Annotated in this window: 40 protein-coding genes and 2 pseudogenes; 20 read left to right on the forward strand and 22 right to left on the reverse strand. The window is 43.0% G+C overall.

Annotated elements, in window-relative coordinates; all coding sequences use genetic code 11:
• The first annotated feature begins 68 nt into the window (after nt 1-68).
• Nucleotides 69-494 (forward strand): SufE family protein, encoded by a 426-nt coding sequence (locus KDK67_RS05790; RefSeq protein ID WP_250867890.1) that lies wholly within the window; start codon nt 69-71, stop codon nt 492-494.
• A 141-nt stretch (nt 495-635) separates the two neighbouring features.
• On the opposite strand, the gene KDK67_RS05795 is transcribed toward KDK67_RS05790, so the two are convergent.
• Entirely contained in the window at nt 636-1,013 is a 378-nt protein-coding gene (locus tag KDK67_RS05795) for a winged helix-turn-helix transcriptional regulator (RefSeq protein WP_250867891.1), read from the reverse strand.
• A 186-nt stretch (nt 1,014-1,199) separates the two neighbouring features.
• On the opposite strand from KDK67_RS05795, the gene fae reads away from it, so the two are divergent.
• The 3 genes from fae to KDK67_RS05810 all read left to right on the forward strand — a co-directional run bounded on the left by fae (nt 1,200) and on the right by KDK67_RS05810 (nt 2,759).
• Nucleotides 1,200-1,703, forward strand: a complete 504-nt coding sequence (gene fae, locus KDK67_RS05800; RefSeq protein ID WP_250867892.1) for a formaldehyde-activating enzyme — start codon at nt 1,200-1,202, stop codon at nt 1,701-1,703.
• A gap of 153 nt (nt 1,704-1,856) precedes the next feature.
• Nucleotides 1,857-2,441 carry a metal-dependent hydrolase gene (locus KDK67_RS05805; protein WP_250867893.1) on the forward strand — a complete coding sequence of 195 codons (585 nt, stop codon included), beginning with the start codon at nt 1,857-1,859 and terminating at the stop codon, nt 2,439-2,441.
• 138 nt (nt 2,442-2,579) lie between these two features.
• Nucleotides 2,580-2,759 carry a hypothetical protein gene (locus tag KDK67_RS05810; RefSeq protein ID WP_250867894.1) on the forward strand — a complete coding sequence of 60 codons (180 nt, stop codon included), beginning with the start codon at nt 2,580-2,582 and terminating at the stop codon, nt 2,757-2,759.
• A 41-nt stretch (nt 2,760-2,800) separates the two neighbouring features.
• Here the strand turns inward: KDK67_RS05810 and KDK67_RS05815 are convergent, their stop codons facing one another.
• Complete coding sequence (locus tag KDK67_RS05815; RefSeq protein ID WP_250867895.1) at nt 2,801-3,268, reverse strand: phosphate-starvation-inducible PsiE family protein; 468 nt, start codon at nt 3,266-3,268, stop codon at nt 2,801-2,803.
• 241 nt (nt 3,269-3,509) lie between these two features.
• Here KDK67_RS05815 and KDK67_RS05820 point away from each other — a divergent pair, with 241 nt between their 5' ends.
• The gene (locus tag KDK67_RS05820) at nt 3,510-4,190 is read left to right on the forward strand and encodes a class I SAM-dependent methyltransferase (protein ID WP_250867896.1); all 681 of its coding nucleotides are present in this window, start codon (nt 3,510-3,512) and stop codon (nt 4,188-4,190) included.
• Nucleotides 4,191-4,234: 44 nt separating this feature from the next.
• Here the strand turns inward: KDK67_RS05820 and KDK67_RS05825 are convergent, their stop codons facing one another.
• Complete coding sequence (locus tag KDK67_RS05825; protein ID WP_250867897.1) at nt 4,235-4,831, reverse strand: IMPACT family protein; 597 nt, start codon at nt 4,829-4,831, stop codon at nt 4,235-4,237.
• Nucleotides 4,832-4,950: 119 nt separating this feature from the next.
• Here KDK67_RS05825 and KDK67_RS05830 point away from each other — a divergent pair, with 119 nt between their 5' ends.
• From KDK67_RS05830 to comE, 10 genes are all read left to right on the forward strand, one after another.
• Nucleotides 4,951-6,090: an aldo/keto reductase gene (locus tag KDK67_RS05830; protein ID WP_250867898.1), complete on the forward strand. Its 1,140-nt coding sequence runs from the start codon at nt 4,951-4,953 to the stop codon at nt 6,088-6,090.
• Nucleotides 6,091-6,185: 95 nt separating this feature from the next.
• Nucleotides 6,186-7,187, forward strand: a complete 1,002-nt coding sequence (locus KDK67_RS05835; protein ID WP_250867899.1) for a PAS domain-containing protein — start codon at nt 6,186-6,188, stop codon at nt 7,185-7,187.
• A gap of 12 nt (nt 7,188-7,199) precedes the next feature.
• Nucleotides 7,200-10,067 (forward strand): PAS domain-containing sensor histidine kinase, encoded by a 2,868-nt coding sequence (locus tag KDK67_RS05840; RefSeq protein WP_338101235.1) that lies wholly within the window; start codon nt 7,200-7,202, stop codon nt 10,065-10,067.
• A gap of 47 nt (nt 10,068-10,114) precedes the next feature.
• Entirely contained in the window at nt 10,115-10,348 is a 234-nt protein-coding gene (locus KDK67_RS05845; RefSeq protein ID WP_250867901.1) for a cytochrome b5 domain-containing protein, read from the forward strand.
• Nucleotides 10,349-10,537: 189 nt separating this feature from the next.
• Nucleotides 10,538-11,791: a cysteate synthase gene (locus KDK67_RS05850; RefSeq protein ID WP_250867902.1), complete on the forward strand. Its 1,254-nt coding sequence runs from the start codon at nt 10,538-10,540 to the stop codon at nt 11,789-11,791.
• Entirely contained in the window at nt 11,792-12,556 is a 765-nt protein-coding gene (locus KDK67_RS05855) for an ATP-binding cassette domain-containing protein (protein WP_250867903.1), read from the forward strand. It abuts the gene before it with no gap.
• Nucleotides 12,553-13,251, forward strand: coding sequence for a GTP-binding protein (locus KDK67_RS05860; RefSeq protein ID WP_250867904.1), 699 nt, complete (start codon nt 12,553-12,555; stop codon nt 13,249-13,251). The genes KDK67_RS05855 and KDK67_RS05860 overlap by 4 nt, the downstream gene beginning before the upstream one ends.
• Nucleotides 13,252-13,254: 3 nt before the next feature.
• Nucleotides 13,255-13,881, forward strand: coding sequence for a (Fe-S)-binding protein (locus KDK67_RS05865; protein ID WP_250867905.1), 627 nt, complete (start codon nt 13,255-13,257; stop codon nt 13,879-13,881).
• 5 nt (nt 13,882-13,886) lie between these two features.
• Nucleotides 13,887-14,384, forward strand: a complete 498-nt coding sequence (comD, locus tag KDK67_RS05870) for a sulfopyruvate decarboxylase subunit alpha (protein ID WP_250867906.1) — start codon at nt 13,887-13,889, stop codon at nt 14,382-14,384.
• Complete coding sequence (comE, locus tag KDK67_RS05875; RefSeq protein WP_250867907.1) at nt 14,381-14,950, forward strand: sulfopyruvate decarboxylase subunit beta; 570 nt, start codon at nt 14,381-14,383, stop codon at nt 14,948-14,950. Before comD ends, comE begins: the two co-directional genes overlap by 4 nt.
• Here comE and KDK67_RS05880 read toward each other — a convergent pair.
• The 6 genes from KDK67_RS05880 to KDK67_RS05905 all read right to left on the reverse strand — a co-directional run bounded on the left by KDK67_RS05880 (nt 14,913) and on the right by KDK67_RS05905 (nt 21,626).
• A complete protein-coding gene (locus KDK67_RS05880; RefSeq protein ID WP_250867908.1) occupies nt 14,913-16,196 on the reverse strand; it encodes a methanogenesis marker 16 metalloprotein in 1,284 nt (427 codons plus the stop codon). The genes comE and KDK67_RS05880 overlap by 38 nt on opposite strands.
• A 20-nt stretch (nt 16,197-16,216) precedes the next feature.
• Nucleotides 16,217-18,205 carry a monovalent cation:proton antiporter family protein gene (locus tag KDK67_RS05885; protein WP_250867909.1) on the reverse strand — a complete coding sequence of 663 codons (1,989 nt, stop codon included), beginning with the start codon at nt 18,203-18,205 and terminating at the stop codon, nt 16,217-16,219.
• 129 nt (nt 18,206-18,334) lie between these two features.
• Entirely contained in the window at nt 18,335-19,471 is a 1,137-nt protein-coding gene (locus KDK67_RS05890; RefSeq protein ID WP_250867910.1) for a hypothetical protein, read from the reverse strand.
• A 98-nt stretch (nt 19,472-19,569) separates the two neighbouring features.
• Nucleotides 19,570-20,523, reverse strand: coding sequence for a tyrosine--tRNA ligase (locus tag KDK67_RS05895; protein ID WP_250867911.1), 954 nt, complete (start codon nt 20,521-20,523; stop codon nt 19,570-19,572).
• A gap of 91 nt (nt 20,524-20,614) precedes the next feature.
• On the reverse strand, nt 20,615-21,346 hold the full coding sequence (locus KDK67_RS05900; protein WP_250867912.1) for a tRNA(His) guanylyltransferase Thg1 family protein: 732 nt from the start codon (nt 21,344-21,346) through the stop codon (nt 20,615-20,617).
• A gap of 7 nt (nt 21,347-21,353) precedes the next feature.
• Entirely contained in the window at nt 21,354-21,626 is a 273-nt protein-coding gene (locus tag KDK67_RS05905; protein ID WP_250867913.1) for a PRC-barrel domain-containing protein, read from the reverse strand.
• Between the two features lie 152 nt (nt 21,627-21,778).
• Here KDK67_RS05905 and KDK67_RS05910 point away from each other — a divergent pair, with 152 nt between their 5' ends.
• The 4 genes from KDK67_RS05910 (at nt 21,779) to KDK67_RS05925 (ending at nt 31,237) form a co-directional block, all read left to right on the forward strand.
• Nucleotides 21,779-22,540, forward strand: coding sequence for a ribonuclease H-like domain-containing protein (locus tag KDK67_RS05910; protein ID WP_250867914.1), 762 nt, complete (start codon nt 21,779-21,781; stop codon nt 22,538-22,540).
• Nucleotides 22,541-22,587: 47 nt separating this feature from the next.
• On the forward strand, nt 22,588-24,402 hold the full coding sequence (uvrC, locus tag KDK67_RS05915; protein ID WP_250867915.1) for an excinuclease ABC subunit UvrC: 1,815 nt from the start codon (nt 22,588-22,590) through the stop codon (nt 24,400-24,402).
• A gap of 257 nt (nt 24,403-24,659) precedes the next feature.
• A complete protein-coding gene (locus KDK67_RS05920) occupies nt 24,660-30,371 on the forward strand; it encodes a DUF3320 domain-containing protein (protein WP_250867916.1) in 5,712 nt (1,903 codons plus the stop codon).
• A 176-nt stretch (nt 30,372-30,547) separates the two neighbouring features.
• Nucleotides 30,548-31,237: a YkgJ family cysteine cluster protein gene (locus KDK67_RS05925; protein ID WP_250867917.1), complete on the forward strand. Its 690-nt coding sequence runs from the start codon at nt 30,548-30,550 to the stop codon at nt 31,235-31,237.
• A gap of 2 nt (nt 31,238-31,239) precedes the next feature.
• On the opposite strand, the gene KDK67_RS05930 is transcribed toward KDK67_RS05925, so the two are convergent.
• From KDK67_RS05930 to KDK67_RS05965, 8 genes are all read right to left on the reverse strand, one after another.
• Nucleotides 31,240-32,346, reverse strand: a complete 1,107-nt coding sequence (locus tag KDK67_RS05930; protein ID WP_250867918.1) for a TIGR04013 family B12-binding domain/radical SAM domain-containing protein — start codon at nt 32,344-32,346, stop codon at nt 31,240-31,242.
• 10 nt (nt 32,347-32,356) lie between these two features.
• Complete coding sequence (locus KDK67_RS05935; protein ID WP_250867919.1) at nt 32,357-33,466, reverse strand: site-2 protease family protein; 1,110 nt, start codon at nt 33,464-33,466, stop codon at nt 32,357-32,359.
• Between the two features lie 27 nt (nt 33,467-33,493).
• Nucleotides 33,494-33,907 (reverse strand): DUF126 domain-containing protein, encoded by a 414-nt coding sequence (locus KDK67_RS05940; protein WP_250867920.1) that lies wholly within the window; start codon nt 33,905-33,907, stop codon nt 33,494-33,496.
• Nucleotides 33,894-35,081 (reverse strand): phosphomevalonate dehydratase large subunit, encoded by a 1,188-nt coding sequence (locus KDK67_RS05945; protein ID WP_250867921.1) that lies wholly within the window; start codon nt 35,079-35,081, stop codon nt 33,894-33,896. The genes KDK67_RS05940 and KDK67_RS05945 overlap by 14 nt, the downstream gene beginning before the upstream one ends.
• Before the next feature lie 18 nt (nt 35,082-35,099).
• Nucleotides 35,100-36,365, reverse strand: a complete 1,266-nt coding sequence (locus tag KDK67_RS05950; RefSeq protein ID WP_250867922.1) for an anhydromevalonate phosphate decarboxylase — start codon at nt 36,363-36,365, stop codon at nt 35,100-35,102.
• Nucleotides 36,366-36,660: 295 nt separating this feature from the next.
• A complete protein-coding gene (locus tag KDK67_RS05955) occupies nt 36,661-37,122 on the reverse strand; it encodes a DUF5806 family protein (protein ID WP_250867923.1) in 462 nt (153 codons plus the stop codon).
• A gap of 129 nt (nt 37,123-37,251) precedes the next feature.
• On the reverse strand, nt 37,252-38,433 hold the full coding sequence (locus KDK67_RS05960) for a nucleotidyl transferase family protein (RefSeq protein ID WP_250867924.1): 1,182 nt from the start codon (nt 38,431-38,433) through the stop codon (nt 37,252-37,254).
• A gap of 69 nt (nt 38,434-38,502) precedes the next feature.
• A complete protein-coding gene (locus KDK67_RS05965; protein WP_250867925.1) occupies nt 38,503-38,709 on the reverse strand; it encodes a hypothetical protein in 207 nt (68 codons plus the stop codon).
• 124 nt (nt 38,710-38,833) lie between these two features.
• On the opposite strand from KDK67_RS05965, the gene KDK67_RS05970 reads away from it, so the two are divergent.
• A complete protein-coding gene (locus tag KDK67_RS05970; protein WP_250867926.1) occupies nt 38,834-39,151 on the forward strand; it encodes a cupin domain-containing protein in 318 nt (105 codons plus the stop codon).
• A 13-nt stretch (nt 39,152-39,164) separates the two neighbouring features.
• Here KDK67_RS05970 and KDK67_RS05975 read toward each other — a convergent pair whose 3' ends face one another.
• The 5 genes and pseudogenes from KDK67_RS05975 to KDK67_RS05990 form a co-directional block, all read right to left on the reverse strand.
• The gene (locus KDK67_RS05975) at nt 39,165-39,818 is read right to left on the reverse strand and encodes a metal-dependent transcriptional regulator (RefSeq protein ID WP_250867927.1); all 654 of its coding nucleotides are present in this window, start codon (nt 39,816-39,818) and stop codon (nt 39,165-39,167) included.
• Complete coding sequence (locus KDK67_RS05980; protein ID WP_250867928.1) at nt 39,815-39,979, reverse strand: hypothetical protein; 165 nt, start codon at nt 39,977-39,979, stop codon at nt 39,815-39,817. The genes KDK67_RS05975 and KDK67_RS05980 overlap by 4 nt, the downstream gene beginning before the upstream one ends.
• The gene (locus tag KDK67_RS14285; protein ID WP_338101236.1) at nt 39,976-41,175 is read right to left on the reverse strand and encodes a nucleoside recognition domain-containing protein; all 1,200 of its coding nucleotides are present in this window, start codon (nt 41,173-41,175) and stop codon (nt 39,976-39,978) included. The genes KDK67_RS05980 and KDK67_RS14285 overlap by 4 nt, the downstream gene beginning before the upstream one ends.
• Before the next feature lie 6 nt (nt 41,176-41,181).
• Nucleotides 41,182-41,364, reverse strand: a pseudogene (locus KDK67_RS14290) (hypothetical protein); the annotation flags it as partial.
• A 10-nt stretch (nt 41,365-41,374) separates the two neighbouring features.
• Nucleotides 41,375-41,519: pseudogene (locus KDK67_RS05990) on the reverse strand (IS1 family transposase); the annotation flags it as partial.

A 41,519-nucleotide genomic window follows, 5' to 3' on the forward strand; every position in this document is an offset into this window, starting at 1 on the left:
TTGTACAATACGAAAGAAGATGTTGACATGCTGATTGAAGGGATAAAGAAAGTAGAGATGATGTACAAGTGAACGACGCTATTCAGGATGAGATCATAGAAGAATTTGACGGCCTTGAATGGTTTGACAAATATACTCTCCTTATCTCTTTCGGCAAAAAGCTCAAACCGATGGATGAAGAGTTTAAGACTGAAGACAATTCGATCAGCGGATGCCAATCCAAAGTTTGGGTTAGAAGCTACAATAAAAATGGCAAATTGATCTTTGATCTCGATAGTGATGCCATGATAACCAAAGGGATCATTGCTCTTGTAGCTAAGGTAGTGAACGATCGGTATCCCCAGGAGATATTAGATGCTGACCTATATTTTATTGACAAGATTGGATTGAAGTCAAATCTCTCGCCTGCAAGATCAAATGGACTTGAGTCGATCATCAATAGGATAAAAGAGGTAGCTGCAAACGAGGCGAATTCGAAGGGTTTAAAGGATTAAGAAGGGCACCTCATGGACATTGTCCACGATATTCCCCAACATGAAAGGGATCACTAATCCGATCCCGAAAAATCCTTGACTGCACCCATAGAAAACTTGAAAACACCACATTTAAGTTAAAATGGTTTCCAAAAGGAGAGTTCAATCAATAATATTCAATATTTTTTTGGTCAACTCCGAACTTTGTTCCGTACATTCGAGGGCTGATTCATCAACACATTCATTATATACGAATCCTGAAAGTTCGTAAAGCACTCTGTTCAAGTTCCTACCTTTGCTTGTCAGATGGTATTCTATGCACAACGGTGTCTTGGAAGTGATCCTCTTTTCTATCAGTTCATCCTGTCCTAACTGGCGTAATTTATCGGATAACACCTTACTGCTGAGTTTGGGATGACTCCTTAAAAACTCATTAAATTGTTTCTTGCCACAGAACATGTCCCTGATAATATTAAGGGTCCACTTTTTGCTTATCAATTTGATTGCTTTATCTATCGGGCTATGTTCCAATCTTCCCATAAATTACCACCAGCTTACCAAATGGTAAGGTAAAGTAATTAAATAACTTTTTGTTATTAGAGGGTGCAATTATGGCTTTGCAGATAGCCTTTATGATCTGGCGTAAAAGCTGAGGTATTATTTCGGATCCTGAATTGAAGGATACGGATCAGGGCATTCTTAAAAAGTCTAAATGGAGATATAATGATGGCAAAAATTACAACAAGTCTTATTGGCGAAGCATTGGTAGGAGAAGGACCTGAGATCGCTCATATCGATATCGTGGTAGGTACAAAGGGAAGCCCAGTCGAGACCGCGTTCATGAACGCACTTTCATCACCAAGCCAGGGACATACCCCATTGCTTGCAGTGCTTGAACCAAATGTGATCCCAAAACCTGCAACCCTTTTAGTGAACAAAGTAACTATCAAGAATGCAAACCAGGCTATCCTTATGTTCGGACCTGCCCAGGCATCCGTTGCAAAAGCTGTAATGGACAGTGTTGCAGAAGGCGTGATCCCAAAGGAAGAAGCAGAAAATTTACTGATAATCGTTTCAGTGTTCATCGAGTGGGATGCAATAGACAAAGAAAAGATCTACGAGTACAACTACGAAGCAACAAAGCTTGCATTAAAGCGTGCTGTCGAAGGAACAACTACCGTAGATGAAGCACTTGCAAAGAAGGACTGTGCAGAACACCCATTCGCTTAAATGAAGACTTCCTGCGAGTAAGATCGCAGGATATCCTTACTTTATTTTAAAAAAGAATCCAGTTAAGGGATCACTCGTCTGGCAGGAAAACAATTCAACACCCACCAGCACACCTCAGATAATCTTATACCCTCTGGCGTTCTATCTTTTAATATGCCATATCCAGTTGCGCATGTTATGTTCTTCGTATTCTGCATCTGTGCAATAGCAGTCTATACAACCCTGGTAGCACTCCTTCGCAGAAATATTTCATCCAGGAATATCATGCATATACTGTTGCTACTGTTTGTAGGAGGATTTTTTGCACTGTTCCCGGACATAATGGCTGTTTATAATATACTTGTAAATGGTACCGTGGAACATTGCCAGATCGGAACGATACCAACGCATTCACTGTTTTTCAGTTCTTCTGCGATCCTATTTGGAACAATTATTGGATATGTGGCATATCGGGAATTTGGCAGGGCTGTATATATGGGACTTTTTGCAGAAGCTGCGGCCCTTTCACATCTATTGCTGGATGACCTTGACGGAGCCGATATACAGTATTTTTATCCAATATACAATAGAAAGATCAGCGTGTTCGCGTATATGGATAACGGATTAGCAAGGGCTGATCTCATTCCTTATCTGCTGACATCCTATGCATATATCATCTTTATCTTTACTGTGATGATGTTGGCATTGTTTGCGTTGAATCACCTTGGTTTTGAGTTCAGATATAGGTCCAAAAAGTGATCTCATAGTATAAGGGATATACAAAGGACTATCAGAGCTATATCAGAGCTAGCAACAATCCATTATTACTTTTGGTAATAAATTAACGACATGGTTATATAGTATTGATAATAACTCATTATTACAGGTGATAATAGAATGAGTCGTGTAATTGGTCTAAATGCCCCTTCATTTACAGTTGTCGCAAGAAGGTTTGCAGACAAGGTCTTTAATGCTATTTTTGTTAGTGGAGAACATTCCATGTCCATGGGTCTCTACACTTGCCCGGGCAGTTCCTGCAGATCATCAGTTGCAGAGAACATAGTTGATGGAAATTAAGGGATCCTTCAATATGACCAAAAAATAATGCAGTAAAGGGATCAATCATCTGATCCCGAAACATCTTTTTTAACTGAAATATTAGGGAAGTTGAAACTACCGCCTTCGTGCTCAGGTGAATACTTTATCGCCAGCACACGCACAATACCAAGTACAAGGATGAGTGACGAAAGAGCAAATATAAAATCGTAAGTGAACTCTTTGGCATACATTCCCACAGCGATCTCACGCATAACTATCAGTATGGTAGCATCGGTAACATAGGTCAGTTTGATCCTCTCATGTTCATGGTAATCAACAAAGGTGTTGAACAGGTCGATCAGAATGAATATCGTGAGAACACTTGAGACCATATGATTAAAACCTATATCCAGTGAAGTGAAGAGCGTTAATCTCAGATCGAATACGGTTTTAACCATCCCTACGACAAGGGTCAACAAAAGTACGTAGAGGAATAACGTTGTAATTGAATCGATTATTTTTCTGAACACCTTGTTATTGTCTATCATATTACTACCTTGAAGAAGGAAAATGAAGGAAAGAGAATTAACTACATTGAACCCACTTCCTTTGAACCCGATATTTATCTCTAAATAAACAGATGATTATATATTATTTACCTGCATAGAATATAGATGAGGGGATGTAATATATAGAATATATATAAAATGCTGGGAAATACCCTTCTAAAATATCCATAAATAATATCGCATATCATTGATAACAGGAATAAAGAAAAGAGGGGAAATCATGACCAATACCACACAATTCACACCGGAACACTATGAGAAGAACATACACCTTACAATACCCCATTATTCCAGCTTACAAAAGGAGATTATCGACCTTATCAGAACAACAGAACCTGATTGTGAGGTCTGGCTTGACACTGGGTGTGGAACAGGTTCCTTGATCGAGCTTGCAAATGAGACATTTGATGAATGCAACTTTTACCTGAACGACCCTTCCGAAGAAATGCTGTCATATGCAAGGACCAGACTCGGGAAATATCCTACTGAACGGTTCAAATTCACAAATTATACCACCGCAGACCTGCCTTTATCCGAAGTACCAAAATGTGATGTTGTTACAGCGATACAATCCCATCACTACCTGAACAGGGAAGAAAGGGTAAACACCACAGCAAAATGCTACGAAATGCTTAAAAAGGGCGGCATTTTCGTAACGTTCGAGAATACCGCACCTGCAACGGAAAGAGGGATAGAGATCGTCATGGACAGATTGAGAAGATTCCAGCTCGAATGTGGAAAGGACAGTGTTGCTGTGGAAGAGAACCTGGATCGATTCAACACCGCTTATTTTCCGATAACGATCTCCGAGCACCTTGAACTGCTTAAAGAGACCGGATTCACCACATGTGAGCTTTTCTGGACATCATACATGCAGGCAGGCTTCTATGCCATCAAATGACAGAGAGTAATACATCAAATATACTCCAGCCTCACAGACAGAGCTCACATTTTCACTATTTTTGCCCTATCCCTGGTCAGATTGATGAGCTTGTCTGCAAAACCATCTTCCTCACCCTTTCTCACCTTAACGGATAGTTTGACCACATCACTATAATCCTCCCCGGTGACCTGTCCATATTCCTCAGCCAGCCTTTTGACAGACTGCATATCAGAATAATCAAGGCGGACCACCACATCCACCATCTCATGGACCTCAACTACTCCGGCTTCCTCAATTGCGGCAACTGCTGTTTCCCTGTAAGCCCTTGAAAGCCCGCCGAATCCCAGTTTGATACCGCCAAAATAACGGGTGACCACGACCACCGTATTGCTCAACCCCTTAAGCTCCAGCACCTTGAAAACAGGTTTTCCCGAGCTTCCGGCAGGTTCTCCGTCATCATCATATTTCGCCACCAGAGCATTGTCATTCTTTATCAGGTAAGCCGAAACATTATGATTGGCATCACTGTACTGTCCCTTGAGCTGATCAATAAAGGTCCTTGCCTCCGCCTCACTATCGATGGACCTCACATGACCTATGAAGGTAGAGTTCCGGAACTCTTTTCGGACAACTGCAAAAGAACCTACTGTTTTATACAATTCAACACCATCGCAATTAATGAATAGTAATAACATCAACCATTTAGAAAGACAGGATACATACGGATAGAGAACTATAACCAAGAATTAATTGATTATACATAAAATAGAGGGATTGTATGTTATATCGTAAATTTGGCAATACAGATGAAAAGGTCTCGATCCTTGGATTTGGTTGCATGAGACTGCCTGTGATCGATGGAAAAGAAGATCAGATCGATGAGGAAGAAGCGACCAGAATGATCGAATTTGCCATTGAAAAGGGAGTAAATTACTTTGATACCGCTTACCCATATCATGCCGGAATGAGCGAACCTTTTGTTGGAAAGGTACTTGCCAACAGCCTTCGGGACAAGGTGCTCCTTGCCACAAAGCTTCCTTTATGGCTTGTGCAAACAAGGGAGGACATGGACAGATTCCTTGATGATCAATTGGAGCGCCTTCAGACAGACCATATTGACTTTTACCTCATGCATGGATTCACCAGAGGATACTGGAACAAGATGAGAGAGCTTGGCATGTTCGAATTCATTGAAAGCGCCATTTCCAGTGGAAAGATCAAATATATCGGATTCTCGTTCCACGACGATATCACGGTATTCAAAGAGATCATAGATGGCTACGACTGGGATTTCTGCATGATACAGTACAATTTCATGGATGAGGACTACCAGGCAGGAAAGCAGGGACTTCAATATGCTGCACAAAAGGGAATAGATGTAGCTATAATGGAACCCTTACGGGGAGGAAATCTCGTACAGGTGCCTGAAACAGTACAGCGCATCTGGGACAGTGCCAAGATAAAACGCACCCCTGCAAACTGGTGTTTCCAGTATTTGTGGGACCAGCCGGAAATAAGCATAGTTCTTAGCGGAATGAGCACTTTTGAGCAGGTGGAGCAGAATATTGCCTATGCTGAGAAAGGAGAAGCAAATTCGCTTACAGACAATGACAAAGAAGTTCTCCAAAGGGTACGCAAGTTCTACAATGAGAAAATGGAAGTCAATTGTACCAACTGTAAATATTGTATGCCATGCCCAACAGGGGTGAATATCCCAGCCGCATTTACCTATCTTAACAGTGCCTCGATGTATGGCAATGTTGAGAAAGCGAGTTTCCAATATGGTCTGTTCGTACCCCCCGAAGAAGCAGCCTCCATGTGTACGGAATGTGGGCTGTGTGAAGAACATTGTCCGCAGCATATTCGGATACGGGAGATGCTGAAAAGGGTTGTGGAAGTTCTGGAGGAAAATGATTGACAGAACACTTCATATATAATTAAAGTGAACTGTATATACACACTTGAAGATTAATATTGTTAACTGAGTAGTTCGCCGAAAGGTAGGCAACATCAATGACAGAAAACGGTCGTTTTGTCTCTATTGAAGATCTAGTGAACAAGGGGGAAGAGAAATACAAGTTCCTCATAGAGAATACAAGTGATATACTCTACATAGTGAATTCAGAAGGAATTGTGCTCTATATCAGCCCACAGATGAATCACTATGGGATCGATCCTAAAGATGTACAGAACACTCATTTTGAGGACCACGTATACCCGGATGATCGTGAAAGGCTCATTGATGATTTCCATAAGACGATGGAAAGTCGTAGAGCTTTTAATACAACTTTCAGATTGGTCGATAGCGAAGGAAATCCGCATTGGATGGAAACCCTGCCACAGTTCCAGAGCAATAAAGATGGCAGCTCAGCAGGCATAATTGGAGTTCTCAGAGATATAACAGAACATAAGCTCACGGAAGAGGATCTGCGGACATATCGCACACATCTTGAAAAGCTTGTTGATGAAAGGACCGCTGAACTGACAAAGGCAAACGAGGACCTAAAAAAGAAAATTGAGGAACGAAAGGAAATTGAAGCTTCCCTGAAAGAAGAGAAGGCCCGTTCAGACAGTATATTGCATGTGGCTCCAATCGGAATTGGAAAAGTCATTGGTCGGAAGATATTGGAAGTGAACGATGAAGTCTGTCGTATGACAGGATACCAACGATCAGAAATGATAGGACAGGATACCCAGAGATTCTACATTTCCAATGAAGATTACAAAAAGGCCGGGAAAGAGATATACACCAATCTAACTGAAAAACGAATAGCTACCGTAGAGTATCCTTTCAAAAGGAAGAACGGGCAGATAATAGATATACTGCTTAATTTTGCTCTTGCGGACCCTGAAGATGCTTCAAAAGGGTATATTTTCACAATGCAGGATATCACTGAGAAAAAGCTTGCTGAAAGGACCATTAGGGAAAAGGAAGCAAAGAACAGAAGTATCTTCCTTGCCACACCGATCGGAATTGGTGTTGTCTGGGACAGGGTATTCAAAGATGTGAATTAGGGATTCTGTGACATTGTAGGCTACTCAAGAGAAGAGCTCATCGGAAGGAACGTAATGATATGTTACGATTCCGAAGAGGAGTACAATAAAGTTGGTACTGAGCTTATTAAGCTTATAAAAGACAGAACAACGGTAACTGTCGAAACAAAGCTCAGAAAAAAGGAAGGAAAACCTATTGACGTGCTACTAACAGTAGCCCTTGTAGATCCCAACGATCCCGAAGTAGGAATGACCTTTACCGCACAGGACATCACCGAACAGAAAAGGATAGCCCTGGAAAAAGAGAAGAAAGAGCGACATATTCGCAGTATATTCCAGGCAACACCAACCGGAATAGGGATCACATGGGCACGCAAGCTCCTCGATGTCAATGACAAACTGTATAAAATGTTCGGATATACAAAGGATGAACTTATCGGACAGGATACTGAGATCCTATATCCAAGCCGTGAAGAATATGAACGTGTCGGCAAAGAACTGAAGAGAATTATCGATAGCAAGAAACCGGGATTAATAGAATCACAATGGGTTTGCAAAAACGGGGATATCAGAGATATCTATATGACATTTGCACTTATCGATGTTAATGACCCTTCGGCAGGAGTTACCTTTACAGTGCAGGATTTTACAGAGAAAAAACTTGCCGAAGAAGATCTGTACAGACTTAACCAATTCCAGCAGACCATCATTGAAAGTGCAGATGTCTTGATAAATGTCCTCAACAAGGATGCAGAGGTAATTGTTTGGAACAATGCTGCAGAGGCCATAAGTGGATATTCCAGGGAAGAAGTACTTGGAACCACAAAAATATGGGATCTCTTATATCCTGATAAAAAATATAGAAATGAGATCTTCGCCATAGCTACTGCCATCATAAACGAAGGACAGAAGGTATCAGGATTTGAAACCGTGATCAAGAGAAAAGATGGAAATAAGCGCATAATATCATGGAATTCACGGGACCTTCTTGATGAGAGCGGCGAGACCATTGGCTCAATTGCAATTGGAAATGACATCACTAGGCAAAAAGAAGCCGAGAAGGTGAAAAAACAACAAGTTCATTTCATGCAGGAACTTATCGATGCCATTCCAGTGCCAATATTCTATAAAGACAAGGACGGAATCTACCTTGGATGCAACGATACTTTTGCAGAATTCACAGGCATTCCAAAAGAGGATATGATCGGAAAAGGTGTCTATGAGCTGTACGAGAAAGATATCGCAGAGAAGTACAATAAGATGAATACGGAGCTCATTGAAAAGGGAGGGACTCAGACATACGAGTACTACTTGCGATCAGTTTCCGGACAAAACCGCGCAGTTATTTTTAACAATTCTATTTTCACAGATATAGATGGTAACGTTGCAGGACAGATCGGCGCAGTTTTCGATATAACAGAGCGTAAAGAGGCAGAGGAAGCCCAAAGAAAGCACGCCCATTTCATGCAGGAACTACTTGAAGCGATCCCTGCACCTGTGTACTATAAAGATAGGAATGGGAACTATCTTGGCTGCAACAGGGCCTTTGAGACATTTTCCGGTTCAAAATGTGAGGATATGGTAGGAAAGAACGCATATGAGGTATATGATGAAAAGCAGGCTGAAGAATACCACCATATGGACCGGGAACTTGTGAAGAACGGCGGAACACAGACATACGAATCTGAAGTCGTTTACAGAGGGGATAGGACAGAACGTAATGTCCTTTTCAATAAGTCAGTTTTCACTGACATGAATGGAGAAACTGCAGGACTTATAGGAGTTATCCTTGACATTACTCAGCGCGTGAGATCAGAAAACGAATTGAAAAAACAGCTTCATTTCCTCCAGGAACTGATGGACGCTACACCTGCACCGATGTTCTATAAAGACAAAAAAGGACTATATATCGGATGTAACAAAGCTTTTGAAGATATGACAGCTCATAAGAAAGAGGAAATTATTGGAAAAAGTGTATATGAGCTTTGTCAAAATGATCTTGCTTATAAATATCACGAAATGGATATGGAACTCATGGCCAATGGAGGAATCCAGATATATGAAAGTCAGGTCGAAAATCCAGTGACAAAAAGCAGACAAGATGTGATATTCCACAAATCGGTCTTCACGGATATGAATGGAGAAACGTTAGGACTTATTGGAGCCATCCTTGATATCACAGAACGTGTCAGGTCCGAAAAACTGCTTAAAAAATACTCTGAAGAACTTGAGCATTCAAATGAACTCAAAGATATCTTTACAGACATCATGCGACATGACCTTTTGAACCACGCGACTGTGATAAGTGGATATACATACATGATGCTTTCTTCAGAAGATGATGAAACGAAGCTGAAAAGATTGGGAAAGATCGATCTCAGTACCAAAAATCTTATTGAACTTATTGAAAGTGCAGCTGCTTTTGCCAAACTGGAATCTACCGATGATCTGGAGTTTGAAGCCATTGATGTTGGTAATATGATAAATGGCATTATAGCCAACTTTGAGTATCAGGCAGAAGAAAAAGGTGTGGATATCAGGATAATTTCGGAAGGGCCATGCACTGCACTTGCAAATCCAATGATAGAGGAAGTTTTCGTCAATTTAATATCAAATGCATTGAAATACGGATCTGACAAAGGGGACATAGGGGTCCGAATTGAAGATGCGGACGATAACTGTAAGATCGCGGTCACTGATTCAGGCGAAGGTATTTCCGACAAAGACAAGCCATTGGTATTCGAGCGTTTCAAACGTGTGGGAAACAAGAGTATAAAGGGAAGCGGCCTTGGACTTGCTATCGTAAAAAGGATAGTTGACCTGCATAAAGGAAAGGTTGGTGTGGAAGATAATCCTGAAGGACAAGGTAGTATGTTCTGGGTCACATTGAAAAAAGCATAAATAATTATTAGGACATAGTAAAGATATAGAAAAAGGGGAGGAATCAAATGGAAGAATTCACAACAGAGGAACTTGCAAAATACAACGGCAAAGATGGAGAAAAATGCTATTTTGCATATAAGGGGAAGGTCTATGACGTAACCGATAGCATGTTATGGGAGGACGGCGACCATCAGGGAATGCATGACGGAGGCATTGACCTTACCGAGGACCAGGAAGATGCACCCCATGATGATGATGTACTGGAAGATTTCACAGTAGTGGGAATTTTAAAGGACTGAAACCTTCTTTTTTTCGAGGCTTTGGTAGCCTCATTTTATTTTGTTCTGGGTAATAAACTCAAGAGCGGGCAGCATTTTTTTGAACGATTGTGTCCGAAATGTACATTCCCAACCACAATAGATTCACAATAAGGCAATTTTTGCCCTTTTAATGAAAAGTTATATAAACATATTTTCCGACTTGCACCCATGAACAAATATATTGTGAAATGCCCCGGATGCGGAGAAGTTCGTGACCCATACGCATTACACTGCCCTGATGATGATGCATTACCACGTACCGAATACTTCAAAAAGCAGATCGAGCCAACCGATATGCCGGGAATATGGAGATATTACGATTGGCTGCCTGTAAACGGCATAATCAAGAAGGGGTCCGGCAGACCTGTGACCTACAAAAGCGAAGGGTTTGCAAAAGAACTGGGATTAAGCGATCTGAATATAACTTTCAATGGATACTGGCCTGAAAAGGAGGGTGCCATAAGAACATGCAGTTTTAAAGACCTTGAATCGTTCCCAACCATGCAGCGCCTTATGGAACACAATGAGAAGAGGGTGCTTGTTGTGGCATCTGCAGGCAATACTGCAAGGGCATTTGCCTATGTAGCATCAATAACAGGATATCCATTATTGCTCATAGTTCCAAAGAACAGTACCCATCGGCTCTGGACAACTGAAGAGGATACATCTTCGGTCTGTACGGTAACGGTAGATGGTGATTACTACCAGGCCATTGCAATGGCAGAAAAGATAGCATCAAGGGATGGTTTTGTCAGTGAAGGCGGAGCACGCAACGTTGCCAGACGCGATGGAATGGGAACCGTGATGCTTGATGCTGTTCTCACTACAAAGAGCCTACCACAGCATTATTTCCAGGCTGTCGGAAGCGGTACTGGTGGTATATCCGCCTGGGAAGCATCCATGAGGCTAATAGAGGATGGTCGTTTCGGGAATAATATGCCACGCCTTCATCTTGCACAAAACCTACCATGTGCCCCTCTTTATTCAACCTGGACAGGCGAACAGACCAATGGGAAATGCCCCGAAGAGATGTACGATGATGTGCTGTTCAACAGAAAGCCACCATACGGAGCCGCCGGTGGTGTGAAAGATGCACTAGATGACACTAATGGGATCATCTACGGAATAACGAACAAAGAAGCTGACAAGGCGAGAAAGCTCTTTGAAGAGAACGAAGGCATTGACATATTGCCTGCTCCTGCAATTGCCTGTGCAGCTATTATGAAAGCTCTGGAGAAAGGCGAGATAAAGGCTGATGAAAGTATTGTTCTGAACATTACAGGAGGGGGGCAGAAACGACTGGAAGAAGAATTATCAACCCGACAGTTGAGTGTTGATCTTGCAGTGTCCCCTGATGATGCGGATGCAGAGAACAAGATATTGGAAAAGGTCACTGAACTTTTAAAGAACAGAGGTTATTGAATGAACAGTACCATCAAACTGACCATCGTGGGCGGCATTGATAAAACAGGAATAGAAGAAGCTGTAAAGATCGTTGAAGTGAACCCCGGAGATATTCTGGGAATAGTCGGACCCACAGGGTCTGGAAAAAGTACCCTTATAGATGACATTGAGCAGCTCGCACAGGGCGATACTCCGACACAGCGCAGGATATTGATAAACGATACCGAGCCTGAAATGGGACTCAGAGTAGACCCACGCCGGAAACTGATAGCACAACTTTCCCAGAACATGCATTTTCTTGCTGATATGACCGTTTCGGAATTTATCCAGATGCATGCCCGGAGTCGTGGAAAGGACCCGGAACTCATGCATCGTGTCATCGAACTGGCAAACCGCCTCACGGGAGAGCCAATACATGAAGATGAACAGCTTACGGTCTTAAGCGGAGGTCAATCCCGCTCCCTTATGACAGCGGATATTGCGGTCATCAGTGATTCCCCTATCGTGCTTATCGATGAGATCGAGAATGCGGGCATCAAGAAACAGGAAGCACTAAGCTTACTATCCGGTGAAGGGAAAATAGTAGTGGTAGTGACACATGATCCGGTACTTGCACTAATGGCATCCCGCAGGATAGTCATCAGAAATGGCGGAATGTGTGATATCATAACCACAAGTGCTGAAGAAAAAAATATGTGTAACCGTGTTTCAGAGGTAGATGACTGGCTGATGGACCTGCGTGAGATAATAAGGCGCGGAGACCTGGTAGAAGGTGTGGCATGAAACTTGTAGTGGTTGCAGGAACCCCGGGTTCCGGAAAAACGTCAGTATTACTGCATACGATAAAGGCATTGATAAGAAGAGAAAACAAACCGGCCGTTGTCAAGGTGGATTGCCTCTGGACAGATGACGATAAGAGATTTGGAAGGCTTGGAGTTCCCATACGTGTAGGCCTTGCAAAAGATATGTGTCCTGACCATTTTACCATATATAACACCGAGCCAATGCTCAAATGGGCAGAAGAAGAAGGTGCCGATGTGCTGCTCAATGAGACCGCAGGATTGTGCCTGAGGTGTGCACCATATCCGGACTCCTGCCTTGCTGTCTGCGTAATCGATGTTACCACAGGCCCGAACACACCTTTGAAAGTAGGACCACTGCTCACCACCGCCGATGTTGTGGTGATGACAAAAGGAGATATTGTCTCACAGGCAGAACGTGAAGTGTTCAGAGAGAGAGTTTTGGAAGTTAATCCTGATAGCATGGTCATCGAAGCCAACGGCCTTACAGGCAAAGGTTCTATCGAACTTGCCGAGCTGATAGAAAACAGCGTCGAAACAAGAGAGGGCATGGAGTTGCGATACAGTCCACCGCTTGCTATCTGTACACTTTGCAGTGGCGAAAAACGTGTGGAACGTAAGTATCACATGGGAGTTCTACGACATCTGGATGGTTTCATGGAATACAAGGGGGAATGAGCATTGGATGACCTATTGGAACTCCTTCCTGGATATAATTGCGGCAAATGCGGATACCAGCAATGCAGGGACCTTGCTGAGAACATTAGAACAGCCGATGATATCGGTCGTTGCCCGTTCATGGGAAAACAGCAATTCGCAAAGAACAGGAAGAAGTTGAAAGAACTTCTGAAAACAACGGTCAAACGGCTGGACATTGTTGGCGTTATTGACGGACTCGAAGCTGATTTCACCCTTGCACCGCTTGATGGTGAGCCGACCTGCAGAGAAGACATTCATCCCATAGATGGTACCGAGTTCAAAGCAGGCGACTTTGTAAGATATAGACCCCTTGGCTGTCCAATAACACATTTCGCAAAGGTGATTGCATCAGGAAGAGGAATGACCACGATCCACATGGTGGGTCCACAACAACGTCTTGGAAATGAAGATATTGAGTTCATCGATGGTGGGATCTGCCTGATATTCGCTTTTGATGGGAAGATCGAGCAAGGACGCATCCCAAAGGTCGGTGAGACCGTGAAGTTCATCCCCACACTCTGCATGATGCAAAAGGTGCACTCCGGTATTGTTGTCGGCATAGAGGATAGGAACATAAGGATAGAAGCTATCGATCTTAAGGTGTGGTGATACAAATGGATGCCAGTGTAGCAGTGTTTGACGGTCTAAAAATGACAGGAGTAGACTTTGTGGTGAGTGTTCCTTGCATCAACCTAAAAGAAATATTCCCCATGATCGATGATGATCCTACAATGCTACATATTCCGGTCACGCGTGAAGAGGAAGGTGTGGGCATCTGTGCCGGAGCTTACATGGGAGGAAGGATCCCCGCAATGCTAATGCAAAATTCGGGACTCGGAAACTCGATCAATGCTTTGGCATCATTGAACAACCTTTTTCAGATCCCACTACTCCTTATAATGAGCCACAGGGGTTGTGAAGGTGAGACCATTTGTGCACAATACCCAATGGGACAAATGACACCTTCATTACTTGATACCCTTGACATACCATACATCGTCCCCACCATCGATACTGTGGAAGACGCAATACACTATGCGTGGAGAATAGCCATTGAAAAAAAGAGACCGGTAGCAGTTCTTCTTGAGATCGGGTTCTGGGAGGCAGAATGAGACGTTTCGATGCCATTAAAGCGATAGTCCAAAAGGTAGAAGATAAGGATTCACTCCTCATCTGCAATATTGGATACCCTTCCCGTGAACTACATGATCTGAAAGACAGGAGTGCGAATTTCTACATGCTGGGTTCAATGGGACTTTCATCATCCATCGGCCTTGGAGTTGCCCTTTCAGTTCCCAACCGACATGTCATAGCAATAGACGGGGACGGTTCGGTCCTGATGAACATGGGAAGTCTTGCCACTATTGCACACCAGCACCCTGAAAATTACCTTTTGGTGGTGATAGATAATGGAGCCTACGGTTCTACCGGAGACCAGCTCACAGCCACAGCTCTTGGTACCGATCTCGCAATCGTTGCAAAAGGAGCTGGTATCGATGAAGTTCATAATACTTTCAGCGAAGAGGAATTCAGGGAGAAACTAAAAAATGTTGACAGGGGAGTAATTGTGGTGCACGTTGATGCAGGAAATTCAAAAGTTCCTGTGATACACCTGACCCCTGAAAAGATAATCGAAAGGTTCATGTCCGAATGCGCTCGACCATCGATGTCATCCTGAAAGAACCATCAAGTATCTGTTCTTTTAGCTTTTCAGATAATTCCAGAGCCCTTTTCTTATCAGATTGACGCAGGACTATAGGAACATTTGTGGACTCCCCTCCAAGCTCAAAATTGATGGAGCCAAGATTGGCAGTGTAAACATCGGTAACACACAGAGTGGAACAAAGACCGCAATTGAAACATGTGTACCGGTCAAGTTTTACCTCACCATCCTCAAAGCTGATAGAAGCCATGGGACACATCTCCGCAGGTTCACACAAAGTACAGCCAATGCATTCATTCGGGCTGAAGTCTATCGCAAGGTCCGTGCCTTCCCATACATCACCATAGTCAGAATAACCAACACATGCTCTTTTATCAACGGCCATTACCGACATCTTAAGCTGCCTGTCACGTTCCTTTATCGATTCGAGCACTGAATCACTTGTCACAGGAACAGGCACAGACCAGGAAACAATACATTCCGGACCGGCTGAAGTGAAAAAGCCGCCCATGTATTCAGGGTTCATCCCATGCATATCCGCAAAGGCAGTAAGGTTAGGTTTTTCCGCACTGCTGCGGGTCCCGGATCCCATTATGAAACCTTCTGAACCGTTCATGAGCATACGTGTCCCAATCCCAATGGATTCCAGGAGAGGATCGTTCTTCACAGGATTTATCTGACCACAACCGGAAATAGTAGCCTCGGTAAGTTTTGGTCCAAACTCCATTGCATGGAATATGCTGGCTGCCGGCTCATCCGAAGTGTTCACAAATGCGGAATAGTTCTTGAAAGCATGCCTTGTACCGTAAAGCATGGCATACGGCATATCATCAAGTGTTACATGTGTCTTGAACGATTCACCTTTATCAGTAACTACTTTGACCTCCACAGACATTCTTTCTGCAAGGTCACGGAAAAGATGACCAGCACCATAACGGGAGTCATCTACACTGTGATCTGTGCCGAAAAGCATCAGGTCAAGGATACCCAGCCTTTCGTTGGGACAGGGACCAACGTGTGCAGGCACACCATTCATATAGACTTCTTTTGCACGTAAGAAACTGTGTGAAGACTCCACCGGAAATGACAGGATGGCGTATGTACCACTCATTATGGCACGTGTGGCTGCTGTCACGACATCCACATCTTCAGCTCTTATATCTTCCCCACTATCCACAAGATCACAGACCTGTTGAGCAGTAAGCACAACTGCATCTCCTTTTTCGATCTTGCGATTTATCTGTTCAATACTTTGTTCCATGAGATCACCTGATTATTCTGTTAAATATCCCCACCTACAAAGAGAGGTGTTACCTTTGATATCATTTCTGGTGAGCCCATGAGTACAAGCACATCCCCTGATTTCAGAACAGTATCTGCATCAGGATTCGCTATGACATCCGAACTTCTCCTTATAGCAAGCAATGTGACACTGTACTTTTTCCTGAGATCAAGCTGTAATAGGTTTTTGCCGACTGCAAAGGATGATCCCCGCACTCTCAGATTGGTAATATCCATTTCCGGCAGGTCAATTTCCATGTCATAGATGCTCATAGTACCTGACAGTGTCCTGAACATCTCATATCCATCTGAACGGATCTCCGAGATGAACTTCTCCATCTCGTCTTTGGGAACGAGGTATCGTTTCATCAAACGCACGAATATTTCTATCGATGTTTCAAATTCTTCAGGTATTACCTCGTTGGCACCCAGCTCATAAAGCGGCTTCATTTCCTGAAGATACTGGGTACGTGCGATAATATGAATATTGGGATTCATCTTACGTGCCAATGCAATGGCCCTTCTTGTACCTGCAGGATCAGAGATACAAACGACCATTACTCTCGCATCTTTGATATCCGCATGCTCCAGAACACCCTGCTGGGAAGAATCACCATAATAGATGAGCTCGCCTTTTAGCTGCTCCTTCCTGACCGTTTCAGGGTTCGTGTCAAGGATAAGATAAGGAATGCCTGCAACCGTTGCAGCTTTTGCAACTGTCCTGCCATTAAAACCAAATCCTGCAATGATAAGATGGTCTTCCAGATGGCCCTTCTTGTCAAGTACCGGCATCATTTTACGGGAGTGGAAACCACATTTCATTTTTGAAGGAATTGGAAGGTTCACAACTTTGTCTGCAACTTTCGGGGACAGGGACATCACAGATGATGTGACTGCCATAGTAAGAATAGAGACCACAAGGAAAAGCTGATAGACATCATCGGTGAGCAGCCCAAACTCCACACCGAACGTGGAGAGAACGAAGGAGAACTCACCTACTTGTGCAAGACCAAGTCCTGCCATTACAGCCGTATGCAAAGGGAAACCAAGCAAATACGAAGACATTCCTGCAATTACCGATTTGAGCATTAATACACAGACTGCGACTAGTATGAACAGAACAGGATCATTGAAGAAATAACCAAGGTCAAGCAGCATCCCTATGGATATGAAAAAGAAGCTCATGAAAATATCACGGAATGGAATGAGGTTACTCAGTGCCTGATGACTATATTCGGATTCGGAGATGATAAGCCCTGCAAGGAATGCCCCCAGAGCAAGGGACAGACCCAGACTCGATGTTAACCATGCGACAGAAAGGCAAATGACGATTATACTGAGAAAGAACAGTTCGGGATCCCTTGTCTTTGTTATCTGGAAAAGTACTTGTGGAACGATCCATTTTGCACTTGCAAAAACAAGAAGGATCAAGCCAAGCCCTTTTGCGATGATAGGAATAAAAGCAGCATCCGACATGGAGCCAGCACCTGCAAGGAATGGAGTGATAAGTATCATTGGTACGACAATGACATCCTGATACAATAGAACTGCAAGTGAAAAACGACCGTGAGGTGCCTGAAGTTCCCCACGTTTCTGCAACAGTTTGAGCACGATGGCAGTACTGCTCAGAGAGAAAAGGAAGCCAATGAAGATCGATTCGCCTATCCCGTACCCAAGGTAGTTAGCAATGAAAAAGACAGCAATAATTGTAAGAAGGACCTGAATAGAGCCTCCGAATACAACCGCTCTTTTGATCTTCCAGAGATCTTTAATGGACAACTCCACACCGATAGTGAACAAAAGAAGGACGATGCCCATCTCCGCAAGTACCTCCACCTCTTCGACGGCATCTATAAAACCATAGCCATGGGGACCTACGAGTATTCCGGTCACAAGAAAACCGACAATAATGGGAATGTGAAGGCGATGACATAAGTAAAGGATTATTATGGATAGACCGAAGATTATGGTAAGATCGTTTATTATCAAAGATATCAACCCACATTTTTCCTTTGCTTTATATTATATAAACTAATAAGAATTCTCTAGAGCAAAACCATAAAGAGAAAGCAAAGGAAAGGAAAGATCGTACCGGTACGAAAGTACCGGGAGTTCAGATCAAATGTTGTCCACGCCGAGAAGACTTGCAAGTTCCAGACCTTCACTGCCAAGCTCCGAAAGCTGGTCGAACAGATCGGTCTTGCTCACATATTTTTCAGTGCGAGTACCATCGTTCTCCTCGATCTTTATAGTGATCTCATCCTTAGCATAACCCCTTTCAAGACACTCGTCGATAAGTTCTGTAAACTGCTCGGCAATAAGTTTCAAGCAATCGAATATCTGATTGTTCATGATAGCATCATCGCCATCAAGCACTAATTTGACAAGAGTGTGTTTTTGGATGCTGGAACTAATGTGTTCTTTAAATGCATCAAGCAAAGCTATCACATGTTCCGATTTCAGAGACTGCATCAAAGCAGGGTCTGCAGTCACCTCGTTCCCATGGTAATGCAATACAAAGGAGTTGCCGTCCATTTCAACCTTGAAACGTTTGGTGGATTTCTTGTTCTCGAAACTGGCCATAAACCGAACATCATCAAACTCCAGGGACGTTAACATGAAATCGGATACTTCTTCCAATTTGACCTTTTCTTCTTTGTAAAATATGCCAGACTTTATCCATGTAGGCAGGAAAAGAGTGCCATATACACCCCTTACCGTTAGCAGGTCATCCTTGAAAGTAAGGTCAGACTCGTATTCCATTCCAGCGACTGTTGATGAAAGTTTTCCACTAAGAACACCCCTGTTCATTGCAGCGAAGAACTTGTCTGTCGTCCCATAGATGCCACCTTCAAAAAGAGAATTGAGACTCGACAATATCTGTTTGCTTGCACCCAAATTACCATCTTCGATGCTATTATTGATGCTCTCTATCTCAAATTGCATTGTCTTTGTGCTTTTATTGAAAGAAGCATCACACTGATCAAAAACAGAATTCCTGTAATCAAGGATCTCTTTCATATCAGAATCTTCCGTCAGACCGTTTATGAATTCAAGAACCTTACTGTTAATAGACTCGAGCTCATCGACCCCTTTTTCCAGAGAGATACGCCTTCTGTAGAGATCGTCGTTCTTTTCAATGGAAGCGTTCTCTATCGGAAGGACCTTTCTTGATATATCAACGAAATTCTGAACATCCTTGATAATATCTCTTTGAAGAGGGAGATCGGTAGAGTCCTGAAATGTGTATTTCATATTACTCCCCATCTTAACATATATTCATTAAATTAATTGTTAGAGTGCAAGCATTAAATAGGTTGTGTAGGCAGAAACAAATTTCTGCCAAAATATCATTATCCAAGAACTGCACGTACCGGTTCGAGTATCTCATTGAGGTATTTAGCTGCACCGTTCTTCAGGTCCATTGGATGAAGACTGCCGTCTGCAAACACTTTTTCAAGCTCAGCATAGCTCTTGCAGACAAGGTCACCACCGAACTTTTCCGGTCTTTCGAAAACCATCTCATCATAACGTGGGCTTATGTGATACTTGAACAGCTCAAGGACCGGATTGTTCTCAATATCTTCTGCCGGACAGAATGCTTTCTTGAACTTCTTTTTGAGAGCTGCTTCATCATCGTCAACAGAGATGTAGTTCTCATTTGAAGAGGACATCTTCGTACCGTCCAGTCCGAGAAGGATAGGTGTGTGGATACAAAGAGGTGCCTTAAAACCAAGCCCTGGAAGACCTTCCCTTGCAAGCATGTGTATCTTCCTCTGGTCAATACCACCAACTGCAACATCGACACCAAGAAGAGCAATATCCACTGCCTGCATGATCGGGTAGACCATCTGGGATACCTTTGGATCTTCCATCTTTCTGCCTACCTCATCCATACTTCTCTTTGCCCTGTTGAGTGAAGTGGCCTGAGTAAGTTTGAGAACATTAAGCATGTATTCAGGAGATAACTGGAAGTCAGAGCCATAAACGAAATTTGTCTTCTCCGGGTCAAGACCAAGTGCAAGGAAACATTCCTTGTTGTAATCAGCGGTCTTGCGTACTTCTTCCATTGTTCCCTTCTGATTAAGATAAGCATGAACATCCGCAAGAAGGACCGTTATCTCAAATCCGGCTTTCTGGAGGTCAAGTAATTTGTTAACAGTAAGAACGTGACCCATGTGGATCTTTCCGCTTGGTTCGTAGCCGGTATATGCTGAAGGATGTTCCTTTGTCTCCAACAATTTTGTAAGTTCCTCTTCCGTAACTATTTCCTGCACGTTCCTTTTTATAAGATCCATCTTTTCCATGAATTCACCGCTCTAAATAATCCGTTATATTAGGATTTTTATGAATAATAAAACATTAAAGTTAAGCCATCCCAATATAGGTTACGATACATCAATAACCTATAAGATGTTTTTTCAAAAGATCATTACCTTCTTCAGAAGAGAATTGTGGGACTTCCCAATCCTGAACCACTTTTTTCCTTGTACTTGATCTTATTTCCTTGCGCACAGGATCAAATCCGGCTACCTCGTAATCGTCCTTATAGACAAGAACCCCTCTGCGTTGCCACATGGGAACCTTATCGAGATTTATGCCGCGCTGGAATAGCAATTCATGTATATCCTGCGCCTTCTTACCCTTAATGGCCGATGCAGCATCCTTTTTGCTCATACCTTCCGAAAGCAATGTGTAATAGCCGTATGAACTTACACAGTTCCTCCACGCCTCACTCTGCCTCCAGATAAGATATTCAGCAACATTCTCCTTGCTTACCAGAACGATCCTCGAATCGAAGGATACAGGTTCATCAAGACCCATCCTGATGGTAAAAGCACTGCTAAGATAACTGGATATGACAGAGTCCAATTTCTCGACCCGCCCGTCAAAAGGCAGATCAAAGAAGAGGATACTTGCCTCATCAGAAAATGTGTACGCCAACGCTGCATTAATTCCACTTTTTTTGAAAAAAAGCTCAAGTGAATCTGCCATTGCAGATGCAAACTTTTCATCATACGGCTTTTCACATCCAAGCCGGGAAAGTGTATTTTTGAATGTCCTGCCATCTACACGTACGATCACAGGCGGTATGCAGCGAAGATCGGAATAGATCTCCCGTTTTTTCATAATAACATCAATCGTCTTTTGCTTCCTCTTTTGCAGGTTTCTTGAACCTGCTGACGACATCACGAATAATGACGATGTCCCCGGTTGTGACCACCCAGCGGTACGGAAGGATAACGCCTCTTGTCTGGACATCAAAAATATCACGATTGATGTCTGAAAGAGCAAGCCCCGAAACAATTCTTTCATCTACATCGAAGACGAGGTCGTTCACTTTACCCACATATGTACCCTGGTTCGTATACACATTTAATCCAAACAGTGAAGTTATATCTGCACGCATGATAGTCCCTGTTGTATTCTTAATAATAAATATAAGTTATATGTTGATTCTATATATAAAATGTGTATTCTTAATGTTAAATCCTTCTAAAGAAATGGCAACTCATCATCATTAAATAGAAGTATAGCTGAAAGTCCAGTGGAGCAAACAAAATGCTTACAAGTACTTACACACACATCCCCGGAATTGGAAAAACGATTGAAAAACGAATATGGGAGAGTGGATATTGCACATGGGACGAGTACCTTGAGCATCAGGATGAAATATCCATTCCAGCAACCCGAAAAGAAAAGATAGCAAATGGCATAGCCGAATCGAAAGAACACCTGGAACAAAAGGATTTCGAATATTTCGCCAACTGCCTCCCAAGTGCGGAACAATGGAGGGCATTTGAACACTTCTCCGATTCGGTAGCCTATGTGGATATAGAGACAACCGGACTTTCACCTTCAAGTTCCTACATCACAGTGATAGGAATATACGATGGAGAAGATGCAAAAACGTACGTCAAAGGTATAGACCTTGAAGACGTTGTAGAAGAGTTACAGAAATATGAACTGCTCGTATCGTTCAACGGTGCCCGTTTTGACCTGCCTTTTATACAAAAGGAATTCCCACAGATAGAGTTCAACCAGCTTCACATCGATCTGATGTATCCTCTAAGGCGCATCGGCCTTTCCGGCGGCCTCAAAGCAATTGAGAAGAAACTGGAGATAAACCGAACCGATGAGACCGTAGGGATCACCGGATTCGATGCTGTGAGACTCTGGCACGGATATGAACGCGGTAATGAAGGATCCCTTGAACTGTTGCTGGAATATAACAGGGAAGATATTGTCAACCTTAAAACAATAATTGAAAAAACGTATCCTCAGTTCATCGAGAGGACATTCCAGAAGACCCTCGGGAAATGACAGAAAGGGAGCAGCACTTTCTGCTGTGACCGGAGGGAACAGCGATCATGAGACCGGACATATCCAACATACCTGACCTGCCGGGCGTCTATCTTATGAAGGACGTATCCGACAACATCATCTACATAGGAAAGGCGAAGTCCCTTAAAAAAAGGGTCAGCCAGTACTTCCAATCCAGCAAGAACCATTCCTCCAAAACAAGAGCAATGGTCAGGAAGATAGCGGATGTCGACTACATTGTCACGGAATCTGAGGTCGCTGCACTGATACTCGAAGCTAATCTGGTGAAGAAGAACAGGCCGCATTACAACATCGCCCTGAAGGATGACAAGCGTTATCCTTACGTGAAGGTCACTGTCAATACAAAATTTCCCAAAATATTCATAACGCGCCGCAGGCTTATGGACGGCGCCCTCTATTTTGGCCCTTATACGAATGTGAAACCTGTCAAACAGACCCTTGAGATGATCTCACAGATATTCAGGATTAAAAGATGCAACCGTAGAATAGACGGCAAAGGAAAAAGGCCATGCCTGAACTATCATATCGATCGATGTTATGCCCCATGCAATGGCTCGATATCGCCTGAAGAATATCGCAATAATGTGATGGAAGCAGTGAAGTTCTTTAAAGGCGAGACATCCGGTATAATAAAAGAGCTTCAGGAAAAGATGAACACCCATGCTCTGGCACAGGAATATGAAAGTGCTGCTGCGATACGTGACCATATAGATGCTCTGAAAAGCCTTTCCCAGCAACAGACGGCCACTGCGGGAAATGATGACAGCGACATAATTGCAACTGCCTCTGACGATGAGACCGTTTTCGTACAGATCTTCTACATCAGGGACGGAAATATGGTAGGTAAAGCCGATCTTTCCCTTTCATGGGGAGATGTCACCGGCAATATAGCCCGTGCCACAGAGGAATTCATAAAACAATATTATCAGGATGCCCCTGTACCACCTGAAATTCTTGTACAAAACCCGATACCTGAAAAGGAACTCGTTATCAAATGGCTTTCTGAAAAAGCCGCGAGAAGTGTACAGATACAGGTACCTCAAAGAGGTAACAAGAAAAGATTAATGGAAATGGCCGAGCAAAATGCCCAAATGACCATGGAGCAGTCACACCTTAAGCAAAACGATAAGGAACAGGCACTGCAAGCACTGTTACAGCTCAGGGATGCCCTTTCATTGTCCATATTGCCTGCACACATCGAAGGTTTTGATATTTCCAACATATCGGGCACTGATGCTGTTGGTTCAATGGTGGTCTTTGAGAACGGCATACCTGCAAATAGCAAATACAGGCATTTCAACATAAAAACGGTAAAGGGAATCGACGATTTTGCCATGATGGCAGAAGTAGTAAAACGCAGGTATACGCGGCAAAAAGCCGAGAAAGACAAACTACCAGACCTCATCCTCATAGACGGAGGTCCCGGGCAGGTCAGTGCTGCCATGGGTTCTTTAAAGGAACTGCAACTCGACATCCCGCTTGTGGGACTTGCAAAACGATTCGAGCATATCATTGTTCCAAAGGATGATACCGATGAGGTAGTGATACTTCCCCACACCTCCGAAGCACTCAAAATGCTCATGCGTGTAAGGGATGAGAGCCACAGGTTCGCCGTATCATCTCACAGAAGAAGACGCACTGCACGTCTCTCCCACTCAGAGCTGGACACGATCCCGGGGATAGGAGCTTCAAGAAAAAAAGCTCTTTTGAACCATTTTAGTTCCATTGAGCAGATACGACATGCATCCGTTGAGGAGCTTACTGCAGTTGATGGCATCAGTAAAGGACTTGCTGAAAGGATCGTTGCTCATTTTAAACAAGAGCGAGTTGCAAACCAGTAAATTTGATCATTTATTGCTGCGAGATGCGACATTGTATCGTAAAAATTGCCTGCTTTTTTAGAGATATCGATGCATCAATGTACAGACATCATACATACATGCATACCATGTGATTTTTATTATTAAAATTATTGACGACTATTCAGATTCGAAAATAAGATTATTACAGAGCCAGAATTATATACATTTATCACATTAATAGCCAAAATATAACAATTATTATAGTGTCATCAGATTATTTTAGACGGAGCAATGATATGAGTACTGTTAATAAAGAGCTGGAAGTAGCAAGACACAATTTATTGGATCTCACAATGCGCAACTCATTGTTGAATTTCCATCCATCAAAAGACAGAAAAATAAGAGTGGTGGATGAAATACCAAGAGAGGTCTATGATCGATTGGTTCTTCAAGAAAAGAAAATGGAGTTCCGTCCCAAATCAAAAAATCAAGATCAGAAATATGAAACATTTGCTGATGAAAACAAGTCAGACATATCAAATGAAGATATTGACGATGACGAATCATCTTTACTTTGGAAAATGCCAGAGTCCAATGTAGAACTGGAAGGTAAACACACTGATCGTTTTCTTCAAACAACACTGAAAAGTGAATATCTTCAAAAAAGAATGTACTATATTAGTCAGCAATCCCAATCGGTACTTGAAGAGCAGGGATATACTGTCCTGTATCTGGCTCTTGGATTTCTAGAGTGGGAAGACCCTACCACCACTTCCAAAATAAGGCAAGCTCCATTAATTCTTGTTCCTGTTGAATTGGTTCGCACAGTTGCAGGTGGTCCTTTTCAATTGTCATGGACAGGGGAAGACATATTCACAAATGTTTCTCTGCAGGCAAAGCTGATTGAAGACGGCATTTCACTTCCCGAATTTGAAATGCCTGATGAGAAGGAAGGATTTGATCAATATTATCAAGATGTTGTAGAAGCTATCGCAAAAAAACCCAACTGGAAAGTTCTATCCGACATTAACTTGAGTTTCTTTAGCTTTACCAAGTTTGTTATGTATAAGGATCTTGATCAGATGGCATGGCCTGAGGATAATTCTCCAGCCAAGCATCCTTTGATAAAATGTATATTTGATCCTGATACTCAAATTTGTGAAACTGAATTTTCTGAAGATGATGTTGACAAAAAAATTAATGCTCAAAATGTATATCACGTGATGGATGCCGATCCATCTCAAATTGCTGTAATCGAGGATGTCAAATATGGCAAGAACGTGGTAGTAGAAGGGCCACCAGGGACAGGTAAATCTCAAACCATCACAAACATCATTGCCGAGCTTCTTGCAGCAGAAAAATCAGTACTTTTTGTTAGTGAAAAAATGGCAGCTCTTGAAGTGGTAAAAAGTCGTCTTGACCAGTCGGGTCTGGGTGATTTTTGTCTTGAACTGCATAGCCGAAAATCAAACAAAAAAGAAGTTCTCAAAGAACTCGAACGCACTGTCTCCCTATCGCCTCCAAAATCGGTGTCTTTAGACAGCCGCTTTGATAAATTAGAATCGCTTAAAGCAGAATTAAACGATTATGCAAGTGCATTGAGAGAACCTTTCGGGTATATCAGACAGTCCCCATTCAATTTATTTTGTATGAAAGAGGATGCATTACGCTATTTTGAAAATGTTGGACGAGAAATGCCAAATGTTAAGTTTACCAATATTGAAAAATGTAGCCAAAAGGATTGGACAGAAGCAATATCAGCCCTTTCGAATATTTCCGACATATTATCTCTTGTAAAACCAGTCAATAATCACAAATGGAAAGGCTGTAAGTCAGGAATGATGCTTCCATCTGACGAATCTGAAATTGAAAAACTAATTGACGACTGTAAAATATCATTGGATAATCTTGTCGTTTCAGTAGATGATCTTTGTCAACTTAGTTCGACAAATCTCCCCCATACTTTAAAAGAAATTCAATCATCTATTTCTGCTGCAAAAGTTGTAGCACTGTCAGGACCCATTGACAAAGAAGTTTTATTAAATCAAAATTGGGACAAAGAGCCTAGCACAACAACACCTCTAATTACAAAAATAAAGGATTTTCAGAAGCAAAGTTCAGCAATATATTCCATATTTATGGACGGTGCACTTGAAGAAGATATTGATTCTATTATCACAAAGTATAGGGTATTATCTGATAAGTATTTCATAATTCAATTTTTCGATAGCACATGTATTAAGCATCTATGGAAGGGAAGTATCCCTCATAAAATACTTCCACCTGATGAAATTGAAATTGAAATACTGATTGATAAATGTAAAATGTCTTTGAATGATTTTGAGAATACGATCAACAAGGTATGCGAGAGCGGTTCGATACATAGGCCTCTTACTTTAGAAGAGATAGAACCTTCTATTTCTGCTGCAAAAGTTGTGGCAGCCTCAAAACCTATCGATAAAGAGGTTTTATTAAATCAAGAATGGAATGAACAGAGCAATAAAGCAAAAATATTAATTAAACAGGTAGAAGATTTCCATGGACAAAGTTCTGCTTTACATTCCACATTTAGAGAGACTGCATTTGAACAGGATATTGAGTCTATTGCAAAGGAATATAAAGAACTATCTGCTAAATTCATCGTATTCCGATCATTTAATAGTAGATATCGTTATCTGAAAAATGAAATATCTTCATTTTACAAAGACATTGCTCCTAAAAAAACAGAAGCTATCATTGCGGATCTAAATGAGTTATCGGCATGCATTCAATCTCGAAAAGAAATTCGAAACTCGAACGAAAGTGGTCAGGGTCTTTTTGGTTCACACTGGAAAGATGAAGAAAGTGATCCACAAATGCTTGATTCCTTTGCAAAATGGATCGTATCATTCCGTCAGCAGTTGTTGAAAGATGCCTTCGATGATCAAGTGGTTGATAAAGTCAGTTCAGGCATTTCCAAGGAAAATGTGAATAAATCAATCGATGATCTTTCTAGAGCCACAGAGCACTTTATTGAGCAACGTAATAATTTAGCAAATCGCATAGGTGTGTCTCCAAAATCACTGTTTCCCACAAATAATGGGAATGTTTCTTTCGAAGATATTAACATCCAATTGGAACTATGGAAAAATGGTATTTTAGAACTTCAAAGATGGAAGAAGCTCACCAACGAATTCTACAGAAATACATCTCCTGAAAAGGCAGAGGCGATTATTTCGGACTTAAATGAGATTTCAGCATGCATTCAATCTCGAAACGAAATTCGAGAGTTAAATGAAACTGGACTAGCTATTTTTGGATCACATTGGAAAGATGAAGATAGTGATCCACAAAAACTTGAATCTTTTGTAGAATGGATGATCTCCTTCCGTCACTATTTATTGAACAAAGCATTTGATGAACATATATTTGACAAAATCAGTTCTGGTATTTCTAAAGAAGAACTGGAAAAAGCGATAGAAGATGTATCAAAAACCGTAGATATCTTTGCAGAACAACGCGATAAATTATTTAATCGGCTCAATTTAGATCACAAACTAGTATTTGGTACTAATATTGACATTGTATGTATTGAGGACACGGATTCTCAACTTAAGTTGTGGAAAGAAGGAATCCCCAAGCTCCAGAAATGGGGACAATTTACTGTTCGTAGAGAGCAATGTCTTGAAACGTTTGCAGCTCCAATTGTAAATCTTATTGATTCGGATCTCATGGAATCTGAGGATATAATTCCATGCTTTGAAGGTAATTTTGCAGAAGATCTTCTTCGATGCGCATTCATGGAAAGGCAAACCTTGGCAAGTTTTATGGGTGAACTTCATGAGAAAAAAATTAAAACTTTCACAGAACTCGATCGTGAACTGATTTTCGAGAACCGACAGAGACTTGCATATTTGCTTTATGAAAGACAACCACCGATTCCCAGAGGTGCATCTCCGAAATCAGAGGCTGGCATTCTATTAGGAGAATTCAACCGAAAGCGCAAGCATATGCCCATTAGAAAGCTAATGAAAAATGCCGGTGGCTTAATACAAAAGATTAAACCTTGTTTCATGATGAGTCCACTATCAATAGCGCAGTTTCTTGATCCCCTCAATATCAATTTTGATGTGGTTGTTTTTGATGAGGCTAGCCAAGTGCGACCCGAAGATGCTTTAGGAGCACTATTACGTGCAAACCAGTGTGTGATAATAGGAGATACTCGTCAACTTCCACCTACAAGTTTCTTTGACAAGATAATTGATTCAATGGATGATTCCGATGAAGAGAATACAACATTATCGGATATCGAAAGCATACTTCACTTATGCAAGCGTAGTTTCCTGACAAAGAATCTTCGTTGGCATTATCGCAGTAGGCATGAATCATTAATTGCGGTTTCTAATCAGGAATTTTATGATCAGAATCTCGTGATCTACCCCTCACCTATGGCTGATATGGAACACTTGGGACTAAAGTTTGTTCATTTACCTGATACTGTCTATGTTCGAGGGAAAAGTGGAGGGAAAAGTGAAGGGAATCGGAAAGAGGCAAAAGCTGTGGCAAAAGCTGCTCTGGAACACTTCACAAAATATCCCGATAAAAGTCTTGGAATTGGTACATTTAATATGAACCAGAAGCAAATCATACTGGAAGAAGTCGAAATGCTGCTCAAGGAACAGCCTGATATGACTGAGTTCTTCGAAAGTAAACGTCCTGATCATTTCTTTGTCAAGAATCTGGAAACAATACAGGGTGACGAGAGAGACGTTATTTTTATAAGCGTTGGTTTTGGTTTTGATAGAGACCACAATTTTAGGCTTCAGTTTGGCGCACTCAATCGGGAAGGAGGAGAAAGAAGATTAAATGTCCTGATAACTCGTGCACGTGAAAAATGTGTTGTGTTCTCCAATTTCCAGGCAAAGGATCTTGCAACTATTCAAACTTCACCATTTGGAGTGAAAGCTTTGAAAACATTTTTAGACTTTGCCGAAAACAGGAATCTCCAAACAATTGAAGCTACAGGAAAAGACAGTGATTCACCGTTTGAAGATTCAGTTTATGATTTCCTTCTAGATTGTGGATATGATGCTCAAAAACAGGTTGGTTGTGCAGGCTATAGACTGGATCTAGCAGTTGTTGATCCCAACTCCCGTGGACGATACCTTCTAGGAATTGAATGTGATGGTGCTAAATATCACTCATCTCCAGTTGCAAGAGATAGGGACAGACTACGCCAACAGGTTCTTGAAAACCTAGGCTGGACAATTTATCGTATCTGGTCTACAGACTGGTATCGAAATAAGAATGATTGCAAGATAAGGCTAAGGGATTTTATTGAGAAGACTAAGCTAAATACTCCCAAACCCACAATAAATAAGAATAAACCATTGGAAAACCCAGTAAAAATACTGGATTCAGGTGTTGAGCGGGAAGAGGTTAATGAATCTTGTATTTCGAATGAAGGAACACTTCTTGACCTTGTTCCCGAATACAGAATATGTTCTGAAATCGACATCGATACACAGACACAAATACATGAACTGTCACATTCTGAGCTTGAAATAGCTATCATCCAGATCCTAAAAATTGAATCTCCTGTTCATATAGATGAGATGATAAAACGTATTCGTGAAAACCATGGCTTAAAAAGAACCGGTCCGAAAATCAAAAATGCAATCATAGAAGCTGTGAATTATTCAGAAAGGAATGGAAAACTTGTCAAACGTGGAGATTTCCTTTGGATGGACATCAATGATGTAAAGGTTCGTCGGCGAGGCAAGGAAGTTGCTGCAAAGATAGAAATGATCTGTAATGAGGAAATAGCTGAAGCTGCAAAACTGGTTATTAAAAGTCAGCACGCTACATCCCCTGATGAACTAGTGGTTCAAACATCACGTTTGTTCGGAATTCGATCCACCAGCGGAACGATTGCGGAGAGAATAAAGGGTGTTGTTAGTAAAATGATTGATAAGAACGAATTGAGGGTTTTATCGAGTGGTATGGTAGACATTGTTGAGTCAAGATAAAAAATATCAATATTCCTACAGAACAACAATAAGAAGATACGAATAGCAGGTGCAGGACCTTCCGGCATCAACACGCCTGCTTGAAACTTTGATAAAGGAAAATACCATAATTAAGATTAAGGAACACAGCGTTCAAAGAACAAACTCATGGTAACAAGCAGGTGATGACCTTTAAAATGATAGACGAAATGATAAGGGAAACGGAAAAAGAGCTCAAAGCATTGAAAAAATATCCCGATGCCAAGCTTATTGAGATAATAAAGGAAGTCGGGTTCGAGTGCGATTTGTGCGGGATGTGCTGCACCAGACAGTTCAACGACCATGTGTTTCTGCTGGAAAAAGATGTGGAAGCAATGAAACAAATAGATGAGTCCCTTATCACCCCTGCACCATACTATGAGTTCTGTGACCAGAAAGGGAATTTTTATGTTTCCGGATACTCACTGAGAACAAAAGAGGATGGAAGTTGCGTTCTTCTCGAGAACAATAGGTGTACCATCTATGACAAGAGGCCTACCATATGCAGCCTTTATCCGTACATGCTCCACCGGGAGACAGATGAAGAAGGCAACCTTGACTGGCGACAGATATCCGGTCTGGACCAGCATGGATGTTACCATAGTGAGATCACGGATGAAGATGCGAAAGTGATAGCATCTGATATTAAAAGCTACGAAGAAGCATACCTTGAGCAGCAGATAGCTTTCTTTAAAAAAGTAAAGGAACATTTCAAAGAGAATGGATCAAGGCATGTCAAATCTGTCTATGACCGCCAGATGCGAGCCTTTGAAAAAGGAAAAGAGATAGTAGTTTACGTATTCCACAACAACGGATTGGAGCTTTGCCGCATCTCAAAAGAAGAATGAGATCACTCATTCCAGTTACCGTTGAGCTTACCATCTCTTGCCATTTTACCCAGCACCCGATTAACAGGATCACTGATAGGCGAGGGAACGATGTTCTCGTAAGGTGTTGAAGGCAAAGGGGAAAGGTAATGGGCTCGCACTTTTCCACCCTTTTTGCTGATCCATTTGATCTGGGCAAGTGTTCTTTGCTGGTCTTCTTCGGTCTCATTGGGAAAACCGAAGATAAAGTCCACTACCGGTATGATCTCATGCTCAAAACACCGTTCAACAGCGATATTGACATCTTCGGACGTGTGTCCCCTTAACATTTCTTTCAACATACTGTCACTGCCGGATTGAGCACCCAGACTTATTGTTCTGTTACTGCAGTACTTATCGATAAGGTCCAGCCCTTCATGGGTTACAAATTCAGGACGTATCTCGGAAGGGAATGTGCCAAAAAAGATATTCTTGCCTTCAATGGAACTCAACTTTGAAAGCAGAGCTTCTACCTTGTCGAACCTTGGCTGAATACCATTGCCGCCATAAGCAAATGCGTTTGAGGAAGTAAAGCGCAGGTCGTTGTAATATTTAGCGAAACTGACAATGGAATCGATGCTTCGATGTCGCATCTCATGCCCAAATATGCGGGGCGTCTGACAGTATTTGCAATTCCACGGACAACCCCTGCTTATCTCAATGGGTGAGCGAAGAGCTTTTGGATCGAAACAAGGATGATCATCAAGGTCCACATGGTCACGCTTTTCCGTAAGCACGACCTTCCCATCGCATTTGTATCCGATCCCCTTGACCTTTGAAACATCTCCGCCTTCAAGGAGCGTATTTACAAGATGAGGAAGGGTCTCTTCACCTTCCCCTATAACGACAAGATCGAAGTGCTCAAGAGTATCCCCAACAGAGCCTGAAGGATGCGGACCACCTGCTATACAGATAGTATCGGATGTGCGGGAATCGACCTCTGCAAACACATTTTCTTTTTGTTTGGTGGCAAAGCTATAGATCATGATGCCCTCATGGATCTCTTTTACGAGCTTGCCTTCGGGAAGAAGGGGGAGAAGGGCTGCAAGGCTGTAAGTGTTCTTCTGCATCAACCTGAAACATACATCCATTTTTTCAACCTCAAGTAATTACCAGTGTAAAAGGCACCAGAGTAAAACACAGCAGACCAAGTATGAAAGTTCCGATCCCCAATGCCATTCTCCTGTTGTCAAGCTTAATATCATCATTCAAGGTCCTTGGATGACCTGCCAGTGCAAAGAGCAGAAGGAAGATGGACCAGAACATCCAGATACCGCCATTTTGCTGAAGCACGAAGATGACATAAAGACCGAGGCATCCCAAAATGAAGGGCATTGCCATAGAAACATGCTTTGCACGTTCCCCGAGCATTGCACGAACGATATGACCGCCATCGAGCTGACCCGAAGGTAGCAGGTTCAACACGGTCACCAGCATACCGACCCAGCCTGCAAATGCCACAGGATGCATGGTATCGACAGTATTGCCGGATATCGTATTAATAGCCTGGAACAGAAGGGGGACCTGTATATCGAGCACCATATTACCGGGTGTGATTATGTATTCCACAGGCGGTAATGAAAGACCGATGAAAGTCACGATAACAGATGCCACAATACCCACAAGTGGACCTGCAACAGCCACATCGAACAATGCTTTCCTGTCAGGTATGATACCCCTGTGTTTAATAACAGCACCCATTGTGCCAATGATCGTGGGAAAAGGAATGAAATATGGCAATGATGTTCGCATGCCGTGCATCTTCGCAGCCATGTAATGACCCATTTCATGAGAGCCGAGAACGAACATTATCGCAAGTGTAAAGGGAAGCCCTTTGGTGAACTGAGAAGGTTCGCTGAAAATATCCACCCCGAACATCGTAGCACCTGCGAACATGGTGGTAAATACCGTTGCTACAGCGAGCAGGACATTGATCCATATACGTTCAGGGACCTCTTGTATCGGAGAAACGACCAATACATCTTCCCCGAGTTCCTTGGTAAAGGAGAGTTGATAGCCCTTGGCTGTTAACTTTGGCCAAAGATATTGATGTACCATCTTGGGGTCGATTTGGGGAACTCCGTAAAAATGAATCGCGCTGTCAGCATAACCCACTTCATAGGCCTTGAAAAATGGATGAATGTCATCATAGAGGCCCATAATCATGGCCTCTATTTCTGCATCCTCTGGAGCTTTAGTTCTTGAAGACATTAACTTTATTGTTTCCCACGTCTGAATTTACCTGTCCATCAGTTCAACGAAACCGCCGGTACTATCGACCTTCACACGATCCCCATTCTTAAAAATGGTGAAAGGGTCCTTGTCAAGCCTGTCCACGAGAGGGATATCAGAGATTATAGCTCCCACTGCCACTATCGGTTCAGAATCGATGTTTATCATTGCAGCAGGGGATACGTTGTTCTTTTTCAACTGGTATATCACGTAAGAACCCACGGTGGAGCCTTTGCCATGCGGGAAAACAAGTATTTTGTCCTTGATACATTCTCCATAAATAGCATGACCGGGATCAACAACTACTCCTGTTTTCGGGTCAACGTTACCTAAGAACGAGAGGGCATCCTCCGATAGAAGCACCTCACCTTCCGCAACCCCCCTTGCAATGGTCCTGCATTCGATCTTAATTGTCACCACCTGCCCTTTTGATACATGTTTCCAGACTTCCGATCTTCGCAGGGACCTTGCACATTCCCGGAACGTAAGCCAGTGCTTTGCCTGAATTGACCATCATGCAATTGTGGCCTTCCGTTGCAGGGGAGACGACCATACAGGTATCACACAACACCTTTGAGCCACTCTCTTCTATCCTTTTCACAACATCAGGATATCTTTGGGCAACTTCCCTTGAAGTGCATACCCAGAGTTCCTTTTCTATCTTTTTGCCTTCCAGCAGATCGGCGATCTTGTTCAATTCCTCAGGAGAACAGTGCGGACAGCCGACCGCTACGATGTCGCATTCCAGGTCATCCTCACTACCAATGATGGTCTCATAGACCTCATCAAGCTGACTTCTCTGGATAGTGATGGTCTCATCGGGTTTATCGAAACGGACCTGCTTCGCCTCAGGCGTGACACCCTCCACGTGATACAATGCAACTGCGCCGGATGCCGCCATTGCAGCACCCAATCCTTTCAGTTCATCTGAGGTAGGTGTGGAGGCCAGATGGAACATCGGTACGCGATTACCAATTTCCTTACCTGCGATATAACCAAGTGCACCATAATCAGAGCCGGAGAGCTCATGGTCCACGACCACGGAGACCGTAGGAACACGATTTTCATCAAGATGGTAACCGTAGTTCGCGGTTTTGCCGACCAGTGCAGCAGATAATGCAGACGGACCGCCTTCGCGATTGGTGCGTGCACCTATCACCGAATTCGCATAAGAGACAGCTGAAGACTCGCTCCATGCAAGATGGTCCCCACAGGTCGCCGAGAAGCCTTCGAGATAGTAGGGAGTGCAAGTGCACTTTGAACTTATCCCGAGCTTTTCGTAAGCAGCTATTATCTCCAACTGTTTTTCCGCAAATTCCGGCTCTATGCCCATCTCTTTCCACCGGAGCATATCCATGCCTGCGGGATTCAATATTGAAGGGACCTTTACCGTACCTTCGAGATCGGATATCCATTCAAGTCCGGCATCTCCTATCGTCTTGTAGGACACGCCTGCTATCTGGGCGCTCTTGACAGGGATCAGACCATCCGCACCATAGATATCTCCAAGTGCAACAAGGATCTCCATGGCTTTGCGCAGGGTCTCCCCCTGTTCGCCGTCAAGTACATTTTCTTCTTCTGCTGTCAGATACATTATAATTTCCTATAGTTATCATTCGGGCATCTTTGCGCGCTCGAATATCTCTTTTTCTGCAAGGACCTTTGTGGCATCTATGCCCATCTTGGTGGTGGTCCCATCAGGAGAACCTCTTGGGTCAAGGGAACTTCCACGCACGTTCGGGATTATCATGACATCGAGGTCAGCTTTCACCCTTGTTGCAATGGCAAATTCCACATCCATCATATTGAAGATATCGATATCCTCGTCCACGATAACAACGTGCTTAAGGCTCGTATGAGCTGCAAATGCCGCCATGATTGCGTTCTTGGCATCACCTTCGGTCTGTTTCTCTATCTGGACCACCGCATGGAGATAGCAGCAGCCGCCTTCCGTTAACACTACGTTCTTTACGGTAGTGACCTCTGCCACTGCATTGTATATCTTTGGCTCGTAAGGCACGCCCATCATGAGAAGATGCTCTGCACCTGCCGGAAGGATACCGTGATAGATAGGGTCCTTCCTGTGCATTATCTTTGTAATTGTGATCACCGGTTCCTTGCGTACAAGGTCATAGGTACCTGTGATATCAACGAAAGGTCCTTCATCCACCCTTTCTGTGGGATCAACATAACCTTCAAGAATTATCTCCGCATGTGGCACTTTCACACCGTTCTCACACTCGAACAGTTCCACAGGAGCACCCCTTAAAGCTGCTGCGTACTCGAACTCCTTACCTGCCGGAACACGGGTGGTGGAAGCGAAGGTTATTACCGGATCAGCACCCAGCACGATGGCTACCGGTAAAGGCTCGTTGTTCTCAGCTGCCTTCTTGTGGAGTACGAAAGAATGGCGTGGAGGAACAAGGCGTGCTGCCAGCTTGTTTTTGCCCACGACCATAAGTCTGTGGATGGATGCATTCATCATTCCGCCATATTCAGAAACGACAACTCCGGCTGTGATATAAGGACCACCGTCTTTCTCAAAGTGTGTCATCAGAGGAAGTTTTGAAAGGTCCACATCGTTCTCAATGACCTCCATGGTCGGAGAGGTATTTACTATCTTTACTTCCCCATCCGGCCTTATATCGGAAAGTCTCTGTATAATACCGTCCTTGGGGACACCGAACATATCGGCAAGCTCATCCCTTGAACCCAACAGGTTCATGATGGCCTTTTGTCCGTCAATATCGTGGAACAGTATGGGAGCATTGCTCTTCTTTGCAAGTCTTGGTGCTTCGAATACTTTCGAAACAGGCTCTGTGACCTCAACTAACCTGCCACTGGTTCGTAAATGGTCGATAAAATCTCTGAAGCTCATTGTATCGATGTATAAGAAAATGTCTCATGATAAATACATTGTCGTACCTTTCACTTTTCTTAGCCAGCAGATGCTATAGGAACATAAAAAAGAAAATGTTGTCAAAGGAAGGAGGTTGACCCAATTAAACATCAGAATTTTTGGGAAATCAAGATGTAAAGGAGTTGTAATGGGCTTTTTGTACGACAACATTTTCGAAGCAATAGCTAGAAAAGCCTTATCACATAAATAGTAATGTTTTAGGATAATGTATGTCACCTCAAATGGTAACGATTTGCAATGGTACCCGTACCGCTCAATAGTCCAGAGACTCATTGATCCTGTGAAGGGTATCTGCCACAAGCATTTGCACATCTGTCATATGGTCATCGGAGATCTCACCGCTCTCGGTCTCGATCAGAAGTTGCAGGTCGGATACGATCTTGTGTATTATCTTTATCATCTCCTCCTGTCCAATGAGCCCGGCATAGTATGCATAAAAGAAAGTTGTACCGCTTCTCTCTATCTTGTGCTTGAAAGCAGCATATGCATTGGACACTTCCTGCCTAGTATATGGCTCATCGACAAAAGGAACAAGCTCAGGCAGGTTCTCCCCTATCCAGGTCATCTCGGAACGGTTCGAGAGATTCTTGAAATCAGCACACAAACGTGCGATCACCCATTCCCGTGCAGTAAGATGAGTGGTCTTTTTCAGAAAACGTGTGACATCAGAGTAACTTTTGTTCTCCAATTTAGTGAATTTCTCATATTTGTTCAAAATATTCCCTCGAAATACCTATGTTCAGAAATGTATTGCAACCAGATAAATACTTTCCTGTGCATATATATTGTATCCCACATACAAAGAACAGAATATCAAACTTGATTAATTCACTAACTAACAATATCATTCATCCTTACACAATTCTTTTCTAATCGAAGTTGAAGAAGTGCCATTATCAAGGTAATCATCAAGAGGAATTACCTCACAAAGATCTAATATCTCAGGCTCAAGCTCGATGTCAACCCCTTTTCTCTGGAATACAAGGAAATGAGTTTTCGTTATCCTGAAATGTTCCAGCATATCCCTCATGTCCTCTTCATTGCGATAGTATCGGGTTTTGAACAGACGGTTCGCAGTATCTGCCCCGATAATGAAAGTGGCATTTTCGAAGAGATTAACTTTCTGAACGAATAAGGGAGCGACAGTTAGTAGAAAACCACCAAAAAATACCCCATCCTTGTACTTCCTGAGGGAATCCAGCCTTTCCTGAAGCGATATAAGGTCTATTGGCGGCTTGTCCACGTTTGTGAGAGAGACCTCAAAGTGAACCTTCTTCCCCAATTTATTAAAGGCCAGCTCAGCCATTTGAATATGATTATTATGGCACGGATCGAAAGAACCTGGGAATATAACTTCCGGCTTTTCAGTAACAGTTTCGCTGCCCAGATCGAATTGAACAACATCGGACACAAGGTCCAAACTGTTCATGATATTATCAGGCAGGGCGAGCATCTTCGCTACTTCTTTAGAAGCGGTGGCTTCCCTTTCTTCAACGACCTCATCCCCATGTAAAAGTTCTTCAAGGAGCAGATTTCCGGTCCAAGAGCATTCTTTTGCAATGGAATCGACTACCATGCAAGTTGCAATATACTCCTCTTCTTCCCTCGACCGCTCTTTTCTGAGTATGAGCGTCCTCACGAGGGTCTTATCGAAGGACTGTATAGCAACGAAGATCTTATGTTCGCGCCCCTCGCGTTCATCATCCCCCACAGAAAGTTTGCAGGAAGCAGCCACACCTATCAAGCCTTTGCCTGCCACCCTGTCGTCATTGCCTGCAAGAGATAACGCACGGCGGTATGCAGCCATGGCCATGGCCCTTACGGTCACAGTTGAAGCATATTTTTCAGGCTTTTTACCAATAAGTTCATCGAGCGCTTTAGAACTATAGGGCACAATAGCTTCAAGAACCGTAGCAGAACCGCCCCCATACCTCAAAAGTTGGTCAATGGCTCCGGCACCGCCTCCTGTTAGCGCAAGAACGAGCTGACAGTGGTGCTTGTGTATATGCATGATAATATCACGCAAAATGGCCACTTCCTTTGAACAAGGTTGGTTCATATCCTCTTTTCATAGGACAGAAGTCTGTATGGAACATCAGATAAAGTTTTTGATGATCGGGGAGAAGGTCTGATCATCCACTATATCCATGAATCGGTGGGTATCGCCATGGGCATTTAATTCAAGCCTTGGTAACTCGCCCACACCCCAAAGCCCATGAATTTTCTGAGCAAGCATGTGGCTGAGACAATGATGTTGACCGTCCCTACATGCTGATCGTGGCGGTATATCCTGATGAGGCAACCACCATCCCCGATCACTCTACCAATAAAAAGACCCTTGATGAAATAGCCAATTTTCTATGATCTTGGCAATGTAAGGGTGCCTTAAGGTGTCCTTTTTATTGATCGAACCCATGAGGTGTACCATGGAAAAACATAATATATTTAACCAAATACCAGTCGATTTAACCCATGAAGTGTTCGAGCCTTTGGTGGATCAACAGGGGGTATTAATCGAGCGTATTATTTCAAAGAAACATGTGACCCCAGATGGACAATGGTACGATCAAGACCGCAGTGAATGGGTCATGGTGTTGCAGGGGGAAGCGAAGTTGGTGTTTGAAGATTCGGAGGTGGTGCACCTCAATCCTGGCGATCATATTAATATTCCTGCCCACTGCAAACACAGAGTCATTTGGACCAGTGACACGACAGAAACCCTCTGGTTGGCGGTACATTATTGAGCTAAATTAGTTATCAGTCTCTTTCGATTCTTACAAATATGCTGTCCGCAATTTCCCTATCGACTGCATATCTCGTATGGATTAGGTCGAAGACATACGAAGGATACGACTGGACAAGATTCACCGGAATGCCCGGCAGTACACCCATTGCCAACATCTTCTGCATCTTCTCCTCTTCCTTCATATTGAAATATGCGATCTTGCCCCTCTGTCCTTTCTTTAACAATGAAAGGGGAGTGACAACCTGCTCCAACTCATCTCTGGCTTTCTTGCAGCATTCCCCTTCAGGTATAGATTTACCATGAGAACAGGTACGCGGGTGCCCTAGCAGGATGCACACATTATCATCAATGCCCCTATGGAGTATGTGCTCGAACTCACATGCAGAACTATGCACATATTTGTCCTTTGTGTTCAACACATCCACCAGAAGTCGCTCAGCAAGGCGATGCCTTCTGACAACCAATCTGCCATTTTCGGCACCTTCCTCCGTAAGGCTTGCGTTTGTATTGGACATGGTGATATTGCCGATCTTAAGTAGCTCCTGCATCTGCGGAGATGTTTCGTGCAGCCCGAGAGATTCCAGACTCACATGATCCACGTTATTTTCATTTGTGCAGATCCACATCCTTTCCAGAACTTCCTCTGCATCTTCACTTATTTTCATTTGAACAGCCCCCTGACAAATTTTTCCAGTTTCGTCTCCGGTGGAATCTCATACCCGCATTTCGGGCAGCGTTGCAGATTACATGAGCTGAACCTGCCACAGCTTGTACATTTCGACCTGTCTGGCTCATCGAACTCACAGCTACAAAGGGGGCACTTCATAGAACCACCCCGAATGTAGTGAGAACATAGTTCACAACAAACCCTACTGCAAAAGCACTTGGGAAGATGAATGCAGCCATTCCAAGAGCTATCTTGACACCTCTCTCTTTCACAGTTACCATGAACTGGGCTATACATGGCATGAACAATGTCAATGTGATAGCAGCAACAACGATGTTAATGTCACTCAGCAGCCCTGCGTTATACATATCGAACAGTCCGGCAGCACCGAAATCCCTTCTGAAGAAACCGAACAGGAACATGACCCCTGCTTCTGCAGGGAGTCCTATCCACTGCGATGGATAACTGAACAGTTGAACAGCCATCTCGAACAGTCCGGTAAGCCTTCCTATCCATATAAGCACACTTGCCACAACGAATAGTGGCAGTACCTCAAGGAAATACCATTGCATCCTCGAATATGTCTTTATGAGCACATTTGACAGCTTCGGAAGTCTCAGGGGTGGCATCTCCATAAAGAAACTGGGACTTGATCCCGGCAGGACCTTTGATGAAAGATATCCCACCAATACCAGCTCCAGACAGATCACGATCGCCCATATGAACAGTGCCTTCCCACTGAATGACAGTATACCCAGTATGACACCAAGCTGTGCGGAACAGGGTATTGCCAGTGACAGCAACATGCTTGTGATGATCCTTTCCCTTTTAGTCTCGAGAGTACGTGTCACCATGGTAGCCATGGTGGAACAGCCGAAACCGAGTACCATTGGAATGACAGCCCTTCCACTCATGCCCATCTTCTTGAATGCACGGTCTATGAGCATTGCAAGACGTGGAAGATAACCCGTATCCTCGATAATGGAGAACACAATGAAGAACGCACCAACAAGCGGCATGATAAGTGCTATTGCATACGTTACAGCCTGTGTGAGTATCCCATATTCACCTACGAAAAGGTCCTGTATGGCCGGATAGGGCACAGCAGCATTGAAACTCTCGATGACCCAGGGATTTATCATTTCTCCGAACAGCGTCCCTTCAAGATAATCCACAACCGTTCCTGCCGCAAACCCACCTACGAACTTGTACATCCCGAAATAAAGCACCAGAATCAGTATTGGAATTCCGGTGACAGGGTGAATGAGAAGACCATCGATGCGCTCCCTTAGTGATGTTCGGGAACTTTTTTCAACGTCTTCTGTAAGTGTAACGTCCCTTTTTCCTGTTGTCATGACATTCTCAACAATATCATTGACGAATGCCTGCCTTTCTATGGTCAGGACATAATTAAGAGGATTATTGTACTCTTTTTCAGTTCCATCGATTATCTTCTTTATAGCAGCGACATCTTCGCCTTTCTGAGAGATGGTATCGAATGCGACTTTATCGTTCTGAAGCAGCAATTGAGCAAGCGTTCTTTTCGAGGCATTGTTAACTAAACATAGCTAACTCTTTATTTCTGTACTTCATCAAAAGAAGAACAGAGTACTTCAGCATTTCAAGACTCTTAGTATAACACTTTGACTTTCTTCTCAATCTTGCCAGAAAGTGCCTAATTATGCTGTTATATCCTTCA

Origin of the sequence: Methanococcoides seepicolus, from assembly GCF_023684405.1 — an archaeon.
Lineage (GTDB): Archaea > Halobacteriota > Methanosarcinia > Methanosarcinales > Methanosarcinaceae > Methanococcoides > Methanococcoides seepicolus.

Excerpts from the sequence above, each read along its gene's own strand:
- KDK67_RS05795 (WP_250867891.1), bottom strand. The coding sequence starts at position 1,013 with ATGGGAAGATTGGAACATAGCCCGATAGATAAAGCAATCAAATTGATA.
- fae (WP_250867892.1), top strand. The coding sequence starts at position 1,200 with ATGGCAAAAATTACAACAAGTCTTATTGGCGAAGCATTGGTAGGAGAA.
- KDK67_RS05805 (WP_250867893.1), top strand. The coding sequence starts at position 1,857 with ATGCCATATCCAGTTGCGCATGTTATGTTCTTCGTATTCTGCATCTGT.
- KDK67_RS05810 (WP_250867894.1), top strand. The coding sequence starts at position 2,580 with ATGAGTCGTGTAATTGGTCTAAATGCCCCTTCATTTACAGTTGTCGCA.
- KDK67_RS05815 (WP_250867895.1), bottom strand. The coding sequence starts at position 3,268 with ATGATAGACAATAACAAGGTGTTCAGAAAAATAATCGATTCAATTACA.
- KDK67_RS05820 (WP_250867896.1), top strand. The coding sequence starts at position 3,510 with ATGACCAATACCACACAATTCACACCGGAACACTATGAGAAGAACATA.
- KDK67_RS05830 (WP_250867898.1), top strand. The coding sequence starts at position 4,951 with ATGTTATATCGTAAATTTGGCAATACAGATGAAAAGGTCTCGATCCTT.
- KDK67_RS05835 (WP_250867899.1), top strand. The coding sequence starts at position 6,186 with ATGACAGAAAACGGTCGTTTTGTCTCTATTGAAGATCTAGTGAACAAG.
- KDK67_RS05845 (WP_250867901.1), top strand. The coding sequence starts at position 10,115 with ATGGAAGAATTCACAACAGAGGAACTTGCAAAATACAACGGCAAAGAT.
- KDK67_RS05850 (WP_250867902.1), top strand. The coding sequence starts at position 10,538 with ATGAACAAATATATTGTGAAATGCCCCGGATGCGGAGAAGTTCGTGAC.
- KDK67_RS05855 (WP_250867903.1), top strand. The coding sequence starts at position 11,792 with ATGAACAGTACCATCAAACTGACCATCGTGGGCGGCATTGATAAAACA.
- KDK67_RS05860 (WP_250867904.1), top strand. The coding sequence starts at position 12,553 with ATGAAACTTGTAGTGGTTGCAGGAACCCCGGGTTCCGGAAAAACGTCA.
- comD (WP_250867906.1), top strand. The coding sequence starts at position 13,887 with ATGGATGCCAGTGTAGCAGTGTTTGACGGTCTAAAAATGACAGGAGTA.
- comE (WP_250867907.1), top strand. The coding sequence starts at position 14,381 with ATGAGACGTTTCGATGCCATTAAAGCGATAGTCCAAAAGGTAGAAGAT.
- KDK67_RS05880 (WP_250867908.1), bottom strand. The coding sequence starts at position 16,196 with ATGGAACAAAGTATTGAACAGATAAATCGCAAGATCGAAAAAGGAGAT.
- KDK67_RS05890 (WP_250867910.1), bottom strand. The coding sequence starts at position 19,471 with ATGAAATACACATTTCAGGACTCTACCGATCTCCCTCTTCAAAGAGAT.
- KDK67_RS05895 (WP_250867911.1), bottom strand. The coding sequence starts at position 20,523 with ATGGAAAAGATGGATCTTATAAAAAGGAACGTGCAGGAAATAGTTACG.
- KDK67_RS05900 (WP_250867912.1), bottom strand. The coding sequence starts at position 21,346 with ATGAAAAAACGGGAGATCTATTCCGATCTTCGCTGCATACCGCCTGTG.
- KDK67_RS05905 (WP_250867913.1), bottom strand. The coding sequence starts at position 21,626 with ATGCGTGCAGATATAACTTCACTGTTTGGATTAAATGTGTATACGAAC.
- KDK67_RS05910 (WP_250867914.1), top strand. The coding sequence starts at position 21,779 with ATGCTTACAAGTACTTACACACACATCCCCGGAATTGGAAAAACGATT.
- uvrC (WP_250867915.1), top strand. The coding sequence starts at position 22,588 with ATGAGACCGGACATATCCAACATACCTGACCTGCCGGGCGTCTATCTT.
- KDK67_RS05920 (WP_250867916.1), top strand. The coding sequence starts at position 24,660 with ATGAGTACTGTTAATAAAGAGCTGGAAGTAGCAAGACACAATTTATTG.
- KDK67_RS05925 (WP_250867917.1), top strand. The coding sequence starts at position 30,548 with ATGATAGACGAAATGATAAGGGAAACGGAAAAAGAGCTCAAAGCATTG.
- KDK67_RS05930 (WP_250867918.1), bottom strand. The coding sequence starts at position 32,346 with ATGGATGTATGTTTCAGGTTGATGCAGAAGAACACTTACAGCCTTGCA.
- KDK67_RS05935 (WP_250867919.1), bottom strand. The coding sequence starts at position 33,466 with ATGTCTTCAAGAACTAAAGCTCCAGAGGATGCAGAAATAGAGGCCATG.
- KDK67_RS05945 (WP_250867921.1), bottom strand. The coding sequence starts at position 35,081 with ATGTATCTGACAGCAGAAGAAGAAAATGTACTTGACGGCGAACAGGGG.
- KDK67_RS05950 (WP_250867922.1), bottom strand. The coding sequence starts at position 36,365 with ATGAGCTTCAGAGATTTTATCGACCATTTACGAACCAGTGGCAGGTTA.
- KDK67_RS05970 (WP_250867926.1), top strand. The coding sequence starts at position 38,834 with ATGGAAAAACATAATATATTTAACCAAATACCAGTCGATTTAACCCAT.
- KDK67_RS05975 (WP_250867927.1), bottom strand. The coding sequence starts at position 39,818 with ATGAAAATAAGTGAAGATGCAGAGGAAGTTCTGGAAAGGATGTGGATC.
- KDK67_RS05980 (WP_250867928.1), bottom strand. The coding sequence starts at position 39,979 with ATGAAGTGCCCCCTTTGTAGCTGTGAGTTCGATGAGCCAGACAGGTCG.
- KDK67_RS14285 (WP_338101236.1), bottom strand. The coding sequence starts at position 41,175 with ATGACAACAGGAAAAAGGGACGTTACACTTACAGAAGACGTTGAAAAA.